At 49.1% G+C, this 57,671-nt stretch carries 55 protein-coding genes, 2 rRNA genes, 1 pseudogene and 1 riboswitch (2 of these 59 cut by a window edge); of the genes and pseudogenes, 15 read left to right on the top strand and 43 right to left on the bottom strand.

Going from position 1 to position 57,671, the window contains the following annotated elements:
• Positions 1 to 31: the 5' end (the start) of a sirohydrochlorin chelatase gene (locus AC0WRU_RS04265; RefSeq protein ID WP_476127363.1), read on the bottom strand. Its footprint begins 743 nt before the window's first position; 31 of the gene's 774 nt are visible here — the first part of the coding sequence; the start codon lies at positions 29 to 31; the stop codon falls past the left edge of the window.
• A complete protein-coding gene (locus AC0WRU_RS04260; protein WP_014279885.1) occupies positions 31 to 321 on the bottom strand; it encodes a YerC/YecD family TrpR-related protein in 291 nt (96 codons plus the stop codon). Before AC0WRU_RS04260 ends, AC0WRU_RS04265 begins: the two co-directional genes overlap by 1 nt.
• A 228-nt stretch (positions 322 to 549) precedes the next feature.
• Between AC0WRU_RS04260 and AC0WRU_RS04255 the strand changes: the two genes are divergently transcribed.
• Positions 550 to 1,059 (top strand): tyrosine protein kinase, encoded by a 510-nt coding sequence (locus AC0WRU_RS04255; protein WP_476127361.1) that lies wholly within the window; start codon positions 550 to 552, stop codon positions 1,057 to 1,059.
• Positions 1,060 to 1,065: 6 nt separating this feature from the next.
• On the opposite strand, the gene corA is transcribed toward AC0WRU_RS04255, so the two are convergent.
• From corA to AC0WRU_RS04220, 7 genes are all read right to left on the bottom strand, one after another.
• Positions 1,066 to 2,025, bottom strand: coding sequence for a magnesium/cobalt transporter CorA (gene corA / locus AC0WRU_RS04250; protein ID WP_476127360.1), 960 nt, complete (start codon positions 2,023 to 2,025; stop codon positions 1,066 to 1,068).
• Positions 2,026 to 2,212: 187 nt separating this feature from the next.
• Positions 2,213 to 2,647, bottom strand: a complete 435-nt coding sequence (locus AC0WRU_RS04245; protein ID WP_025684534.1) for a GNAT family N-acetyltransferase — start codon at positions 2,645 to 2,647, stop codon at positions 2,213 to 2,215.
• 562 nt (positions 2,648 to 3,209) lie between these two features.
• Entirely contained in the window at positions 3,210 to 3,938 is a 729-nt protein-coding gene (locus AC0WRU_RS04240) for an amino acid ABC transporter ATP-binding protein (protein WP_025684533.1), read from the bottom strand.
• Positions 3,931 to 5,349: an amino acid ABC transporter substrate-binding protein/permease gene (locus AC0WRU_RS04235; protein WP_476128564.1), complete on the bottom strand. Its 1,419-nt coding sequence runs from the start codon at positions 5,347 to 5,349 to the stop codon at positions 3,931 to 3,933. Before AC0WRU_RS04235 ends, AC0WRU_RS04240 begins: the two co-directional genes overlap by 8 nt.
• A gap of 272 nt (positions 5,350 to 5,621) precedes the next feature.
• On the bottom strand, positions 5,622 to 6,611 hold the full coding sequence (locus tag AC0WRU_RS04230; RefSeq protein WP_476127358.1) for an inorganic phosphate transporter: 990 nt from the start codon (positions 6,609 to 6,611) through the stop codon (positions 5,622 to 5,624).
• A gap of 14 nt (positions 6,612 to 6,625) precedes the next feature.
• Positions 6,626 to 7,240 (bottom strand): DUF47 domain-containing protein, encoded by a 615-nt coding sequence (locus AC0WRU_RS04225; RefSeq protein WP_025684530.1) that lies wholly within the window; start codon positions 7,238 to 7,240, stop codon positions 6,626 to 6,628.
• A 192-nt stretch (positions 7,241 to 7,432) separates the two neighbouring features.
• Complete coding sequence (locus AC0WRU_RS04220) at positions 7,433 to 8,533, bottom strand: DUF3048 domain-containing protein (protein WP_476127356.1); 1,101 nt, start codon at positions 8,531 to 8,533, stop codon at positions 7,433 to 7,435.
• A gap of 242 nt (positions 8,534 to 8,775) precedes the next feature.
• Here AC0WRU_RS04220 and AC0WRU_RS04215 point away from each other — a divergent pair, with 242 nt between their 5' ends.
• Together AC0WRU_RS04215 and AC0WRU_RS04210 are read left to right on the top strand one after the other, a co-directional pair.
• Positions 8,776 to 9,294: a DoxX family membrane protein gene (locus AC0WRU_RS04215; protein ID WP_476127354.1), complete on the top strand. Its 519-nt coding sequence runs from the start codon at positions 8,776 to 8,778 to the stop codon at positions 9,292 to 9,294.
• 292 nt (positions 9,295 to 9,586) lie between these two features.
• Positions 9,587 to 10,513, top strand: coding sequence for a hypothetical protein (locus tag AC0WRU_RS04210; protein ID WP_476127353.1), 927 nt, complete (start codon positions 9,587 to 9,589; stop codon positions 10,511 to 10,513).
• A 99-nt stretch (positions 10,514 to 10,612) separates the two neighbouring features.
• On the opposite strand, the gene AC0WRU_RS04205 is transcribed toward AC0WRU_RS04210, so the two are convergent.
• The 3 genes from AC0WRU_RS04205 to AC0WRU_RS04195 form a co-directional block, all read right to left on the bottom strand.
• Entirely contained in the window at positions 10,613 to 11,404 is a 792-nt protein-coding gene (locus tag AC0WRU_RS04205; protein ID WP_192512931.1) for a dioxygenase family protein, read from the bottom strand.
• A gap of 92 nt (positions 11,405 to 11,496) precedes the next feature.
• Positions 11,497 to 12,321 carry an alpha/beta hydrolase gene (locus tag AC0WRU_RS04200; RefSeq protein ID WP_025684525.1) on the bottom strand — a complete coding sequence of 275 codons (825 nt, stop codon included), beginning with the start codon at positions 12,319 to 12,321 and terminating at the stop codon, positions 11,497 to 11,499.
• Between the two features lie 345 nt (positions 12,322 to 12,666).
• Positions 12,667 to 12,966, bottom strand: a complete 300-nt coding sequence (locus tag AC0WRU_RS04195) for a hypothetical protein (RefSeq protein WP_476127352.1) — start codon at positions 12,964 to 12,966, stop codon at positions 12,667 to 12,669.
• Positions 12,967 to 13,162: 196 nt separating this feature from the next.
• Here AC0WRU_RS04195 and AC0WRU_RS04190 point away from each other — a divergent pair, with 196 nt between their 5' ends.
• Positions 13,163 to 13,591 carry a hypothetical protein gene (locus AC0WRU_RS04190; RefSeq protein WP_476127350.1) on the top strand — a complete coding sequence of 143 codons (429 nt, stop codon included), beginning with the start codon at positions 13,163 to 13,165 and terminating at the stop codon, positions 13,589 to 13,591.
• Positions 13,592 to 13,832: 241 nt separating this feature from the next.
• Here AC0WRU_RS04190 and AC0WRU_RS04185 read toward each other — a convergent pair whose 3' ends face one another.
• The 6 genes from AC0WRU_RS04185 to tlp all read right to left on the bottom strand — a co-directional run bounded on the left by AC0WRU_RS04185 (position 13,833) and on the right by tlp (position 20,186).
• On the bottom strand, positions 13,833 to 14,765 hold the full coding sequence (locus AC0WRU_RS04185; RefSeq protein WP_476127348.1) for an ABC transporter substrate-binding protein: 933 nt from the start codon (positions 14,763 to 14,765) through the stop codon (positions 13,833 to 13,835).
• 102 nt (positions 14,766 to 14,867) lie between these two features.
• Positions 14,868 to 15,893 carry a FecCD family ABC transporter permease gene (locus AC0WRU_RS04180; RefSeq protein ID WP_476127347.1) on the bottom strand — a complete coding sequence of 342 codons (1,026 nt, stop codon included), beginning with the start codon at positions 15,891 to 15,893 and terminating at the stop codon, positions 14,868 to 14,870.
• Positions 15,893 to 16,978, bottom strand: a complete 1,086-nt coding sequence (locus AC0WRU_RS04175) for a FecCD family ABC transporter permease (RefSeq protein WP_476128563.1) — start codon at positions 16,976 to 16,978, stop codon at positions 15,893 to 15,895. Before AC0WRU_RS04175 ends, AC0WRU_RS04180 begins: the two co-directional genes overlap by 1 nt.
• 200 nt (positions 16,979 to 17,178) lie before the next feature.
• Positions 17,179 to 18,153 carry a glycoside hydrolase family 43 protein gene (locus AC0WRU_RS04170; RefSeq protein WP_476127345.1) on the bottom strand — a complete coding sequence of 325 codons (975 nt, stop codon included), beginning with the start codon at positions 18,151 to 18,153 and terminating at the stop codon, positions 17,179 to 17,181.
• Positions 18,154 to 18,346: 193 nt separating this feature from the next.
• A complete protein-coding gene (gene ilvA / locus AC0WRU_RS04165; protein WP_025686303.1) occupies positions 18,347 to 19,636 on the bottom strand; it encodes a threonine ammonia-lyase IlvA in 1,290 nt (429 codons plus the stop codon).
• A gap of 325 nt (positions 19,637 to 19,961) precedes the next feature.
• Positions 19,962 to 20,186 (bottom strand): small acid-soluble spore protein Tlp, encoded by a 225-nt coding sequence (gene tlp / locus AC0WRU_RS04160; protein ID WP_476127343.1) that lies wholly within the window; start codon positions 20,184 to 20,186, stop codon positions 19,962 to 19,964.
• A gap of 170 nt (positions 20,187 to 20,356) precedes the next feature.
• Between tlp and AC0WRU_RS04155 the strand changes: the two genes are divergently transcribed.
• A complete protein-coding gene (locus AC0WRU_RS04155) occupies positions 20,357 to 21,565 on the top strand; it encodes a chromate transporter (protein WP_476127342.1) in 1,209 nt (402 codons plus the stop codon).
• 163 nt (positions 21,566 to 21,728) lie between these two features.
• Here the strand turns inward: AC0WRU_RS04155 and AC0WRU_RS04150 are convergent, their stop codons facing one another.
• The gene (locus AC0WRU_RS04150) at positions 21,729 to 22,355 is read right to left on the bottom strand and encodes an alpha/beta hydrolase (RefSeq protein ID WP_476127340.1); all 627 of its coding nucleotides are present in this window, start codon (positions 22,353 to 22,355) and stop codon (positions 21,729 to 21,731) included.
• Positions 22,356 to 22,575: 220 nt separating this feature from the next.
• Between AC0WRU_RS04150 and AC0WRU_RS04145 the strand changes: the two genes are divergently transcribed.
• Together AC0WRU_RS04145 and AC0WRU_RS04140 are read left to right on the top strand one after the other, a co-directional pair.
• Positions 22,576 to 22,887 (top strand): autorepressor SdpR family transcription factor, encoded by a 312-nt coding sequence (locus tag AC0WRU_RS04145; protein WP_476127338.1) that lies wholly within the window; start codon positions 22,576 to 22,578, stop codon positions 22,885 to 22,887.
• Positions 22,884 to 23,540, top strand: a complete 657-nt coding sequence (locus tag AC0WRU_RS04140; protein ID WP_476127336.1) for an SdpI family protein — start codon at positions 22,884 to 22,886, stop codon at positions 23,538 to 23,540. Before AC0WRU_RS04145 ends, AC0WRU_RS04140 begins: the two co-directional genes overlap by 4 nt.
• 129 nt (positions 23,541 to 23,669) lie before the next feature.
• Here the strand turns inward: AC0WRU_RS04140 and AC0WRU_RS04135 are convergent, their stop codons facing one another.
• Together AC0WRU_RS04135 and AC0WRU_RS04130 are read right to left on the bottom strand one after the other, a co-directional pair.
• On the bottom strand, positions 23,670 to 24,494 hold the full coding sequence (locus tag AC0WRU_RS04135) for an aldo/keto reductase (protein ID WP_476127335.1): 825 nt from the start codon (positions 24,492 to 24,494) through the stop codon (positions 23,670 to 23,672).
• A gap of 45 nt (positions 24,495 to 24,539) precedes the next feature.
• Complete coding sequence (locus tag AC0WRU_RS04130) at positions 24,540 to 24,833, bottom strand: putative quinol monooxygenase (protein WP_025686297.1); 294 nt, start codon at positions 24,831 to 24,833, stop codon at positions 24,540 to 24,542.
• Between the two features lie 162 nt (positions 24,834 to 24,995).
• On the opposite strand from AC0WRU_RS04130, the gene AC0WRU_RS04125 reads away from it, so the two are divergent.
• The 5 genes from AC0WRU_RS04125 (at position 24,996) to AC0WRU_RS04105 (ending at position 30,513) form a co-directional block, all read left to right on the top strand.
• Positions 24,996 to 26,645, top strand: a complete 1,650-nt coding sequence (locus AC0WRU_RS04125) for an ATP-binding protein (RefSeq protein ID WP_476127333.1) — start codon at positions 24,996 to 24,998, stop codon at positions 26,643 to 26,645.
• A 23-nt stretch (positions 26,646 to 26,668) separates the two neighbouring features.
• Positions 26,669 to 27,397, top strand: coding sequence for a response regulator (locus tag AC0WRU_RS04120; protein ID WP_476127331.1), 729 nt, complete (start codon positions 26,669 to 26,671; stop codon positions 27,395 to 27,397).
• 160 nt (positions 27,398 to 27,557) lie between these two features.
• A complete protein-coding gene (locus AC0WRU_RS04115) occupies positions 27,558 to 28,538 on the top strand; it encodes an ABC transporter substrate-binding protein (RefSeq protein WP_476127329.1) in 981 nt (326 codons plus the stop codon).
• Positions 28,535 to 29,539, top strand: coding sequence for a FecCD family ABC transporter permease (locus AC0WRU_RS04110; RefSeq protein WP_476127328.1), 1,005 nt, complete (start codon positions 28,535 to 28,537; stop codon positions 29,537 to 29,539). The genes AC0WRU_RS04115 and AC0WRU_RS04110 overlap by 4 nt, the downstream gene beginning before the upstream one ends.
• Entirely contained in the window at positions 29,536 to 30,513 is a 978-nt protein-coding gene (locus AC0WRU_RS04105) for a FecCD family ABC transporter permease (RefSeq protein WP_476127326.1), read from the top strand. Before AC0WRU_RS04110 ends, AC0WRU_RS04105 begins: the two co-directional genes overlap by 4 nt.
• Before the next feature lie 3 nt (positions 30,514 to 30,516).
• Here the strand turns inward: AC0WRU_RS04105 and AC0WRU_RS04100 are convergent, their stop codons facing one another.
• The 10 genes from AC0WRU_RS04100 to AC0WRU_RS04055 all read right to left on the bottom strand — a co-directional run bounded on the left by AC0WRU_RS04100 (position 30,517) and on the right by AC0WRU_RS04055 (position 42,949).
• The gene (locus AC0WRU_RS04100; RefSeq protein WP_476127325.1) at positions 30,517 to 31,752 is read right to left on the bottom strand and encodes a serine hydrolase; all 1,236 of its coding nucleotides are present in this window, start codon (positions 31,750 to 31,752) and stop codon (positions 30,517 to 30,519) included.
• 258 nt (positions 31,753 to 32,010) lie between these two features.
• Positions 32,011 to 33,279, bottom strand: coding sequence for a phosphoribosylamine--glycine ligase (gene purD, locus AC0WRU_RS04095; protein ID WP_476127324.1), 1,269 nt, complete (start codon positions 33,277 to 33,279; stop codon positions 32,011 to 32,013).
• A 90-nt stretch (positions 33,280 to 33,369) separates the two neighbouring features.
• Positions 33,370 to 34,917: a bifunctional phosphoribosylaminoimidazolecarboxamide formyltransferase/IMP cyclohydrolase gene (gene purH / locus AC0WRU_RS04090; protein WP_476128562.1), complete on the bottom strand. Its 1,548-nt coding sequence runs from the start codon at positions 34,915 to 34,917 to the stop codon at positions 33,370 to 33,372.
• A 106-nt stretch (positions 34,918 to 35,023) separates the two neighbouring features.
• On the bottom strand, positions 35,024 to 35,638 hold the full coding sequence (purN, locus tag AC0WRU_RS04085) for a phosphoribosylglycinamide formyltransferase (RefSeq protein ID WP_476127323.1): 615 nt from the start codon (positions 35,636 to 35,638) through the stop codon (positions 35,024 to 35,026).
• Complete coding sequence (gene purM, locus AC0WRU_RS04080) at positions 35,638 to 36,678, bottom strand: phosphoribosylformylglycinamidine cyclo-ligase (protein ID WP_476127321.1); 1,041 nt, start codon at positions 36,676 to 36,678, stop codon at positions 35,638 to 35,640. Before purM ends, purN begins: the two co-directional genes overlap by 1 nt.
• A gap of 704 nt (positions 36,679 to 37,382) precedes the next feature.
• Positions 37,383 to 38,864: an amidophosphoribosyltransferase gene (gene purF, locus AC0WRU_RS04075; RefSeq protein ID WP_476127320.1), complete on the bottom strand. Its 1,482-nt coding sequence runs from the start codon at positions 38,862 to 38,864 to the stop codon at positions 37,383 to 37,385.
• Positions 38,849 to 41,092: a phosphoribosylformylglycinamidine synthase subunit PurL gene (gene purL, locus AC0WRU_RS04070; RefSeq protein ID WP_476127319.1), complete on the bottom strand. Its 2,244-nt coding sequence runs from the start codon at positions 41,090 to 41,092 to the stop codon at positions 38,849 to 38,851. Before purL ends, purF begins: the two co-directional genes overlap by 16 nt.
• Positions 41,070 to 41,759 carry a phosphoribosylformylglycinamidine synthase subunit PurQ gene (purQ, locus tag AC0WRU_RS04065; protein ID WP_476127318.1) on the bottom strand — a complete coding sequence of 230 codons (690 nt, stop codon included), beginning with the start codon at positions 41,757 to 41,759 and terminating at the stop codon, positions 41,070 to 41,072. The genes purL and purQ overlap by 23 nt, the downstream gene beginning before the upstream one ends.
• Positions 41,760 to 41,763: 4 nt before the next feature.
• Positions 41,764 to 42,009 (bottom strand): phosphoribosylformylglycinamidine synthase subunit PurS, encoded by a 246-nt coding sequence (gene purS / locus AC0WRU_RS04060; protein ID WP_013308797.1) that lies wholly within the window; start codon positions 42,007 to 42,009, stop codon positions 41,764 to 41,766.
• A 58-nt stretch (positions 42,010 to 42,067) separates the two neighbouring features.
• Entirely contained in the window at positions 42,068 to 42,949 is an 882-nt protein-coding gene (locus AC0WRU_RS04055) for a phosphoribosylaminoimidazolesuccinocarboxamide synthase (protein WP_476127317.1), read from the bottom strand.
• Between the two features lie 183 nt (positions 42,950 to 43,132).
• On the opposite strand from AC0WRU_RS04055, the gene AC0WRU_RS04050 reads away from it, so the two are divergent.
• Positions 43,133 to 43,600: a hypothetical protein gene (locus AC0WRU_RS04050; protein WP_476127316.1), complete on the top strand. Its 468-nt coding sequence runs from the start codon at positions 43,133 to 43,135 to the stop codon at positions 43,598 to 43,600.
• Between the two features lie 137 nt (positions 43,601 to 43,737).
• Here the strand turns inward: AC0WRU_RS04050 and purB are convergent, their stop codons facing one another.
• The 5 genes from purB to AC0WRU_RS04025 all read right to left on the bottom strand — a co-directional run bounded on the left by purB (position 43,738) and on the right by AC0WRU_RS04025 (position 48,144).
• Positions 43,738 to 45,036, bottom strand: coding sequence for an adenylosuccinate lyase (purB, locus tag AC0WRU_RS04045; protein WP_476127315.1), 1,299 nt, complete (start codon positions 45,034 to 45,036; stop codon positions 43,738 to 43,740).
• Between the two features lies 1 nt (position 45,037).
• Positions 45,038 to 46,213 (bottom strand): 5-(carboxyamino)imidazole ribonucleotide synthase, encoded by a 1,176-nt coding sequence (gene purK / locus AC0WRU_RS04040; protein WP_476127314.1) that lies wholly within the window; start codon positions 46,211 to 46,213, stop codon positions 45,038 to 45,040.
• A complete protein-coding gene (gene purE, locus AC0WRU_RS04035) occupies positions 46,210 to 46,695 on the bottom strand; it encodes a 5-(carboxyamino)imidazole ribonucleotide mutase (RefSeq protein WP_013308792.1) in 486 nt (161 codons plus the stop codon). Before purE ends, purK begins: the two co-directional genes overlap by 4 nt.
• A gap of 151 nt (positions 46,696 to 46,846) precedes the next feature.
• Positions 46,847 to 46,948: riboswitch (purine riboswitch) on the bottom strand.
• A gap of 352 nt (positions 46,949 to 47,300) precedes the next feature.
• Positions 47,301 to 47,735 carry a universal stress protein gene (locus AC0WRU_RS04030; RefSeq protein ID WP_025683565.1) on the bottom strand — a complete coding sequence of 145 codons (435 nt, stop codon included), beginning with the start codon at positions 47,733 to 47,735 and terminating at the stop codon, positions 47,301 to 47,303.
• Positions 47,736 to 47,880: 145 nt separating this feature from the next.
• Positions 47,881 to 48,144 carry a DUF1294 domain-containing protein gene (locus AC0WRU_RS04025; RefSeq protein WP_025683566.1) on the bottom strand — a complete coding sequence of 88 codons (264 nt, stop codon included), beginning with the start codon at positions 48,142 to 48,144 and terminating at the stop codon, positions 47,881 to 47,883.
• Between the two features lie 196 nt (positions 48,145 to 48,340).
• On the opposite strand from AC0WRU_RS04025, the gene AC0WRU_RS04020 reads away from it, so the two are divergent.
• Entirely contained in the window at positions 48,341 to 48,469 is a 129-nt protein-coding gene (locus tag AC0WRU_RS04020) for a DUF4023 family protein (protein ID WP_476127313.1), read from the top strand.
• Between the two features lie 225 nt (positions 48,470 to 48,694).
• Here the strand turns inward: AC0WRU_RS04020 and AC0WRU_RS04015 are convergent.
• Together AC0WRU_RS04015 and AC0WRU_RS04010 are read right to left on the bottom strand one after the other, a co-directional pair.
• Positions 48,695 to 48,942: pseudogene (locus AC0WRU_RS04015) on the bottom strand (alpha-galactosidase); the annotation flags it as partial.
• The gene (locus AC0WRU_RS04010) at positions 48,943 to 49,068 is read right to left on the bottom strand and encodes a hypothetical protein (RefSeq protein ID WP_476128561.1); all 126 of its coding nucleotides are present in this window, start codon (positions 49,066 to 49,068) and stop codon (positions 48,943 to 48,945) included. It lies immediately after the preceding pseudogene.
• Between the two features lie 348 nt (positions 49,069 to 49,416).
• Between AC0WRU_RS04010 and AC0WRU_RS04005 the strand changes: the two genes are divergently transcribed.
• The gene (locus AC0WRU_RS04005) at positions 49,417 to 50,577 is read left to right on the top strand and encodes a type II asparaginase (protein ID WP_476127312.1); all 1,161 of its coding nucleotides are present in this window, start codon (positions 49,417 to 49,419) and stop codon (positions 50,575 to 50,577) included.
• 285 nt (positions 50,578 to 50,862) lie between these two features.
• Here AC0WRU_RS04005 and AC0WRU_RS04000 read toward each other — a convergent pair whose 3' ends face one another.
• From AC0WRU_RS04000 to AC0WRU_RS03980, 5 genes are all read right to left on the bottom strand, one after another.
• A complete protein-coding gene (locus AC0WRU_RS04000) occupies positions 50,863 to 51,000 on the bottom strand; it encodes a hypothetical protein (protein WP_023987042.1) in 138 nt (45 codons plus the stop codon).
• Between the two features lie 112 nt (positions 51,001 to 51,112).
• On the bottom strand, positions 51,113 to 53,245 hold the full coding sequence (locus AC0WRU_RS03995; RefSeq protein ID WP_476127311.1) for a DNA topoisomerase III: 2,133 nt from the start codon (positions 53,243 to 53,245) through the stop codon (positions 51,113 to 51,115).
• A 46-nt stretch (positions 53,246 to 53,291) separates the two neighbouring features.
• Entirely contained in the window at positions 53,292 to 54,284 is a 993-nt protein-coding gene (locus tag AC0WRU_RS03990; protein WP_476127310.1) for a beta-ketoacyl-ACP synthase 3, read from the bottom strand.
• A 202-nt stretch (positions 54,285 to 54,486) separates the two neighbouring features.
• Positions 54,487 to 54,603: ribosomal RNA gene (gene rrf, locus AC0WRU_RS03985) — 5S ribosomal RNA — on the bottom strand.
• Positions 54,604 to 54,757: 154 nt separating this feature from the next.
• A 23S ribosomal RNA gene (locus tag AC0WRU_RS03980) occupies positions 54,758 to 57,671 on the bottom strand; it runs 14 nt beyond the window's last position.

Here is a 57,671-nt window from a genome sequence, read left to right as displayed (position 1 = left end):
GGCTAATGACCAGTACCCCAGGGCTTCGCATTAGCGCCCCAGACGCTCAAGTGTCAATTTATACCCGTCATTACCGTAGTTCAAGCAACGTTTAACACGTGAAATCGTAGCTGTGCTGGCACCCGTCTCTGCTTCAATCTGGTTATACGTACTGCCCTTGCCCAGCATACGGGCAACTTCCAGACGTTGAGAGAGGGATTGAATTTCATTAATCGTACACAAATCATCGAAGAATACATAGCACTCTTCCAAATTTTTTAAAGTTAGGATGGCTTCGAACAATTGATCAATACTTTTATCATTAAGCTTTTTGAGCTGCATGGATTATCATCTCCCAAGGTTACGATCTATCCCCATTGTACCCGAGGAATAGTCGGTTTTTCAAGCGTTAACGATTTCACGCATCACAGAACAGCATTATTTTTCAGCAGGATCGTACTGTGCTTGAGCCCAAATCCGCTTTTATACCTAATTTCGGGACACGCGCCTAAACCCACTGTGCGTTTGTAACATACAGTAGAGTATCAACCTGCAAAGGAATGTGATCTCATGCCTGGACACTACTATCATCGGAGGCCGCCACAGCGTTCCCTTTCCGATCCGTATAATTCATCTCCGTATCCGGGACTCGACCCGTATAGCGATGTTCCGCAAGTCGATTCCTCCGGACTCGTGCCTTATGAGGCACCATCAAGTATTACAGAATCCGCCGCCGTGGTCACACCTGATCCGGTCTCAGCCAAAGGAGGACTACTCGGCGGTCTCGGCAACCTCGGCGAAATTAAAGGCATCATTGACCGTATGGGCGGCATTGACGGGATTGTCGCTACATTTGGCAAGGTACAAAAGGTCATGTCCAGCGTGCAGCAGTTTGCTCCGATGGCGAAGCTGATTATGGGCGCGCTACCGGTATTCGGAAAATCCGCGAGTAAAAATTCTGCAACGGAAATCGCCGAGGAATTGGATGAATACACACCACCGCGCCCACGCCGGAAAAAGACGCAGCGCAAAAGCACCACTACCCCGCGCAGACGTCCGCGCAAGCGCAAAAGAAAGTAGGCTATTTTATTTGAACCAGCCCCGACGCATAAACCAGATTACCATCGCCGCACTTAATATGAACATAAAAAACAGTACTCCAAAATAACCGTATTTCCAGCCCAGCTCGGGCATATACGAAAAATTCATACCATAGATACCCGCAATCAGCGTCAGGGGCATAAAAACAGTCGTAATGACGGTCAACGTCTTCATGATCGAATTCATGCGGTTGGAATTAAGCGAAATATAACTGTCTCTCAGGTCGGCTGTCATTTCGCGGTCGGCCTCCAGCATGTCGGTCAGCTTGAGCAGATGGTCATAAATATCCGTAAAATAGGCCATATGCTCCCCTTTACCCTGTACATGCTGCGAATTAAGAACCCGGTACATCAAATCCCGCATAGGCACAATCGTACGGCGCAGCTTGAGTAGCCTGCCTCGCAGGGCAAATACCTGCTTCATCAAGTCCTCCACCGACTCACGCCCGCCCAGGCTCTCCAGCTCTGCCAGCTCATCCTCAATCATGAACAAGCTCGGGAAATAGTGATCCACCAGCTTGTCCACCACGGTATAAGCCGCAGCCAGCGGCCCACGCGACCAAATTTTGCGTTCATTGGCATGCTGGACAATCCGTTCCCAAGCCTGATCAAGCTCCTCCAGTTCATGATGATGGTATGTCACCAAGAAACGGTTGCTAATAAACATATCCACTTCTTCCGCATCCAATGTATCTACATCCAGCGCATGTACCACCAGAAATTGCACATCCTCGTAGTAATCCAGTTTTGGACGTTGCAGAACATGCAAACAATCTTCTACAGCCAACGGATGAAAATGAAAATAACTCGTCAGCAGCTCCGATTCATGATCGGTAGGCTCGCTAAAATCCACCCACATCCATATATAATCCTCCATGACGATCTGCTCCAGTGGCTGCCCCACTATCACCTGATGATCATGGCCTATAACCAATGTACGTATCACCGTACAACCCCCTCGCCTAACACTACTGTCATTGATTCTATTTACATTGTATATAAGCTATTCAGCGTTATACAAATCTCAAGCCCCGTATTCATGCTTCATATAGCCAAATAAAGAAAAGGATACCCCTGGGCCATCACAATCCCCCAAGATATCCTTATAAAATACAATGCAACTCAAATGATAATTATGCTTCAATTAATTTCACAAAGCCTGTACTTGTCGCTTCATAGCCTAACCGTCGATAAAATTGATGCGCATCCTGTCGCTCACTCCGATTACCGCTGTTCAAAGCAATGGCAACCAAACCATTCTCTTTGGTCCAAGCTTCCGCTTCCTGATTTAGCGCCTTACCGATGCCTTTATTACGATGCTTCGAATCCATCACAAAAACAACGATACGCGCATAATCTTCATTTCTTTCATAAAAGATATCATAGTGTAGCCCAACCATCCCCACCACTTCGCCTTCAATTTCGGCCACCAGGGTATGATAGTTAGGATTAGAAGCGATACGATCATATCTCTGCTTCATTTCCTCTACAGATGTAGGATAACCCAATTCCTCCATCAAATAAGCCAGGGCTGGAATATCCTCTTCTCTAGCCGTCCTGATCTTCAAAGTAAGCCCTCCACTTATGAAAATAAACATCATAAAAGAACAACCACCTACGTTCACGAAGTGCCACTCCGCGGTCGGATGGTGCTTCCCATCGCTGTTGCGCCCGGATTTCTTGAATCGGTTTTAAAGGTAGAAATCCGGGCACAAAAGCGAACGCTAGCGCTTGTACAGCACCATTCCGCCCACTTCGTTCTCGTTCAACTCGTTGTATTCTTTAGTTCATTTTCTAAAAAAAGCAAAATGGATCTACTACCAGAATATAATACTTACCTCGTTATTCCCTCAGCGCACAAGCACAGCGCTGCGCCAGTTCCCTCTCCTGCTCCACCCCAAAAGAGTGGGGCAGGCTTTTGTGAAAAAAGGAGTCGATTCAGCGAGTAGTAGCGCAGCGGTACATTTGAATCTGAAGAAGCGGAGCGTTCGCCTTTGCCCCTGAATTTTCACCTTCTCATGTCTTATACAATCCAAAAATTCAGGGGCAACAGCGATCGAAAGATCAAATGGACCGCGGAGCGTCTCACAACGAGCACATCCCCGACGACATCCACAAACCCTGCCCCACTTACAATACTTTCTCTAAGAAACTAATCGTCCGCTCATTTTGCGGATTACCGAATACCTCTTGTGGCGTTCCTTCCTCTACGATGTAGCCGCCGTCCATGAACACGACACGGTCGCTTACTTCGCGTGCAAAACCCATCTCATGCGTCACGATCATCATCGTCATACCTTCACGGGCCAGATCGTTCATGACGCCGAGCACTTCTCCGACCATTTCAGGATCAAGCGCCGAGGTCGGCTCGTCAAACAGCATAATATCCGGGTTCATGGCCAGCGCGCGTGCAATCGCCACACGCTGCTTCTGACCGCCGGACAACTGTCCTGGCAATGCATCTGCCTTATCGGACAACCCCACACGCTTCAGCAGCTTCAACGCGGTCTCCCGGGCCTCTGGCTTGGACTGTTTACCCAGCTCTGTCGGCGCGAACATAATGTTCTTGAGCACCGTCATATGCGGGAACAGGTTGAAATGCTGAAACACCATACCTATATTTTCACGGACCTTGTTAATGTCCACACTCTTGTCACTCAAGTTGTAGTCATCCACGATGACCTCGCCTGCGGTAATTTCCTCCAGCATGTTAATGCAACGCAAAAACGTGCTTTTCCCCGAACCCGAGGGGCCAATGACGCAGACAACCTCGCCTTCCTGTACTTGCATATCAATGCCTTTCAGTACTTCGTTACTGCCATAGCTTTTTTTCAGGTTCTTGACGATAATTTTACCCACGGCGAACTCTCCCTTCAAGACGGTTGGAAATTTTGGTCAGGACTGTAATGACGATAAGATACATCACCGCAACCACCAGCCAAATATCAAAGGATTGGAACGTCCGCGCAATAATGATCTTACCCGATTGGGTCAATTCGACCAGACCGATAACGGACAAAATTGACGTATCCTTCAACGTAATAACCAACTGATTAATAAACGACGGGATCATGATTTTCACAGCCTGCGGCAAAATGATTTTGAGCATAGCCGTCCGGTATGGCAAACCAAGCGAACGAGCCGCCTCCATTTGTCCCGGATCAATGGACTGAATACCGCCACGGATTATCTCTGTCACATAAGCTCCTGCGTTCAGAGACAACGTCAGTACGGCCGCGACAAAGAGCGGCATTTTAAAATCCAGTGCCTGCGGAATCCCAAAGTAAATAAAGAAAGCAAGTACGATCAGCGGAATACCACGGAAAACATCGACAAAAACTGTTGCAATACCACGGAACAGTTTTTTGTGACTCACCTTCATAAAGCCGAACACCAGACCCAGCACAAAAGCTACGAGCAAGGATACAAGCGTGTACAGCAGTGTATTTCCCATTCCTTTGATCAGCGAAGGTAGAGAAGCGGAAATAAGTTCCCAGCGACCAAGCTCTACAGGTGCCGCACCTTTGCCGGATTCACCCAGGTATTTGGACATGATTTTGTCATATTCCCCGCTGTTGCGAAGATTCACAAGCCCTGCATTAAATTTCTCCACCAGCTCCTGGTTTCTGCCTTTATTGACAGCGAAACCGTAAGAACCGCCTTTTTCCTTGTCTGTCACAAGCTTGAGCCCATTATTCTGTGTCACTCCGTATGCCAGCACCGGATAGTCATCAAAACATGCGACTGAGTTTCCAGTTTTAACCTCATCGTACATTTGAGAGGAATCATCGAACGGAACCGTAGTAAAGCCATATTTGGCCTTAATGGACTCTGCGAACGTATAGCCCTCTGTTCCTGTTTTAACTGCGACACGCTGCCCTTTCAGGTCCTCATAGCGTTTAATCGTATCATTATCCTTACGGACCGCCATGACCACACCTGAATCAAAATACGGTTCAGAAAAATCAAATTTTTGCTTACGTTCATCTGTAATACTCATGCCGGCAATGACGCCGTCTACTTGATTCGTTTCAAGGGCCTGCACTGCTGCATTAAAGCCAAGAGGCTTAATGGTATAGTCAAAATTCTGATCCTTGGCAATAGCGGCTAGCAGATCCATGTCGATTCCGACAAATTTACCATCAACATCTTCAAACTCAAAAGGCGCGAACGTTGTATCCGTGCCGATATCATATTTTGTTTTGTTTTCTGCATGTGCTACTACGCCGAAATTACCGGCCAGAGCAACCACAAAAAACAGACAAATCATGAGCGCTATTAGTTTTCCAGATTTTCGCATAAGTTCCTCCAGTCAGTTGAACGGTTCAAAGTTTTCTGTTTATTCTACAGGAGTTATCAAAAATTGACTACTTTGATGTCAGATATTTTTTTAAAAATGTTTCATGGATCTGTCTGGTTGGGTAAGGTTTAAAAGACCTGTTTTTGCCCCTGTAATGCCAATAAGCCCCTGCCGCAAAAAGCGGACGGAAGCTTATTGTGTATCCTATAGTGTGTACTTATTTTTCGAGAAATAATGATGAACTAAAAAAGAATTTTGAAAATCAAACCTGACAATAAAGCAGAAATCGGAATCGTAATGACCCAAGTAATGACAATGCGACCAGCCAGCGACCAACGCACAGCGGAAAAACGCTTCGCAGACCCAACACCCAAAATAGCCGAAGTAATGGCATGAGTGGTACTTACCGGTAAATGAAGCAGCGTGGCTGTGAAAATAACCGAAGCTCCGGAAATATCAGCAGCGAAGCCATTGATCGGCTCAATTTTAAAAATCTTGGTGCCCATCGTCTTGATGATCTTCCAGCCCCCAATGGACGTACCGAGCGCCATGGCTGTTGCGGCCGAAATTTTAACCCACATCGGCACTTCCAGATGATCCTGATAACCCGACGAAACGAGTGCAAACGTGATAATCCCCATTGCCTTCTGAGCATCATTCGTACCGTGCGTGAACGATTGAATCGCTGCCGTAATGACCTGCATCGTGCGAAAACCTTTGTTCACCGTATGCGGACTGCGACGAGCGAAGATGTATTTTAAAATCATCATTACGATATAACCGATTACAAAAGCAATCAGCGGGGAGAAAATAAGTCCCTCGACAATTCCGATGAAGCCACTCCAGTTCAATTTCTCCGATCCGGCACCTACATACACAGCCCCCGCCAGCGCACCAATCAATGCGTGGGAGGATGAGGAAGGAATACCGAACCACCATGTGAGCAGATTCCAGATAATCGCTGCGATCAGCGTCGCAATAACGATATCAATCCCGTTCGTAAGCTTGGTAGGGTCAGCGACACTTCCACCAATCGTCTTGGCAACCCCTGTAAACAATATAGCTCCGAGAAAGTTCATGACCGCAGCCATAATAATCGCACGACGCGGCGTCAACGCACGGGTAGATACCGAGGTTGCGATAGCGTTCGCCGTATCATGAAAACCGTTAATAAAATCAAATGCCAGAGCAAGAAAAATAACAATACCTAATACCAGTAAACTTGTATCCATGTAAAAGGACTCCCTTACGAGTTACGCATAATGATGGATTCCAGCATATTTGCAACATCCTCGCATGAATCCGTTGTCGTTTCTAGGCGTTCGTACAATTCTTTGCGTTTAATCAGTTCAATAGGATCAGTCACAGTTGCAAACAGGTTTTTGATGCAAATACGCAACAGCTCATCCCCCTGGTTTTCCAAATCATTCAGGCGAATGGTATATTCACGGATGGCCAGCAACTTTTTCTGTGAAAGCAAATGTACAGCCTTCTGAATTTCACAAGCCGACTGACGCAAAATATCAGCGAACTGCACAATATACTCGTCCGGCTCCGTAATGTTGTACATATAAAAACGAGAGGCCGTCGCTTCCAGACCGTCCAGCACATCATCCATGGTCGTTGTCAGTTCCATGATGTCGTCGCGTTCCAGCGGCGTAATGAAGGTCTTGTTCAGCTCAGTAATAATCGTGTGTGTGTAATCATCACACTTATTTTCATACTTCTTCATTTCATTAGTAAACAGAACCACATCTTGAAGATTTGAAGTATGTTGGGCAAAGTAATCGGCTGCTTGCACGATTGTATCTGCCATATTTTCCAACGTCTCGAAGAATATATCCTTTTTCTTCAATCTCATTAACGATTACCCCTTTACGAAAATATCCGCAACCTGTTTCGACTGCATTAGACAACCTTTGCTATCTTATCACACTCATCAATGTTTTTGTAAAGTTTGTAAAGGCAAATTTCACAATATTAAGTATACATTGCCCGACAAGGAAGTGCATTATCCGACAAATTATACCTTAAAAGGTGAATTTCGTATACTTTACTTTGCTTCTACACTTACATGCTCGTTCAACGAAACGTCCGCCGGAACCACATGTATATAGGATGTACCTGGTACTAACGGAATTTCAACTCCATTTTTCAAAAAACGAATCGCATCACCGGACGTATGCTGCCACTCAGCATGTATCAGCCGTCCCTGTTGAAACACCATGGCCTCTCCACTGCCATTCAGCTTAACGCTCAATCTGCCTACATCATCCAGCGTTTGGTGCCTGGTGCTCATCACAATGACATTGGCCGCAGAGAGCTGCTTGTTATTGTTTTGATCCACATGTGACTTTTCGTTCACAAAACGCTTATATTGCTGAGCAGACGGATCGTAGGTGTAAGATACCTTGTAGCTTTTAAGCAAAAAGCGGATTTGCAAAGATACTGCATCCTCGTCTCCCATGACCGAGGTTTCACCGGATCTAAGGTAGTTATATACCGGAACCACCGTCTGTCTGGCGTAGCCTTTGCTTTCGCTTCCTTGGCGAAGTCTGTTCACATCTGTGTACAGATTGTGTGGAGGACGGCGATCCTTGCTTCTCCAGAAGTAAGCCCCCCCATTCGAAATCTCATCCAGATGCTCCTTTCGCTGCTGCTGTAAAATCGCATAGGCATCTGTACTTCCCCCGGCGTGTATCGGCAATGCTCCATAAGTTTCACCCAGTTCAATCAGATACGGCCGGATGCTGCGGACCGGACCTATTTTCACATCTCCGCCATGACTTTGGAAAAAAGCTACCAAACGGGTAATCCCACCTTCCGCGAGAACCTCATATACCATGTCCGCCTCGCTAAGTCCCGCCTGAGGCCGTGCGGCTGGAGCGTTATTAATCATAATGGCGAGCGGTCGTTCCAGAACAGGCTGCTGCACCGGAAGACCCGTAAGCGGAGCTGTAAATGCAGGAATAGTCGGTTCCTTGGACGGCTCAAGCGCCTCCGGCTGTGTTTCTTGCTTAAGCGGTTGAGGTACGGGTTCTGATTCACCCGATTTGGACAAAGCAGAACAAGACATCATGGTCATACATAGCAAAACCGAGGTCATCACACGCAACCATCGTCTTCGATTGAAAATGGGCCTGGACAAGCTCATCCCTCCAGTTAGACATTTTTCTCATTATAAGCGTTATTTCCTGTTTCTGTCTCGATTGAAACACCTCAACTCTATAGAATACTTATCTGAAGACATTAAAATTTAAAAAATATTCAGACTTTGTGATTTTTATCACAAATAACTGTAACTGAACCTAATACAATAAGGGTGTAGCAGAGATGATCATCCCAAACCAAATGAATACAAACAACATTATAAGATACGAAAGAGGAGTGGTTTGAATGTTTAACAACTGGTTGCGTGAAAATAAAGTAGCAATGTGGCTGCTGACTATAGTACGGGTTTATCTGGGATATGAATGGATGACCCATGGACTTGAGAAGCTGACTGGCGGATTCGATGCAGGCGGATTTATCTCGGGGGCCATTGCTAAAACAGGCGGAGAACATCCCGCTGTACAAGGCTGGTGGGGATCGTTCCTTGAAGCCTTTGCCCTGCCAAATGTCGGTTTGTTCAACGTACTGATCCCACTGGGTGAATTCCTGGTCGGAGTTGGACTGCTTCTTGGTACACTGACTACATTAGCTGCCCTGATGGCAATGGTCATGAATTTCTCGTTCCTGTTCTCGGGTACGGTAAGCACGAATGCAATCTACCTGCTGTTTGAAATCTTCCTTGTCGTTGCTGGCGCAAACGCTGGACGGATTGGCTTGGATCGTTGGGTACTATCCTTCCTGCGTGGACTGTTTCGTAAAAATAAAGATACCTTTCCAGCGGATCCCGCTCGAAAAATAGCCTAAACTACCCAAAAAACAACCGTTACCCTCCGGGCTAATGGTTGTTTTTTTGTGCAGCAATACTGCTTTATTTTATATGTTTCGGCTTTGTACAGCTACGATGCTGCATCCTGGCTTATAATTTTCGTTCTTGTGCAGTTATGCCGCTGCCCCTCCTCCCGGTTTGAAATCTCCTCTTTATATCCGATTCATCATTTCCCCAAACGTTTACAAGTTGGATACAATCCGGAATGCTCACGATACATTCCCCCTATACACTACAGTTACACCAAAGAAAGCCATGGAGGGTTATATCATGAAAAAAATCACCAAAGCCTACCTCATGCTCGCGACAGTAACTTTCACAGTACAGACTATGGGACTGGGATATCCATCACAAGCCGAAGCAGCAGTATCGACTACAACAACGTCTCAATCGGAAAGTGTTCAAGGTATCTCCAAGAACTTCGAGCAACTGCTGCGTCAACCCGGCAAGCTACCTCAGGCATTCGCTTATTTGCAAAAACACATTCAATTCATTCCAGCCTCTCAAGTCACCATCATGACGCTTCATCTGGAAAATGCGCAAACCAAGCAATTGGATTCTTATTCACAAGCCTTATACCCAGCTTCTGTTCAGACCAAAATCAATACTATTTATAAACCCGGCGATTCGTTCACAAATGTAATTAGCCGCACCAAGGATACGAACCTGAAGAAATTACTGACCCAAACCAGAGATGCCGGATACAAACTGGAAACCGCAGAAGGTATGTATTATCCTGTCATAAACTATGAAAAATATAAAGTTTTCGGAAAGTACACCACGGCAGATATCCGCAGCTATATTGACATCATGACAGTGGAATCTGGACAGGCGTCTACCAAGGATGCCGCGCTGCATATCGGATATCAGCAGTTGTCTGGACGGGTGCTGGCACAGGAAGACTTTTTAAACAAATATCCACATTCCAACCGTACACTAGCTGTCAAAGAATTGCATGATCTGTACTATTTCTATACCTTCTACGGCACGAACAATACGCCATTATTCGATTACGATACCAAGAAGATTCATCCTAACGCCAAAAAAGGATATCAACTGGTAATTCAACGCAACAGTGGCTCAGCTAGTCCTTATGTACAAAAACTAAAAGCCTTCGTGGCACTGCTGGATCAAAACGGGGATAAACATACTGCACAGGTATCCGACTGGCTGAAAAAGAACGTACCCACTTCCTGATCAAGTTTTACAGGAACACACCCTACAGTAACTCCCGTTATATACACAAAAGAACTTCCTTCCCACTAGCCATGTGGATTCGGAAGTTCTTTTTCACATTTACGTATCACGTTCTTGCCCGAAAGCCCAACAATTGAGACTTAGTGAGCCCAGGACATAGGACTGAAAAAGCTTCTTCGCCGAGCGCTGGTCATCCGCAGCCCCCATCGCGTAAAACAGCGGTGAAAAATGCTCTATCCCATAAGAGGGAACCGCCTGTTTGGCATAAGGAGCCTTTTTGTCATATTGAAACAAATGACGCAAATTCCAGTCCTGAAGCTGCTGACCGATCCAGTCATCATATTGAACCGCCCAATCCGCAGGCTCATTCGTCTGCTTGAGTGTTCGCAAATTGTGGACCAACCCGCCGCTACCGATGATCAAAATGCCCTGTTCACGCAATGGTGCCAGCATCCGCCCAATCTCATACTGCTCCTGCGGAGCGCGCCTAGAATCAATGGAGAGCGGGACGACCGGGATGTCCGCATCAGGATATATATGCCGCAAAACCACCCATGCTCCATGATCCAGTCCCCGGTTCCGAACCGGCTGGTGGAACAGGTTATGCTGACTGAACAGATGCTCTATCTCCTCATACAGCTTCGGATCACCTGGTGCAGGGTAATCGAGTGTGTACATTTGTTCAGGAAAGCCATAGAAATCGTGCAACGCTGCATGCTGATCATCCGCGCCGATACATTGATCAGCACTATCCCAATGCGCGGAAAAAATGACTATTCCTTTGGGTCGGGGCAGGCTCGCGCCCAGCTCTGCAAGAAAGCTGGTGTATGCATTGTTTTCTAAAGCCAGTGTCGGTGAACCATGCGCAACAAAAATTGAGGGTAATGTCATCGCTGCCAACCTCCACACGCCAGTATAGTGTTACTCTTCCATTTTACTCCGGTGGAGGCGCAATTTCCAATACAATCCGTTACAACCTGAAATCAGATCATCCAGTGCTGCCAATCCCTCTGAATATTCTCCTGCTTATCCAGCCATTCCAGCGTCCGATCGATCAACCGTTGCCGTTCTTTACCGGAAGAGAAGGTGTGATCTCCCTGAAAAATAATTTCTTTGTCGCAACGTCCCTCTGGACGCATCCAAAATACCTTTTGAAACAGGAACGCATAGTCCACAGGAATGATATCATCCGAGGTTCCGTGAATAACGAGCACATCCCCGTTAAACTTGACGGCCTCCTGAAACGGCTGGAACTGGGCAAGTGATTCAAAATAAGCAGGTGTGAACTTGTAGCCCAAATAGTCGGCCTGACCGCTTTTCACGGACTCATCGTACACGCTTCGCTCCGTAATTTTAACAATGTCATTGAACGGGTAGCCGACCGCCGACCAAAGCACCAGATTTTGTACTCTCTTGTCCCGTACCGCTGTGAGAAGGGCGACCGCGCCACCCAGACTGTGACCGATCAGCGTCACCTTGGTCGGGTCGATGTCTGCACAATTCACGGCATAATCGAGCACGGTACGTGTCTGATTAATCATCGACTCCAGCCCTTGCTTGCCGTAGTCACCCGTGCTTTCCCCGCAACCGGCAAAATCAAAGCGCAGGACAAAATATCCCCCTTCCGCAAGCTCACGTGCAGTCTTTACGAATAACCGATCTATCCCAATACGATTGCCCACAAATCCGTGGCATATCACTACGAGCGGTACCCGTCTCTGACGGTCTCCTTCATTCGGATTGCTCGGATAATGAATCGTTGCGGCCAGCTCCTCATTTTCAAAGCGAATTCCAATTTGCCGTTCCATTATGATTGTCCCCCTGTTTCAAGCTTCACCGTCACCAAGCTGCTATGCTGCATGGGCACCCCTACCTTGCGAAGCTCCTTGTTATGATTAATGATTGATAATTAATGATTTTAAGCGAATATGTCAAACGTATCATTGTAACATGGATGCTCAGCAAAATATTCTTTTACTTTAATTCCGATAAGTTTAATGAGCTTTATAGTAAAGTCAGTCTATCATTGCCCTGCTTCCTTGTCAACCTGTCAGTTATAACGGAGAAAAAACGAACAAATGGCGCTCCCCGCAACGATAACGAGGAACGCCATATTGCATTACTTGATGGGAAAATTAACTTCATCCAGCAGACTATTCGTAGCTGTTCCTGAACATTTCGTGGGTCTCCGTACGCCCCTCCCATTCCAGTCTGTAAGAGGCACCGCTATTCTGATCCTCATGCCATAAGCTGTGGTAGCTCTCTTCGCCCAGGTCACCTGCAAACTCGGTATCCCGAGCCCATTCAGCATCGTCCAGAATACGGTACGTCGGGAATATCCCCTGAACGCTCCGATGACTCACGTTCACAGGCAAGGCCTCCACGCTGTTTCTAACTGGAGCGGCTTCCAGCCGTTTATTAACCGTATAATCCGCTTGCTTATCCAGCTTCATAATGCCACATCCTCTCCACATTTACATTCAGGATGCTCCGCGTGCTCACCCTTTATCCAGTTTGAGGAGAATGCAGCGGTAATATACATTACGCAGATAAAGCCTTTTGCCATCCGCAGCTTACTCACGTATACTGTTTTTGTTACGTATTGGCGGTTCCGCCAGACGGAATACGCCCGCAAAGCAGGAGGAAGAAATGAGTAAAGCCAAAAATTATACGCTTATTGCATGGATTTCCTTGTCCATGTTTTTTTTGACACAGGCGATTATCGGATGGTTTGTAACGTTCACAGGCGGAGATGTTGCTCCTTTTGAAAAAGTTAACCTGTCCACCCTGATCATCATCGCCGCAGGAGCCATTCTGCTGGTTGAAGCGCTGATGAATTTTATGGACCGCCCGGAAGAAGGAGAGAAAGCACAGCAAGACTATACGCCCGTGAAGCCCCGCATAGACCTCAAGTCCATCTTGCTGTATGTCGTGTTAGTCGTGGTGATTCTGGTCGCAGGGTTGGCCCTGCGCAGCGCACTGCCCGTGTTGAGCATTTCACCCTGGGTGAATCTGATCCTTGCCGCCATCGGCTTTATTGGACTCAAGCCGATTTTTTTGCGCAAAAAACGTTCATAGCTCGCAGTTCTCATTTATACCGAAGCTGCCCGATTTTTGTTCGCGGCGGCCCTTTTGGTTATAGAGTGGCTGAGCTGACACGTTGGTTTGTTGACGTACATGATATCAGAAAAGAAAGCGGCTGTCGGCTGACCTGGGAACTATCTGGCATCCGACTTGCAGCTTAGGTGTTCGCCAAAAAGCCGTATTCCCCACCTGCAATAAGTGCATTAGGGAATACGGCTTTGCTGTACGCTAAAGCTTATTTGGAAAAGAGTTGCTCTGCATTATCCAGAGCGATTTTGTGTCCCATTGCCGAATAGTCCAGCCAAGGCTGTCCGTCCAGCATGTAGACATGACCCTGCTTCACTGCTTTGAGTCCTTGCCATACTGCGTTTCCTTCCAGTTGCGTGTACACCTTTTGGGCATCCGCGCCTTTACTGATAATGACAAAGATCGCATCGGCATCATAATCCGGCAAAACCTCCTGGGATACGACCTGATATGCCTTGTTGATCTTTTCCACACCCTTGGCTGGCTTCAAGCCCAAATCCTGATACAACAGCGGACCTACCGGGCGCTTCATGCCCATTACGCGGACTTCCTTCGCCGTAACACGAATAGCCATCACGGTTCCGTCGCCTATTTTTTGATGGATCAGCTTTTTAACCCGTTCCTGTTGGGCATCGTAATCTTTCAGGAAAGCGTCCGCCTGCGCTTCATGCTTGACCATAACAGCTATTTTTTTCAGTTGATCCTTCCATGTGCCCTCGTCCAGATCAAAGACCTCGGTTGGCGCGATTTTTTCATACTTGGCTACATCGGTTCCCGAATATTTTTTGTCTAGAAAAATATGGTCAGGTTGCAGCTCCAGCACGGCTTCCATATCCGGGTCTGTGACAACGCCCAGCTTGCGGGTATTCTGGAGACGATCTTTTACATGGGGTAAAAAGTCCTTAACATCTCCACCGATGACCGAGCCAGCCGGAGTAATACCCAGCGCCAGCAGATTGTTCGTCAAATGAATGGACATGGAAGCAATGCGCGAATCCGCGCTGACCGTTTTCTCGCCGTTGTCCGCCGCTTTCGTATCGGTAGCTTTGTTATCTGCTGCTTGTCCACAAGCGGACAGCATCACCATACATAAAATAAGAACCATGCCCACCCATGAACGCTTTAATCCATTTTTTTCCATTATTATTCCTCCTATGTCATAGAAGCTCCAACTAAAATGATCTATATAGAAAGCTTCTGCTTGTTTGTTTATGTACCTTTTCCATCTGTCATTTTCCATCTGTCATTTCGTTCGGGACAGCAAAAATAAAAAATACGGAGCCCCTACCACAGCAACCACCACACCCGCCGGAATCGCATTCGGCTGAAACACGGAACGTCCAATCGTATCCGCAGTGACCAAAATGACGATTCCGACAAAGCAGGCCACCGGCAGCAAATGCTGATACATTGGCCCAACCAGACGGCGAGCCAGATGAGGCGCAATCAGCCCTATAAAGCCGATGCCTCCAGCCATAGACACACTGGCGCTGGATAGAGCCACGGCTGCACCCAGCAGCAACAGACGCTGACGTTTCACACTCGTGCCGATTCCAGCCGCCGTCTCGTCGCCCAGCGACAGATTGTTCAGGCTGCGCGTCTGTGACAGAACGTAGGGCAGCACAATAACAATCCACGGCAGCAAAGCCGCCGCATGTATCCAGTCCCGGCCCCATACGCTGCCAGCCAACCAACGTGCGGTGAACGCGTAAGTATCCTCATCGAGTCGCAAGGACCAATACAGCGTTATCGCGCTGAGGCCCGAGGCTACACCGATGCCGGACAGGATCAGACGCACAGGCACGATTCCTCTGTTCCGGTTATAGGACAACAGCACAATCAGCACCGCCGCCACGACACCTCCTGCAAAAGTAAACAGGGGGATCAGCACGGCCGCCGATCCTTCAAGATTGCGAAAGAAACTGACGAACATCACCAGTCCTAACGCAGCCCCCGCGTGAAGCCCCAGCACCCCCGGGTCAGCGAGTGCGTTCCGCGACAAGCCCTGCATAACAGCCCCGGCTGCTCCCAATCCGGCCCCGGCCAATACCGTTACAACGATACGCGGCAGACGGTATTCGAACAGGACGATATGATCACGCCCGTTGCCACCACCAAACAGTGTATCCAGTACACGCAGCGGTGGAATACGAATCGTTCCAGTATTCAAACTCAATAGAATGACGGCAAAGCTGATCGCTGCCAAAGCCAAGCAGACGATCAAAGCCTTTGTCCTTCTTGCATCCCCGGTTCCTAAAGAGCGACTCATTACAAATCCCTCCTTTCCTTACGAGCGAGAAAGAGGAAAAAAGGCACTCCGATAAAGGACACCATAATTCCAATAGCGAGCTCCTCGGGCGGATTCGCCATTCTCGCCCCCAAATCAGCCAACACCAGCAGCACAGCTCCCAATAACGCAGACAGCGGTACAATCTGGCGGTAATCCACACCAATCAGTTTGCGGGCGATATGTGGAATAACCAGCCCTACAAAACCGATGGCCCCGGCTGCGGACACGGACAATCCGGCCAGTACCACCACGGTCAACAGACCCAGCAGCCGGATACGCTTGAGATTTAACCCAAGGTTCAGCGCCACCTCATCGCCCATCGAAATCAGTGAAATAGAGCGTGCCAGCCCCATAGACCAGGCAATCACAATCAGCAAAATCGGCGCAAGAATCTCAAGCTGCGACCATTTGATTCCTGCGACACCGCCCGCATACCAAAAGGCCAAATCCTGACTCAGATCAAAATAAATCGCAATTCCCGAAGTCATAGAGCCTAGCAGAGCAGCCGTCACTGCTCCGGATACGGTCAGTCTCATCGGCGTCAATCCCCCGGGCGCGGAAGCTCCCAGACCAAATACCAGCAAGGTGCTCATCAGCGCCCCGAGGAACGACAATACGATTAACGTCCCATAAGGAAGATTGGGGAAAAAGGCAAAACTCACAGCGACCACAAACATCGCTCCTGCGTTAATGCCTAACACACCTGTATCTCCCAGCGGGTTGCGCGTAATACCCTGAATCAGAGAGCCTGCCACCGCCAGCGCAGCTCCGATGACAGCCGCCCCCAGCACACGCGGTAATCTCAGCTCATGAATGATCTGATGTGTCATCAATGAACGATCATAGTGGAATACCGCCGCCCATACCGTGCCTAAGGTCAAGTCCTTGGCTCCAAGGGAAATCGCGGCAAACATAGCCAAGGCCAGCAGCACAGCAGCACCTATGAATAGCAGCGCCTGCCGAATTCGGCCCGCCCGGAGTAAAGGACGGGCTACCAAGGCTACTTCAGGAGCTGTGCCTTCTGTCCGAGTCGCTTGTTTATCTGCTCTGCCTTTAAACTGCATTCGTGAGGTCACTCCCTCCATACCTGAAACCACCATAACGCTCATGACGATGACGATAATGATAATTATTATCAACTTGATTTATAATAGCATGTTTCTATGACTTTGCAAGCCAGAAACTGCTCCTCCTATGGAGGAACAGTTTCTGGATATACCTATGTGAGATCGCTATACGAGGGACTCCATGTAGCCCACATTTTTTAGTACGTAGGCCAACCTGCGGAGTCCCATTTCAGATCACTAATCAGCAGCTTTGGATTACCGTTATCAGTGGCATCATAGGCATGACGCGCAATCACGCTATTGTTATAAATGGACTGACCGCCCGGTCCCTTCCAACGATCATTCCCCGCATCCAATATGGTTCCGCCGCCATCCATCAGTTTTTTACCACTCTTGTCCACATACGGTCCAGTAATACTGGTGGAGCGACCGTAAATAATTTTGTAATTACTGTTTACGCCCTGGCAGCAGTTATCAATGGAAGTAAACAGATAATAATAACCGTCTCGGTATGTAACATGTGGAGCTTCCAGACCGCCAGCGGTACGCTTCGCGATGGAATAAATCTGCCCCGTAGGCTTCATCGTATTTTTGTCCAAACGGGTAACTTTCAGGCCTGTATTCCAAGAACCGAAGGAAAGCCACGGGTTACCGGAAGCGTCAATGACCAGATTCGGGTCAATGGCATTGTAATCGTCAGATTGCGTCGTACGCAGCACTAGCCCGTCATCTCTCCAGCTCCCTGCTCCAATGCTCGACGCGGAGGCCAGTCCAATGGCTGAAGTACGGGAACCAAAAGTGGAAATGGAATAGTACAGCCATACCCGTCCGTTGTACTTTTGAGCATCCGGTGCCCAGATATCATTCGTAGTTTGATTAGGTACATACGATTTCCACCAGGATAGCGGTGATAAGAAGATTTGCGGCAATCTGTAAAAATTGCGTCCATCATCTGACCTTTGTACCTGTATTCCCTGACCCGTGGAGAAAATATACCACGCATTGCCTTCCTTCGTGATGGATGGATCATGTACCGCCACATCGCCAGTTAATGCCCAATGCTCTGCCGATGCGGATGGCATTACCGATAGCAACAACGCAGCCGAGGTTACGGCAGCAAACGCCGTTCGGGCTATTTTACCCCGCACTGATTTTTTCCTAGATTTCAACATTCTACGCACCTCCGAAATAGTTTCATATGATAGAAATCATGTGATACACCTATTACATTAGTGTTTATACTTACGAAGTTACCCATATATTAACCTATCAACTTCATTTTTGTAAACGCTTTATTTCAAATCATAGGAAATTCCCAAACTACGCATAATGTTGTCATACAAAAAGGAGCCCGCAGGCCCCTTCTTAAATTAGCATATTAAACAGATTTTCGTTTTTGTTCAGTTCTGTGTATTTAATCCCCTTGCGGCTCATTCGTTCAACTAAGGGAAGATAGTCTTCCTTGTGAAACAATTCAATGCCGACCAGCGCAGGGCCGTTCTCCTTGTCGTTCTTTTTCGTATACTCAAACCTTGTAATATCGTCGTCCGGTCCAAGCACATCCTGAAGAAACTCACGAAGCGCCCCTGCTCTTTGCGGAAAATTCACCATAAAATAATGCTTCAGTCCTTCGTAAATCAGAGACCGTTCCTTAATCTCCTGCATACGGTCAATATCGTTGTTGCCACCGCTGACGATGCAGACAACCGTTTTGCCCTGAATCTGTTCACGATACATATCCAATGCTGCTACAGGCAACGAACCCGCAGGCTCCACAACAATCGCATTTTCATTATACAGCTCCAGAATCGCGGTACACGCCTTGCCTTCCGGCACCTTCACAATATCGTCCAAGGTACGTGTACAAATATCATACGTTAACTGACCAACCCGCTTAACAGCGGCTCCGTCAACGAACTTGTCTATTTGCTCCAGCGTAACCACCTTGTTCAAACGCATCGCTTCCGTCATCGACGCCGCGCCAAGCGGTTCTACGCCAATTACCTTGGTGGACGGACTGACCGTTTTGAAATACGTGCCTACGCCTGCCGCCAAACCGCCACCGCCAATGGTCACGAACACATAATCCGCTGGCGTATCCAAACTTTCCATCACTTCCATCGCAATCGTACCGTTGCCTGCTATAATTTTCGGATGATCAAATGGATGGATAAAGGTCATCTCCTGCTCGCTGCACACCTTTATCGCCTCATCGTATGCATCGTCGAACGTATCCCCGGTCAAAATGACCTCCACACTGTTGCCACCAAAGCGACGAACCTGCTTCACCTTCTGATTAGGCGTTGTGCTCGGCATGAATATTTTGCCGTGAATGCCCAGCGCATTACATGAAAAAGCCACACCCTGCGCATGATTACCCGCACTCGCACACACGATGCCCTTTTCCATTTGCTCAGGAGTCAGGCTGCGAATCATGTTGTAGGCTCCACGAATTTTAAAGGAACGCACGACCTGAAGATCCTCTCTTTTCAGATACACGCTACAGTTATATTTAGCCGACAGGACGGCATCCCGCTGCAAAGGTGTACGTACAATCACCTCACGCAGCATATGATGCGCCCGTACAATATCCTCCATGCCGACGATTGACGCCATCGGGGCCGGATCAGTTTTCTGGGTTTCTGTTGGTTCCATAGGTTCTCCACGCTCCGCCTGAATATGTCTGTATTTGAAATCTTTCAAATATCATACCACGTTTACCTACAGCTTGTGCAGGTCATAGAGCATGAAAATGAGAATGAAAATCAATTATATTCAATCAGGAACACGACGAGAATCGGCAAATGGGAGATCATCGGCCAGTCCAAAACAGCTTGCTGTGGTGGTTATTACAAGGGAATGTATCCGCTTTCAAAACAATCGGTTCATCAGGATGCAGTTGGTTCCATTGGTCAGCCATTTGCAGAAAAAAAGCGGCACAACTCCAATTGAAATTCGGGGTTGTACCGCGCTCTTTTACTTATTCTTGGGAATGGGCTGCCTCGTCCTTAACTTCCTCCCGAAACGCTTTAATACTTTCCTTACGACGCTCATTCTTTTCTTCGATCTGCTTACGCTCCTCGCTGCTGATTTCAGAGGAGAACTCGTTGAGATATCCTTCAGCTTCATGCAGGTTCTGCTGTGTGTTCTGAATACTTTGTTGCAAATGTTCAACATTATCGGCCCGATTATCCGGTTTTGCCATCGTTTATCGCCTCCTGGTTATGGAATCGCTCACTGAGCGCTAAACCGTAGCTTGAGCGCTATCGAATGATTTTATGCATTCTTGTAGCAATTAATAAAATAGAGTAATTTAGATTACATTATTCAGTTATATTGAAGTTGGGAAAAAAAGAAAAAGGAGCAACCTGTTATATGGAAACGAGTAAGCTAGACCCGCTAGAAGATATTCCAAAGGGACGATTAGCGACTCTTTTTGAAGTGCTGGGGGTGTCTACAAAGTTAGGTCTAACCTCCTTTGGAGGGCCGGTTGCACATCTAGGGTACTTTCATAATGAGTACATACGCCGTCGAAAGTGGATGGATGAACAAAGTTACGCCGATCTTGTAGCGCTCTGCCAGTTCCTCCCCGGTCCGGCCAGCAGTCAGGTTGGCATTGGAATTGGAGTTGTAAGAGCAGGATTACTTGGCGGATTGTTAGCCTGGATTGGTTTCACACTGCCGTCGCTCCTTCTGTTGGTTGCGTTTGCTTTCCTGCTTCAAGGATATGATATAGCGAGTGCGGGGTGGATTCATGGACTGAAGATCGTAGCTGTAGCGATTGTGGCCCATGCTATTCTGGGGATGGGGCACAAGTTAACGCCTGATCGGGATAGAGCAACAATCGCCGTGATTGCCGCCGTGATTACATTGTCCTGGCATACAGCTTACAGCCAAATTCTCATCATTGTTGCTGCCGGTGTAGTTGGCTTATGGCTCTATCGAAAGAAAAGGGCAGAGATTACGTCTAATCTTCAAATTGCGGTTAGTCGTACTTTTGCAGTTTGTTCCTTGGTTCTATTTTGTGCACTGCTTGTGGCACTTCCGCTTGTCACACCCTCGGAGGAAGGGGGATGGTTAACGCTGTTTGATAGCTTTTATCGTTCAGGCTCTCTGGTATTTGGCGGGGGGCACGTCGTACTGCCGCTTCTGGAACGAGAAGTTGTTCCAACAGGATGGGTTAGCCAAGAGGATTTCTTGGCAGGTTACGGAGCTACGCAAGCAGTGCCAGGGCCGTTGTTCACATTTGCAGGTTACCTTGGAGCGATCGCCGGGGGAGTACCAGGAGCAGTGGTTGCCACTCTCGCCATTTTCTTACCGGCATTTCTTCTTGTTGTCGGTGCACTCCCGTTTTGGAATGGATTAAGAAACAACCCGAAAATCCAAGGAGCTTTGGTGGGGATTAATGCAGCCGTGGTTGGTATTTTGATGGCTGCGCTGTATGATCCACTTTGGACTACCGCCATCTTGAAACCAATGGATTTTGCCCTGGCGATCATTTTGTTTATGATGCTGGTCTTTTGGAAGCTTCCGCCTTGGGTGGTTGTTCTTGCGGGCGCAGCGGGAGGAATGTTACTGGGGTAAGTGTAAGCCCAATAGGAGGCATGGCGGGCAAAGGTATCCGGGTCAATAGATCCGACCTTCTATGTGCGAGTGAAAAAGCCGACTGCTTGAAAGCAATCGGCTCTCTGTAGAGAAACCTTAGCCAGGTTCACTCGCCCTATTCCTCACATTTTATATTTAGTGCTTATACCTGCTCTCCACTCGGGTTAAAATGCTCCCCAAACCAACGTCCTGCGGCTTCGGCTTCTGTACGGGTCAATTGATGACCATTGCGTTCCCAATACGCATTCACCTGCGCACCAGCACCTTCCAGTAAAGCTTGCAGCTCACGGGATTCCGTAACCGGAACGATCGGGTCATTTTCACCGGAAGACAGAAATACAGGGATACCGTTCAAATTTGGCAAATTTAGCCCACGCAGCGGCACCATCGCATGATGTAAAATAGCTCCACGCAGCGCTTTTGCATCGTGAAAGAGCATACTGGCCGCTATGTTTGCTCCATTGGAATAACCAAGAGCCACAACGTTGTTGCGGTCAAAATCGTATTGCTCCGCAGCCGTATCCACAAATTCGCTCAGCTCCTTGGTACGGAATACGAGATCCTCAATATCGAACACGCCTTCTGCCAAACGGCGGAAGAAACGCGGCATCCCATTTTCCAACACATTTCCCCTTACGCCTAACACAGACGCTCCCGGTGCTACCAAATCAGCCAATGGAATCAGATCCTGTTCGTTCCCGCCGGTACCATGTAGCAGCAAAATAACCGGGGCTTGTGGATGATTTCCTTTACGAAATACGTGTTTCATATATATCCTCCTCTAATTTTTGTTTTAAATTAAGATTCTTATTTTTAATATAAATTAATTATAGCGAACTTCCCGACCTTTTACAATCGAAATCAGCAAACCTGCTCTAAACCTTTTTCTAAAATGATGTATTGTTCCGTTGACAAGTATCATAGCTCTATTTTACTATTGTATTAGATATTTAGAATATTATCTAAATATCTAAAGGAGGAAATGAATTTTGAATGATGCGTTCAAAGCTTTGGCTGATCCGACCCGGCGTAAAATATTGCAGCTTTTAAAAGACAAGAGCATGAGCGCAGGCGAAGTGGCTGAACATTTTCAAATTAGTAAACCTAGCATCTCCCACCATCTGAATTTACTGAAGCAATCTGGACTGGTGCTAGATGAACGACAGGGACAAAACATTATTTACACCCTACATACGACGGTGGTCGCAGATGTCATCGGTTGGATGTTCAGCATCGCTCAATCTGATATGCCTGCAAAGAAACATTCGAATGATATTAAGGATACGGAGGGATCTGAATGAAATTTCGGATACATTGGAATTTTACGGATGTTTTAATAACTTTGATTGCTTTATCACCTGCTATAGGGGCTTTGCTGCTGTACGACCGACTTCCCAATGTTTTGGCCTCTCATTTTAGCTTTGACAATACAGCAGACGGGTATATGAGTAAAAATAGTTCTATTCTCATGCTGGTGCTATTGGGGCTGGTGCCTTTGCTCCTTCGGCTATCCCGCTACATGGACCCCAACAGAGCAAATTTCGAGAAATTTGCTAAAGCCTATGAGGTTACGCGTGTAGGCACTTCGCTCATTCTCGCTATAGCCGGTTGGGGAATGCTGCTGTATAACCTGAACATACGACTGCAAATGAATACTATAATTTGCGGGGGAATAGGCCTGATGCTGTTGGTGCTGGGCAATTATATGACACAGGTACAGCCGAACTATACCTTCGGTATCCGTACGCCGTGGACTCTGTCCAACCCGGAGGTATGGCGTAAAACGCACCGTTTCGGCGGACCTATGATGATGCTCGGCGGTGCTTCGGGTTTGGTAGCGGCATGGGTCGGTGGAGTGGCGGGGACGGTCATTTTTCTCACCGGGCTGGGTATATCCGTCGTCACCCCCATCCTCTACTCCTTCCTCCTGCATCGCAAATTAAATCAACAGTAGGATACAGGACGTAGTAACTCTGTCCAAACGGACAAACGCGTATGAGTCGATCCCAATGCATAAATAAAAAAAAAGAACCTCCTAGCTACGATTAACGCAGATTTGGAGGTTCTTTGTGCATTTGAATATTTAGAACAACAGCTTGTCGGGATGCGTGCCTACACGCTCATCAAGATGAAGTGCGTTGATTCGGTTAACATTCTCTGCCGTCAGTTCAAAATCAAATAAATCGGCATTTTCGCGGATACGATGCGCGGTTACAGATTTGGGAATCGTCACAATGCCCCGATCCAGATGCCAGCGCAAAATAACCTGCGACGAGGTTTTGCCGTATTTTGCAGCAATCTCAACGATATCCGCTTGCTCGGTCAATTTACCCTTCATCAGTGGACTCCAGGATTCAAGCTGAATCTGGTGCTCCCGACAGTATTGGTGCAGCTCTTGCTGTGTCAGACGCGGGTGAAGCTCCACTTGGTTGATTGCAGGTACAATGTTGCTGTCTTTCAGGAGGTTTTCGAGATGGTGAACTTGGAAGTTGCTTACTCCGATGGCGCGTACGCTTCCTTCTTCATACAGTCGTTCGAACGCTTTCCAGGTTTCCTTGTACTTGTCCTTACCAGGCCAATGAATGAGATACAGATCAATGATGTCCAGATCCAGTCGCTTACGGCTTTCATCGAAGGCACGCAGTGTTGAGTCGAAGCCCTGATCCTCATTCCACAGCTTGGTGGTAATGAACAGTTTTTCTCTATCCGCCCCGCTGTCACGGATAGCTTGTCCAACCAGTTCCTCATTGCCATAGATCGCCGCCGTATCAATGTGACGATAGCCCACCTCGATGGCCGTTTTAACTGCTTCGTAGACCTCATTGCCTTCCGCCTTGTACGTACCAAAACCCAGCCAAGGCATCTGAACTCCATTATTCAGTACAGTTGTATCCGCAATGTTCCCCATGTCTATCTCCTCCTGTTCCTGATTATGATTTATGCAGCGGGATGATTACAGTTTAGTCGCATCCTGAAAAGCATTCACTTGAAGCGGAGCAGCCAGCAATTCTTTAGCCGCGGCAACAAATGCCTGGAAATGGGCAGACTTGTTATGGAAATCTACAGCAGCAGCATCCTTCCACTCTTCAACCATGGTAAAAGCGTTCGGATCATTCAGATCCTGCATCAGCGTGTAGCGTACATTGCCTTCTTCGGCTTGTGATGCGCTGATCAACCCTTGGGTTTGTTGCAGAAAAGTCTCTCTTTTTTCAGGTAAAACTTTCATATCAGCATGAATAATAAACATGATATTGTCCTCCTCACATTATGTAACTATTTCTATTATAGACCATTCATTCGGCAGATTAAAAGTGCGAGCGTTCCTGTAATACAGTAAAATGGATCGTGTTGGAGAGAAAATCAGGCAAATCGGCCCCTCTTATATCTTGCTTGACGGCGGTGAATGCACATGTGTTTTCAGACAAAACTAATCCTTTTCATATCCCTTTTAGTGCTGGTGGTCACCGGGCTGTTGGGATCATCCTTTCGATATATGATCACCTCTGCTCTGTATGAAGAAATCGGGAAAAGAGCGATGACCGTAGCCAATACCCTAGCGGTAGATGCACAGGTTAGGGACGCTCTGGAGCAGACAGGGACAACGGAGCTACGTTCGCAGATCAACGAGGCGGTGAAGCCTGTCCAAACCAGTAGTGGCGCTGATTTTATCACCATTGCCGATCGTCATCTCATACGACAGTGGCATGTAAACCCGGAGCGTATCGGACAGCCTATGACCGACCCGCTGAATGACAAGGTGCTACAAGGGCAATCCTTTGTCACGGAATCCACGGGCTCTCTCGGACCGTCGCTGCGGGCCAAAGCCCCGATTTATGATGAAAAGGGTAAGGTCATCGGACTTGTTTCCGTAGGTTTTCTGATGACAGATGTGGAGCAAAATATTCGTACATACACGTATGCATGGCTGTGGTTCATGGTGGGCGCGCTTGTGATCGGCATAATAGGAAGCTTGCTTATATCGCAACGGGTACGCCGGGAGCTACATGGCTTAGAGCCAGTAGAGATTGGACGGTTGTATCAGGAAAAGCAAGCCATTCTGGAATCCATAGGCGAAGGCATTATTGCGGTTAATAGCAGTGGGCAAGTTACGCTTGCCAATCCACAAGCCGTTCGTCTGCTCGGACTTTCCCCGGAAACCTCTATATACGGATGCGAGCTTCGTCACTTGCCGGGTACCGCAGGTGAGCTGGCAGATATACTTATTGGAGATCCCTTATTGGAAAATGCAATGGTAGAGCCGGGGCAGGAACAAGGCACATTCAATGAGGAAATTGAGGTGCAGCAACGGGTTGTAGTGGTCAGCCGTGTACCGATTCATGATAGATCCGGTCAGAGGATTGGGACGGTTGCCAGTCTGCGGGACAAAACCGAACTGCTCCGCATGACCCGGCAATTGACAGAGGTCAAAGATTACGCGAAAGTGCTGCGATCCCAAACACATGAATACGCCAACAGGCTATATCTCATATCCGGTCTGATTCAGTTGGAGTGCTATGACGAAGCGGTGGACTTTATCACCCGGGAATCAGAGGAATATCGTCTACACAGGCCCGATACTTCTGCTCACCTGCCCGATTCAGTCATCGCCAGCCTGCTGATCGGCAAGAAAAAACAGGCACTGGAAAAGGGTATTGTGCTGCATTCCCATATTAGCGGTGCATTTTCAAGCCTGGCTCCTGCTCCGGAGTGGCGACTTCTCGCTGCCATGTCTGGAAATTTGCTGGATAACGCCATGGAGGCTGCTGCAATACGCTTCAACTCCAGACCGGATGGACAGGTTTGGTTCCGGCTCGAAGAAACGGCTGAAGGAATCACAGTCGAGGTTGCGGACAACGGACCAGGCATTCCGGAGGCTATCCAAGAAAAGCTGTTTGTTAAAGGCGCATCAACCAAAACAGAAGCAGGACACGGGTACGGCCTTGCTCTTGTACAAGAGTACGCGGATCAGATGGGCAGCTCTATAGAGGTGCATGAACGAGTTGGTGGAGGCACCGTTTTTAAGATACGTATTCCTTTAAATGGTCCTAGCAGCGCGTGATGATACAAAAGGAGGTTACGCCCATGAATGAGCGGGCTTTATCGGATATTGAGGTTCTTATTATTGAAGATGATCCGCGAATTGCGGAGATTAACCGCCGATTTATTGAAAAGGTGGACGGATTCACCGTATGTGCAATAGCGACGAACGAGTTTGAGGCAAAGCTTCAACTGGACGTACTGCGTCCTCCTTTGGTGGTGCTGGATGTTTATTTTCCCGATACGGACGGTCTGACTCTGCTATCGTTCATCAAGCAGCACTACCCGGGCACGGATGTCATCATGCTGACCGCCGCCAAGGAAGCAAAAACGGTGGTACAGGCCGTTCGCGCAGGTGTGTTTGATTTTATCGTGAAGCCCCTTGTATTCGAGAGATTGCGTGCGACGCTGGAGGAATATGCCCGTTTTCGGCGACAAGTCACAACATGGCAAGAGGAACAATCTACGGTGGAGCAATCCGAAATTGACAGTCTGCTTCAAAGCGCAGGCAATGCTAGGACAGTAGGCAGCGGAGTCGGGGTTTTATGGGCCAAAGGCATCGATAAAGTGACCTGCGACAAGGTGCTTGATCTGCTAAATAGACGTGGTGAGTTGACTACCGGAACGGTCGGGATTGAGCTGGGCATAAGCCGTTCCACAGCCAGAAGGTATCTGGAGTATTTAGTAGAAAGCGGCGACGCCCGCCACGATCAGATGTATGGGACAGTCGGCAGACCGGAGCGTATCTATCGGCGAATCCCCTCTACTCCATAAATTTAATGAACTTAATTCACTTTATAAGCCAAAATGGTTTAAATGATCACATTATTTACGTCCCTCCTCCCGATTGCTAGAATGATCAACAGTTGACTAATTGATAATGATTATCAGTTTCTCTGGTAAGCATACTTTGTAACGGAAACGGGGGACAACCATGGCAACACCAAAACAACCACTACGCACAGGCATGCTGCTTGCAGCGATCCTTACGCTGCTGACCGTCATTATGGCGGGATGTGGAAGCCAGGCAAAAGATAACAGCGCCGCAGCACCTCAAGCTACTGGCGACGCCCGAATCATTAAACATGAGATGGGAGAAACCCAAATTACGGGGAAACCGAAAAGAATCGTAACGCTGGAATTCTCTTTTGTCGATGCGTCAACCCAACTGGGCGTAACACCTGTAGGGATAGCTCAGGAAAATGACGATGATATTGATGGACTGCTCGGCAAAAAAATCGACTTCACGCCTGTAGGTACACGCAAGCAGCCGAACCTGGAAACGATCAGTTCCTTGAAGCCGGATTTGATTATTGCCGATCTGAACCGTCATAAAAGCATATACAAAGAACTGAGCGAGATTGCTCCGACGATTGTTCTGAAAAGCAGGAATTCCTCCTATGAACAAAACCTGGCATCCTTCGGTGTCATTGCCGATGCATTGGACGAGAAGGAAAAAGGTGAACAGATTCTAGCTGCTCATAAAGCTAAAATGGAAAAGCTGGAACAAGGAGTAAAAGCTGGTGAGCCACGCAGTGTACTGGTCGGGGTATTTCGCTCCGATTCACTGACTGGTCATGCTGCATCTTCCTTTGATGGACAACTACTGGAGCAAGCGGGCATCCATAATGCCCTTCAAAATACAAGCGAACCTACCGTCAAGCTGACGCTGGAGCAGATAGCACAAGCCGATCCGGATGTAATCTTTATGGCTGAAGCTGATGAGAAGCTGATTACGGAATGGAAACAAAATCCGTTATGGCAAAACATCACGGCCGTCAAAAAAGGGGAAGTTTACGAAGTGAACCGGGCACTGTGGACCCGGTATCGTGGACTCGGCTCAGCCGAGAAAATACTGGAGCAAGCTATTTCGCTTCTGTATCCCGCGCAAAGTAAAGGAGATGGCTCCCGTTGATCGGACAGGCCTCACGCGACCGGCTAAATAAGCCGGTCTTCTTTGCACTTATTGCTGCGCTGCTGGCCGGACTGTTGCTGAGCGTGGCGATTGGTCCGGTCAGGATGGATATCCCCACCATGCTGACCGCGCTGTTCACCGAGCATCCGTCCAAGGATCAGCTCATTATCCTGACGGTTCGCCTGCCGCGTGCCGTCATTGGCCTGATCGTCGGGGCCGGACTCGCCGTGGCCGGAGCGCTGATGCAGGCCATTACACGCAACCCGCTGGCTTCACCGCAGGTGTTCGGGGTCAGCTCGGGTGCTTCGCTGGCCGTCGTGCTGTCGGTCGTGCTGCTGCCGAATATCGGATCGTCCGGCAGCATTTATTTTGCTTTTGCCGGGGCCATCGCAGGCGGTTCCTTCGTATATACGCTGGCGGGAACGGCAGGTATGACACCGGTCAAGCTGGCCTTGGCAGGAATGGCGGTGCATCTGCTGCTGGCCTCCGTCACCCAAGGGCTGCTCGTGTTCAACGAGCAAATATCCGACGTGCTGTACTGGCTCGCAGGAGCCATCGACGGGTCCACTTGGGCCGATACGCGTCTGGTGCTGCCATGGTTCACCATCGGCATGATCCTTGCACTGGCGCTGGCCCCCTCGCTGTCTGTGCTGAGTCTCGGTATGGAGGTCGCACAGGGATTGGGGCAAAATGTACGCCTCGTTCGGCTACTTGCCTCTGTCTCGGTGATTATGCTGGCAGGCTCTGCTGTTGCGGTAGCGGGCTCCATCGGCTTTGTCGGCCTGATGGTGCCTAACATCATCAAGATATTCACGGGCGATAATTACAAGCGAGTCATTCCCCTGTCTGCCATCTGCGGGGCCCTGCTGCTGACATACGCCGATGTGTTGGGACGATTTATCGCGTTTCCTTACGAATCGCCCGTTGGAATTGTAACCGCGCTGGTGGGTGCGCCCTTCTTTTTGTATCTGGCGCATAAGAACGGGAGGGCTTCACGATGAAAAAGCTGTGGATTTTACTCGCGCTGACGCTGGGTATTTCTTTTGTCGCCCTCGGCGTAGGCAGCACCTACATTACACCTGCCGAGCTGATCGGCGCCCTGACGAACCATGATGCCACGTCATGGTTCGTCGTTCACCACTATCGGCTGCCGCGCGGGCTGCTGGCGATTATGGCCGGAGCAGGACTGGCAGTTGCCGGGGTGCTGCTGCAAGGCATGATCCGCAACCCGCTCGCTTCGCCAGACGTGGTGGGCGTATCGAAGGGAGCTGGCTTCGCGGCGGTTCTCGTCATCGTGCTGCTGCCCTCTTCCCCGGTGGCACTGCTCCCTGTGGCGGCCCTTGCCGGGGCCGGGCTTGCCGCGTTGCTGCTCGTGCAGCTCTCGATGAAAGGCGGCATGCGCCCCAATATGCTGGCCTTGACCGGGCTGGCGGTGGGCGCTATTTTTCAGGCTGCGACCGATTATATTCTCGTCAAATATCCGCTCGAAGCCAGCGATACACTGACTTGGCTGGCTGGAAGCCTGTGGGGTAAAGGCTGGGATGAAGTATACGGGCTACTGCCGTGGCTGGTCGTGCTGTTGCCTCTCGCCTATACCCTACAGCGCAAGCTGGACATTATGAGCCTTGACGAAGAAAGCTCGGCGGGGCTTGGACTTAGCGTGAAGCGTGTCCGCACAGGACTGCTGGCCGTATCTGTCGCCCTGGCTGCATCCTGTGTCGCTGCCATCGGCTCCATCGGCTTTATCGGCCTGCTGGCACCGCATCTGGCGAGACGGCTGTTGGGTAACCGCCACCGCTATCTGCTGCCCGGCGCAGCCATGATCGGCGCTCTGATTCTCGTTCTCGCTGATGCGCTGGGACGGGGCTTGAAGCCGCCGCTCGAAATTCCCGCAGGCATCGTGACAGCCATTATTGGCGCACCGTACTTTCTGTATTTGTTGCTACGGGAACGCAAGCAAAAAGGCAACGGGTAGGGGTTATATTTCCAACTGTACACCAATGCGCTGATTGATTTCTTTTCTGAACGATTCATCACGCAATAGCCGCTCTTTAAATTCATTCATCATATTTTGCAAGGAGGCATTCGTGAACGGGTCCAGGTCGTTAAAGAAGACCGCCATCTCCGTCGAATGTCCTCCCTTGTCCATCGCATACATAGCCAGGGTGAGGACATATGCGGTAGATCCGCCCTTTTGCCCAAAATGTTTCAGCCATTCCTGATTTTCCGGATGATTCATCAGTTGCTCCATGACCTCAGACAATAATTTTTGCTCGGCTTTCGTAAAGCCTTGACGGCTGTTCAGCCTACTCATCAAGGACGCATAATCCGCCGTCGTCGAAGCTATAAAACGGTCCGTATTCATTTGACCAAATTCCCGATCATACCATGTCGCGATAGCGGCATTTTTCTTATATGAACCACTTGTATCACGAGCCAGCTTGTTATGGATCATCTGAGCATGTTGGCGGAACTCTACGTCAGACATCGCTTGAACGGCTGCTTTGGCGGAATTGCTATTTCTTGCACCGTCCCATGCCCGTCCCTGAGCCTCCCTCATCCATTCGTAAGGAATCAGAATTGAAGATACAAATGGATAAATTGGATCATGGTCCTGGAGCCCCAAGGTAGTTTTTGTTTGGTTAATCTGTTCCAAGCCCAGTCTGTCCATTAAATACTCGGTATTGGCATTGGAGCTAAACCGAATCATACCTTTGGCAACTTCGCGCAGAGGCACGGTTCCGTTCTTCAACCGTCCTTTGGCTTCCATATCCTTCAACCATGCCGGATGTTCGCCACCATCCAGACGCGGTAGATAGAACCGCTCCAGCGCAGTCAGCTTGATCCGTTCATCCGGGTTAATTGTACCTGCCGCAGCCTGCTTGGCATATTCAACCGCAATGACCGTCTTGACCGTACTCGCCAAGGGCATCATCCGGTTTTCCTCACGGCCTGCCAGCTTCTTTCCATCCCTCAGAATCGTAATGGATGCTTTCTCTGGATGTTCCTCCAAAAAGCGTAGCACGCGATGGGCGCTATCCCGCTCAATCGTTTCATCCTTAGCGTCAGCTGCAATGGCGGTTGCGGGTCGAACAGTATCCGGGGTATTAGCCATTCTGTCTTGCTTCGATGATGGCAATCCCACGGCCAAGCCAATCATGATGACTACCGCAGCCAAGCTCACTACTATGATCACAAGCTGCTTTCGTTTCACTATAAACCTCCCCCCGTATGCACTCAGCACACAGGTTTATTTTCCCATTTTTAACCTTCAGCTTCTATTGTAAACGAAAACAAAGCGCAAAAAGTTTCATTGCATGTCATATTTGCAAATAAATTCAAAAAGGAGAGCCATCCTGCATATAACACAGGTTGACTCTCCTTTCAGTTTTGTTTTTTTAATCCTATAGGATACTTTTGTCAAACGAAAAAAAGAGAACCCCGATGAGGTTCCCTTAATCTTGCAAAGACACTACTGTAGCAGTGCTTTTGCCGCAATATCCGTACGGTTTTGCTTGCCTTCAAAGGTAATATGTGCCGCCTGTTCATACGCCTTGTCCCGCGCTTGGGCAATATCACGTCCCAAGCCGACCACGCCCAGCACACGTCCGCCGTTTGTGACCCACTCGCCCTGTTCATTGATGCCTGTACCGGCATGAAACACGGTGGCTTCATTCGCCTGATCCAGTCCGTGGATCGGCACCCCTTTGGCGTACGTACCGGGATAGCCCCCGGAAGCCAACACCACACATACCGCCGCTTCATCTTTCCACTCAATCTCTACCTGGTCCAGCGTGCCATTCACAGCAGCCAGGAAAATATCAAGCAGATCAGATTTTAGCCGTGGCAGTACAACCTGCGTTTCCGGATCACCGAAGCGTGCGTTAAACTCAATCGTCTTCGGCTTACCGTCCGGAGAAATCATCAATCCCGCGAATAAAACGCCCCGGAACGGACGACCTTCAGCCACCATCGCTTTTGCCGTCGGCTTAATGATGGTCTCAATGGCTTCCTCAATAATCGAATTGGCTATATGCGGTAATGGGGAATACGTGCCCATCCCCCCCGTATTCGGCCCTTTGTCACCATCAAAAATAGGCTTATGATCTTGCGCCGCTGCCATCGGGCGAACCGTTTCACCATCCACAAAGGAAAGAATCGACATTTCCTGTCCGGCCAGAAACTCCTCGATCACAACCTGCGCCCCAGCTTCACCGAACACCTTTGTTACCATAATGTCGGATAAAGCCTTTTCCGCTTCCTCCATCGAGTAAGCGACCGTTACTCCTTTGCCTGCTGCCAGTCCGTCTGCCTTGATGACGATCGGAATTGGTTGTTCCTTCAAGTAAGCATGTGCTTCCTCGTAGGTATAAAACTTGCGATAGGTCGCTGTCGGAATATGGTATTTGTGCAGCAGATCCTTCATGAAGATTTTGCTGCCTTCAATTTCCGCTGCATTTTTACGCGGTCCGAATACCGGAATGCCTTTCGCTTCAAAAGCATCCACAATTCCGTCTGCCAGCGGATCATCGGGGCCAACCACAACAAGTCCGACCTTTTTGGATTCCGCCAGCTCTGTCAACGCGTTAAAATCACTCACCGGAATCGGTACGCACTCCGCCAACTGCCCGATGCCGGCATTGCCCGGCGCGCAGTAGATTTGTCCGGCCTTGGGGCTTTTTTTCAGTGCCCACACAATCGCATGCTCGCGGCCGCCCCCACCGATAACCAAAATATCCATTCAGGTGATTCCTCCCGCTCCCGTTATGGTGTCAAGATTTTGCAAAATCCTCGTGTGAGAGAATGCTGCTGCATTCTCAGCTAATACAAGCTAGTGTTTGAAATGACGCACGCCTGTGAAGACCATCGCAATGCCGTGTTCGTTAGCAACCTTGATGGATTCTTCGTCCTTGATGGAGCCGCCCGGCTGAATAACTGCCGTAATGCCTGCTTGGGCTGCCAGCTCCAGCGTATCGCCCATCGGGAAAAATGCATCGGAAGCCAGCACAGCACCCTTTGCTTTTTCTCCAGCCTGCTCAATAGCGATTTTAGCCGCTCCGACACGGTTCATTTGTCCCGCGCCCACGCCAATAGTCATATTGTCTGCTGCCAGTACGATGGCATTGGACTTCACATGCTTAACCACTTTCCAGCTAAACAAAAGCTGTTTCAGTTCTTCCTCGGAAGGCGCACGATCTGTCACTACGGTAAGCGCGTCCGGGTCTACAGCGTGAATGTCGTTCTGCTGAACAACCATGCCGCCTTCAATGGAAGTAACTACGAAACGGCCCTCAGCCTGTTCAGATGTGGACAACTCGCCCAGATCGAGCAAACGGATGTTTTTCTTTTTCGTCAAAATCTCCAGTGCTTCTTCCGTAAAGCCCGGTGCCTGTACAATTTCCAAAAAGATTTCGCTCAGCTTCTTCGCTGTATCTCCGTCAATAATCCGGTTAGCCGCTACGATGCCGCCAAAAATGGAAGTTGGATCAGCCGCATACGCCTTGCTGTACGCTTCATAAATGCTGCCGCCGATTCCCACGCCGCAAGGATTCATATGCTTAACAGCTACCACTGCTGGCTCGCTGAATTCTTTAACAATTTGCAGGGCCGCATTAGCATCGTTGATATTATTGTAGGACAGTTCCTTGCCGTGAAGCTGCTTCGCTGTCGTCAGTGTACCCTTGGCCGCCAACGGCTGACGGTAGAATGCTGCCTGCTGATGCGGATTCTCGCCATAGCGCAAATCCTGAATTTTTTCATAGGTTACCGTGTAACGCTCAGGCAAAGGCTCGCCTGTCACATTCGACAAATAATCGGAGATGAGCGCGTCGTATGAGGCTGTATGACGGAAAACCTTTGCTGCCAAACGCTTACGAGTATTCAGCTCGGTATCGCCATCCTTGCGGATTTCGTCCAGCACTGTACTGTAATCGTCCGCATCTACTACCACACTTACGAATGCATGGTTTTTTGCCGCAGAACGCAGCATAGTTGGACCGCCGATATCAATATTTTCAATCGCGTCCTCATAGGTTACACCGGGTTTGGCGATCGTTTCCGCAAAAGGATACAGATTCACAACGACCAGATCAATATAATCCAGTCCAAGCTCCTTCATCTGACGCTGATGCTCCTCATTATCCCGAACAGCCAGCAGGCCGCTGTGTACCGCAGGATGGAGTGTTTTAACACGTCCGTCCATAATTTCAGGAAATCCTGTTACCTCTGAAATGCCGATGACAGGAATACCCTCCTTCGACAACAAGCTGCTCGTTCCCCCTGTCGAAACGATTTCCACACCCAATTTGGACAACTCGCGGCAAAATTCCACGATCCCCCGTTTATCTGATACGCTGACAAGCGCTCTTTTAATACTCACCATTTCTCCTCCTTTAGCTCTTTATCAATTTATTTCCCGAGAAATATCGGAAAATGCCTATACGGCATCCTTGATATGACAATGATATGACAAATTACAATCATCTTTAGAGAAGTGAAATCACCTTACGGCCATCCAATTGAATTTTGCCTTGAGCCAGTCTGCCAACCACCTCTGGATATAATTGACGTTCCACGGATTGAATGGCTGCGGATAAGGATTCCGCTGTATCATGGTCGTGTACTTCTACGACACGCTGGGCAATAATTGCTCCCGTATCCATCCCCCCGTCCACAAAATGAACGGTAACTCCACTTACCTTGACTCCATAGGCCAATGCCTGTCCAACAGCATCTTTCCCTGGAAATGCAGGAAGTAGCGACGGATGAATATTGATGATTTTTCCGGCGTAGGCATCCACCATGACACTGGATAGCAAACGCATATAGCCTGCTAACACGATGAGATCAATGGAATTCTGCTCCAGCAAAGCCACCAGTTCCCGCTCATAATCTTCGCGGGAAGCATATTCCTTGGGTCGAAAAGTATGACACGCAATTCCGGCTTTCTGTGCTCTGGCTACGGCAGGAGCCGCAGGCTTGTCACAGATCAGCAGTTCCACCGTTGCTCCGCCCAGTTCTTCTCTCGTAGCCGCATCCACCAATGACTGAAAATTCGTTCCTTCACCTGACGCAAAAACAGCAACCCGGTAATCCTTCATTACACCTTGGCTCCCGTAAAGGTCACGATAGAACTGCCTTCCGTTACTTTTCCGATAATATAAGCGGCTTCGCCCTGTTCTTTCAGAACTTCCAGCGCAGCCTGTGCATGCTCTTCGCCTACAACGATAACCATTCCAATTCCCATATTAAAGGTTGTGAACATGTCTTTGTTGGAGATTGCGCCTTTTTCCTGCATAAGCTGGAAGATCGGCAGAATCGGCCAAGCGCCGTATTCTATATCCACATTAACGTGATCCGGCAGCACTCTAGGGATATTCTCGATAAAACCGCCGCCCGTGATATGCGCCATGCCTTTTACCTTTACCTTGTCCAGCAAAGCCAAAACGGATTTCACATAAATTTTCGTTGGCTCCAGCAGTACATCACCCAGTTTGCCGTTCAAGCCTTCGATTTCATCATGCAGACTGTATCCATGCTGTTCCAACAACAGCTTGCGAACGAGTGAGAAGCCATTACTGTGTACTCCGCTGGAGGCCAGTCCGATAACTGTATCTCCGGGAGCAATGGAACTGCCGTTAATGATCTTGCTTTTATCTACAATCCCGACCGTAAATCCGGCAATATCATATTCACCTTCGCTGTACATCCCCGGCATTTCTGCTGTTTCACCGCCGACAAGCGCACAACCGGACTGATGACAGCCCTCTGCGATTCCGGCAACAATAGCTTCGATTTTCTCAGGTATAACCTTGTCACAAGCGAGGTAGTCGAGAAAAAAGAGCGGCTCTGCGCCCCCGACGACAATGTCGTTCACACACATCGCAACCGCATCAATACCAATGGTGTCATGACGATCCATCGCGAAAGCAAGCTTCAGCTTCGTACCGACTCCATCTGTACCGGAAACGAGTACAGGCTCCTCGTACTTATCCTTATTCAGGCCGAACAACGCACCGAATCCGCCCAAATCCGTCAGCACTTCGGGACGGAAGGTACGTTTGACGTGCTTTTTCATCCGTTCTACTGCTTCATTACCGGCAGCGATATCTACCCCTGCGTTTTTGTATGCTTCGGACATTCATAAACACTCCTTCAAATGATTGACCCTCCTAAGTCCTCCCTAATAGGGAGGATTCCATGGGGCTGCTCCCCCTGAACCCCTCAAGAGTCGGTTAGATGCGTAGGGTTGGTGTTGCTTGGTGATTGGTTCGTGCTAGGAGTCGCGTGTTGTCCTTTGTGATCGGCGGATCATCCCGCCAATCACAAAGGACACGCTTGGCTGCGTAGCCGCCTGAGGCGGCGGGGCACGTCCCGGGCTGTTTGCTTCGCAAAGGCGGGGACGTGCCAGGGCTAGGAAGTAAGCAGCGCCAAAGGCTGGCTTACTTTCTAGCCCTCAGGTTTGAGGCAGGTAGCTTCGCCAACCTGCTATGGAGCTTCGCTCTGCTCGCTCATGGGCGGCTCCGCAGGCCGCCCCTTTAAAAACTCATGGCATGAAATAGTTATGCCATGAGTTTTTAACTACCTTACCTATCCTCTTCCCCGTGGGAACAAAAGAGGTACAGGCACTGCTGCAAAATGCTGCACACCTGAGGAACGCAGCGGGTGGAAGGATTCTGGAGAAGCGAAGCGTTCGCCTTTGCCGCTGGATTCCAACCCTATAAGGGGTTATTCCAATCCAGGAATCCAGTGGCAACAGCGATCGTAAGAACCTTCCACTCGCGGAGTGGCCCCCTCAGAACCGCCATCCCCACACCTGCCATGCACCTCTTTTGTTCCCTTTTCTCAACAACTACATCCGAGCTTTTCTTCGCCTTTGAAATCTACCTGAGTCGGGTAATCATTATCGAAGCAGGCCAGGCACAAGCCGCCTTTGTAATCCTCTTCGTTATGTCCGCCCACAGCGGCGATCAAGCCCTCGGCGCTCATAAAATAGAGCGAATCGGCGTTAATCTCCTGGCGGATTTCCTCGACGGTTTTGGACGACGCGATCAGTTCCCGGCGATCCGGCGTGTCGATGCCGTAGAAGCACGGGTTTTTGAAAGGCGGCGAGGTGATACGTACATGTACCTCTAGCGCCCCCGCATCCCGTAGCATATTCACGATTCGACGGGATGTGGTGCCCCGCACAATGGAATCGTCGATCATGATCACCCGTTTACCTTCGACAACACGGCGTACGGCGCTCAGCTTCATTTTCACACCCTGCTCGCGCAGCTCCTGACTCGGTTGAATGAAGGTACGTCCGGTGTATTTATTTTTAATCATGCCCAATTCATAAGGAATACCTGTCTGCTCTGCATAACCAATCGCCGCAGAAATACTGGAATCCGGTACCCCGGTAACCAAATCAGCATCGACAAAAGCTTCCAAAGCCATCTGGCTACCCATACGTTTACGTGCAGCATGAAGATTAGAACCATTCAAGTCACTGTCAGGACGGGCAAAATAAATATATTCCATCGCGCACAGCGCTTTACGATGCTTGCCTTCACTGTAACGGTCTTCGTGCAGTCCATTTTTGTCCAACACCAACAGCTCACCCGGCTCGATATCACGCAATAGCTCTGCTCCAATCGTTTCCAAAGCACAGGTTTCGGAAGCAAACAAATATGCATCACCTAATCTGCCCATCGTCAAAGGACGCAAGCCATTGGGATCGGAAGCTACCAGCAGTTTATCGTTGGTCATAATGAGAAAAGCAAACCCACCGACAATACGCTTCAATGCATCCTTGGCGGCTTCCACCAAATCCTTGGACGACCGGGCGATCAAATGCGCCACGACCTCTGTATCGCTGGTCGTTTGAAAAATAGACCCGCCCTGCTCCAGCTCATGCCGGATTTGCAAGGCATTCACGATATTCCCGTTCGTCGCTACCGCCAGATCGCCATCACGATACTTGAACACCAAGGGCTGTGCATTCGTCAGCTTACTGTCTCCACTTGTCGAGTAGCGCACATGTCCTATGGCAATGTCGCCTGTCAGCGAAGCCATCAAATCTTTATTGAACACTTCTTTAACAAGGCCCATTCCACGATGATAATGGAACTCATCTCCACTGCTCACACAAATGCCCGCGCTTTCCTCCCCACGATGCTGGAGTGCATGCAATCCGTAATATGCTAGAGAAGCAGCATCGGAGTGCCTGTACACTCCGAATACGCCGCATTCCTCTTTTAATTTATCAAACAGCCCCTCTTTACCAGAGCCTTCATTATAATAATCTCCAGTCCACAACGTCCGTGCTGTTATTTCATCAGACATGGAATGACATCCTCCCAGATTTGCTTCAAACTGGCGACTGCCTCGTTCAAAGCGGGTTGTCCGTTCACCTCAACTGTCAATTGTGATCCTTCAACTTTTCCCAATACGGTAACTGGCACTCCCAAACCACGCAGATGTGCTTCCAGCGCAGACGCTTGATCTGGCGATGCAGATAACAAAATGCGGGACTGACTTTCGCTAAACAAAGCATGGTCAGGACGCAAGGTCGTTTCTACGTTGACCTGTGCTCCCAATCCGCCGCTAATTCCAGATTCCGCAAGCGCTACAGCCAATCCGCCCTCTGCCAGATCATGCGCAGATTGTACCAAGCCTGATTGGATGGCGCTAAGCACCGCATTCAGCAGCTTTTTCTCCACGTTCAAATCCAGCTCAGGCGGTCGTCCTTCGGATACACCGTGTACGACAGCTTGGAACTCACTGCCTCCCAGCTCGGCCTTCGTTTCTCCCACCAGGACAATCACGTCACCTTCGGCTTTAAAGCCTTGTGTCGTAATATGATCCGTATCATGCACCAGACCTACCATGCCGACAACCGGCGTCGGATAGATGGAACCTTTGGCATTTTCGTTGTACAAGCTGACGTTGCCCCCGATGACAGGTGTATCCAGTACGCGGCAAGCTTCTGCCATCCCGTCTACAGCTTTTTCCATTTGCCAGAAAATATCCGGTTTTTCAGGATTACCGAAATTCAGGTTATCCGTAATCGCCAGTGGCTCGCCGCCGGAGCATACAATATTACGTGCTGCTTCGCTGACCGCAATCCGTCCGCCTACCTCTGGATCAAGGTATACATAACGTCCGTTACAGTCCGTCGTCATGGCAAGTCCCTTGCGGGTTCCGCGCACGGTCACTACTGCCGCATCCGAGCCCGGACGAACGGCCGTGCTGGTGCGAACCATGTAATCATACTGCTCATATACCCATTTCTTACTGGCTACACTTGGCGAAGACAGCACCTTTTTCAGCGCACCGTTCAAATCCGTCACTTCTGCATAACGCAGTGTGTCAATGGCAGCGTTCTGCTCATAATAAGCTGGAACTTCAGAAGGCTTATCGTAAATCGGACACTCGTCCACCAGCGCCGTTACTGGCATGTCACCCACCACTTCATCATGATGGAACAAACGCAAACGTCCGTCATCCGTCACTTTACCGACCTTGGCACAAATCACACCCCAGCGCTCGAAAATTTCCAGTGCCTGTGCTTCATCCTTAGGCTCTACTACGAACAGCATCCGTTCCTGTGATTCAGACAGCATCATTTCATAAGATGTCATGCCCTCTTCGCGCTGCGGTACCCGATCCAGATACAGCTCAAGGCCGTTGCCAGCCTTACTCGCCATCTCCGCGCTGGAGCAGGTAAGTCCTGCGGCACCCATATCCTGAATACCCAGCACAATACCGCTGTCGATCAGCTCCAGACATGATTCCATAACCAGCTTCTCCATAAAAGGATCGCCTACTTGAACCGCAGTCCGGTTCGCTTCAGATTCCTCTGTCAGCTCAACCGATGCGAATGTCGCTCCGTGAATCCCATCACGACCTGTCGGCGGGCCCACATAGAACACCGGGTTACCGACCCCTTTAGCAACACCACGCTGGATTTTATCATGGTCAATCAGTCCGACACACATTGCATTAACGAGTGGATTGCCTTCGTAGCTTTCATCGAATACAACCTCGCCGCCTACCGTCGGAATACCGATACAGTTCCCGTATCCGGCAATACCGGATACCACATGCTCGAACAAATATTTCACACGGTCGCTCTCCAGCTTGCCAAAACGCAGAGAATTCAGCACCGCCACAGGTCTTGCACCCATGGAGAATATATCACGGATGATGCCGCCTACCCCTGTCGCTGCCCCCTGAAAAGGTTCTACAGCCGACGGATGGTTATGACTTTCGATTTTAAATACAACTGCCTGGTTATCACCGATATCTACAATCCCTGCGCCCTCACCCGGTCCCATCAGAACTCGTGGGCCACTCGTTGGAAAACGTCGCAGCAACGGCTTGGAGTTTTTGTAAGCACAATGCTCTGACCACATGACACTGAATACGCCAATCTCCGTATAATTCGGCTGACGTCCCATGAATTCACAGATCAACGCATATTCGCTGTCCGACACACCCATCTGCTGATACAGTTTATGCTCGGCAATCTGCTCTGCCGTTGGTTCCTTAGCGGACACTTGCTGCGCCATGTCGATCCCTCCAAGCGTTCAAAATAGATGTAAACATGCGTTTACCGTCATCCGTTCCAAGCAATGCGTCCACCGCGCGTTCCGGGTGGGGCATCATGCCCAGTACGTTACCTTGCTCGTTACAAATCCCTGCGATATCCGTCATGGAACCGTTGGGATTATCTTTATACGTAAATACGATCTGGTTATTCGCCTGCAAGCGAGCCAGCGTCTCATCATCACAGTAATAGTTGCCTTCGCCGTGTGCGATCGGAATGACGATCTCTTCACCAGCAGCATAATCTTTTGTAAAAGGCGTTTTGTTATTCTCGACCTTTAACACCGTATCACGGCAAAGGAACTTCATCGACAAATTACGACGCAAAGCACCCGGCAACAGCCCGGCTTCGGTCAAAATTTGAAAACCGTTGCAAATACCCAAAATGTATTTGCCCTCGGCAGCCGCTTTGGCTACTTCCTTCATCACCGGGGCAAACCGGGAAATCGCGCCGCAGCGCAGGTAATCCCCGTAGGAGAAGCCTCCTGGAACAAGAATACAATCATAAGGCGACAGATCCGTCGCAGTATGCCAAACATAATCGACAGGTTCACCGACCGTGTCCTCTACCGCCTTATAGCAGTCAATATCACAGTTGGAGCCCGGAAAAACCAGAACTGCAAATTTCATGGAATTAGCCCTCCAGTTCGTAGCGGTAGTCTTCAATGACCGTGTTGGCCAACAGCTTTTCGCACATCTCAATGATGCGCTTTTCAGCACTCTCGCGGTCTGTTGTATCCAGATTCAATTCCATATACTTACCAATTCTGACGCTGTCCACTTCTCCGAAGCCCATAGAATGCAGTGCGCCTTGCACCGCAACCCCTTGCGGGTCCAAAACGCTTTGCTTAATTGTGACATAGACCGTTGCTTTCATCATGTTCCTTCAGTTCCTCCTCCGAATGAGTGAATCCTATTGGTTGAATTATGATTACTATTTACTGTGCCGTCAGACGCCGCCAAATATCCGTATATCTTGCAGTTGTTTCTTCTACGACCTCAGCAGGCAATGGATCGGGCTTGCTGTTCTTGTCCCAACCGGATGCTGCCAAATAGCTTCGCACCGGCTCCTTGTCCATGCTGTCAATCTCGACATCCAGTTCATACTTTTCCTGTGCCCAGAAACGGGATGAATCCGGGGTGAAAATTTCATCAATCAAAATAACCTTTCCATCAACAAGACCAAACTCAAACTTGCAGTCAGCTAAAATAATTCCATGCTTCTCGCAGAAAGCACGCGCAAATTCGTACAATGCCAAGCTTTTTTCCTCAAGCTCGCCTGTCAGTTTAGCCCCGACCAGCTCTTTCATCTGATGGAGAGAAATGTCCTCGTCGTGTCCAACATCATTTTTCGCAGCCGGTGTAAATAAAGGCTTGGGAAAACGCTCATTTTTTCGTAGTCCCTTCGGCAATGGAATCCCGTTCACCTCACCGTTCTGCTCATACTGACGCCAGCCGCCTCCGGTAATATATCCGCGCACCACACACTCAATGTCGATGCGTTCAGCCTTCAGCGTGACCATAATCCGGTCCTTCAGCAACTCTTTATTCTGTTCGTCGATCACATGTCCGAGCTTGTTCACATCGGTGTGCACGACATGGTTTTCCAACAAGTCTTTCGTTTGTTCAAACCAGAAAGCGCTGAGCTTGTTCAGCACATTCCCCTTTTCGGGCACGGGTGGCTCCAGCACATAATCAAAGGCCGAAATCCGGTCCGTCACGACAATCAGAAAATGCTCTCCGAGATCATACAGCTCACGCACCTTGCCTTTGTACAAGAGCGGCGCATGGATCAGACCCTCGGCGGTAGACAATGACATCTAATACACCTCTTTCAAAAGAGTATGGCCCCTCAAACCTTTGCCCCTCCTAAATCCTCCCCTCGGGGAGGACCCCCAGGGCTGCTGCCCTCGGGACTCCCGCAAGGGTTTGGCGCAGTGAGTGGGCGGGGCTGTTTATTGTAGCTGGGGTGGTGTGAGCGCGTTCCGCTGGATTAAGGCTTGTTGACACAAGCTTTAATCCAGCAACGCTTTTACGTTGGCGCATATCGACGTTTTTACGAGCGTTCGCTTCGTATCAACTTTGCAACTTTATTTGCAGCTTATGGTTGTACCATGGCTCGGCGTAAGACATACCGCCAAACCATTCGGCCCGTGGCCGTAGCTCGGCACGTCATGCCGCCGAGCCTTCAGGCTTCGCCTGTCGTGCGCATATCTACGCATGCGCACTTATACGTTGGCTCAAGGCTTCGCTCCTTGAGCCTTGCGCGTTCTCGGGAGGGCTGCAGGCCGTTTGCTACGCAAATTCGGCAACCCTCACGAGAACGTTACTATGCGATAGAAAAGCAGTGGAACAAGCTTTTCTATCGCTCTTTGGGGTGGTGCGGCATCTTATGTGCCGCACCGCCCCCTATTCCTGCTCCCACACGAAGGTTGGTGCTGGAAGCAGCGGAGCGGACGGAATCGTTCTGAAGAAGCGTCAGCGCTTGCCTTTGCCTCTGGATTCCAACCATTATCTGGTCTTATACAATCACAGGAATCCAGAGGCAACAGCAATCGGAAGAATGATCTGTTCGCGCAGCGGCCTCACCAAGCGCCACCCCTCTCTCCTATTCCCCTAATCCCAGTTTTTTGAAGATCGTATCCACGTTCTTCAGATGCCAAGCCGGGTTGAAAGCATCCTCGATTTCGTCCGCGCTAAGCACGACGGTAATTTCCGGAGTCGCCTCAACGATTTCGCGGAATTGGCGTTGCTCTTCCCACGCCTGCATAGCACGCGGTTGCACGGTATCGTAGGCTTTTTCACGGCTAAAGCCCTTGTCGATCAGCTTCGTCATAATACGACCGGAGAACGGTACGCCATACGTACGCGCCATATTGCGCTTCATATTTTCAGGGAATACCGTCAGGTTCTTCACGATATTGCCAAAACGGTTCAGCATGTAGTTCAACAGCATCGTTGCATCCGGCAAAATGATACGTTCCACGGAAGAATGTGAAATGTCGCGTTCATGCCACAGTGTTACGTTCTCATACGCGGATACCATATGCCCGCGAATCACACGCGCCAGACCGGATATATTTTCGCTGCCGATTGGATTGCGTTTGTGCGGCATTGCGGAGGAACCTTTTTGACCCTTCGCGAAGGCTTCTTCCACCTCACGGAATTCACTTTTTTGCAGAGCGCGGACTTCTGTAGCAAATTTGTCCAGCGATGTGGCTACCAGTGCCAATGTCGCCATGTATTCGGCATGACGATCACGCTGGAGCGTCTGTGTGGAGATTGGCGCAGGCTTGGTGCCCAGCTTGCGGCAAACAAACTCTTCTACAGACGGATCAATGTTAGCGTACGTTCCGACTGCACCAGACATTTTACCGTATTCAACCTGGTCAGCCGCAAAACGGAAACGTTCCAAATTGCGCTTCATTTCCTCGTACCACAAAGCCATTTTCAGGCCAAACGTTGTCGGTTCAGCGTGTACCCCGTGTGTACGGCCCATCATCGGCGTATGCTTGTAAGCCAGTGCTTTTTCCTTCAAAATTTCAATAAAATTCAAGATATCGCGCTCCAGAATTTCATTCGCCTGCTTCAACAAGTAGCCAAGTGCGGTATCTACCACATCCGTGGAGGTCAGGCCGTAATGCACCCATTTGCGCTCATCGCCAAGGCTTTCGGACACCGTGCGGGTAAAAGCAATGACATCATGTCTTGTTTCCTGTTCAATTTCATAGATCCGGTCAATATCAAAGCTTGCGTTCTTACGCAGCGCCACAGTGTCCTCTTTCGGAATAACGCCCAATTCTGCCCAAGCTTCACAGGCACACAGTTCTACTTCCAGCCATGCTTTAAATTTATTTTCTTCCGTCCAAATCGCTCTCATTTCCGGTCTGCTATAGCGTTCGATCATACTATTTATTCCCCCAAATATTGGTTTGTTCAATCCATTCCAGCGCTTGTTCCGCATCCTGGCACAGTAGATTCATATGTCCCATCTTTCGGCCTAGCTTGGCTTCGCCTTTTCCATACAAATGCAGCTTGGGCACAACATCCAATCTTTCAGCTTCGGCATCCGGCTGCACGAACCGTTGAACTACGTCCTCCAAATGCTCACCTAGCACATTGACCATAACGACCGGAGTCAGCAGCTTCGTGCTTCCCAGCGGCAAGCCGCAAATGGCACGTATATGCTGCTCAAATTGCGACGTTGCGCATCCCTCCATCGTGTAATGACCGGAGTTATGCGGCCTCGGTGCCAGCTCATTGACGTACAATTGTCCGTCTTCGGTAACGAACATCTCTACAGCGAGCAGTCCCACTGCACCCAACGACTCTGCCACAGCCAAAGCCAACTTGCGCGCTTCCTCCTGGACAGGTTCTGGCACGCGCGCAGGTACAATCGACGTGTGCAAAATGTTGTTCACGTGAATGTTTTCCGCAGGTGGAAAGGCTTTGGCTTCACCGTTCGTGCTGCGTGCAACAATCACCGAGATTTCGCAGCGAAAACGAATGAACTTTTCCAGCACCAGTTCTGCACCGCTTCCAGCCAGTTGTTCGTAGGCAGCTACGGCTTCCTCGGGTTGGCGAATAACCGCTTGTCCCTTGCCATCATAACCACCAACTGCTGTCTTGAGCACACATGGCACGCCCAGTTCGGCTACCGCTTGAACCATATCCGCAGGACTACTGATTTCACGATACGGAGCGACAGGAACGCCAGCGGCTTCAATGGAGCGCTTTTCCCGTAATCGATGCTGTGTTGTATACAATAAACTGCTACCCTGCGGCACACTTGATTCCTGTTCCAAAAGCGCGGCTACACCCGCATCCACATTTTCAAACTCATACGTAATCACGTCGCATCGCCCAGCCAACTCTCTGGCCGCATGCTCATCATCATAGGCAGCGAAGATCTGCTCTGACACCTGCCCACACGGACTATCCGGTGTCGGGTCCAGCGTCACAAAACGGTATCCCATCTTTACTCCGGCCAGTACCAGCATTCTTCCCAGCTGTCCGCCCCCCAAAAGTCCGATCGTTGTACCGGGAGGTCGGACACAGCCTGCGGGTTCACATGCCTCACTCATAGCGAGTCACTGCCTTCCAGCACCTCATCACGGATACGATCGCGTCTTGCCAAGACCCGCTGGCTTATCTTTTCGTCAAAAGCGCCTAATATTTGTGCGGCCAGCAGCCCTGCATTCGTAGCGCCTGCCTTACCGATTGCCACAGTGGCAACCGGAATACCACCCGGCATCTGCACAATGGAGAGCAGGGAGTCCAGACCGTTCAGAGCCTTCGACTGAACAGGCACACCGATGACTGGCAATGCCGTCTTGGCTGCCACCATTCCCGGCAAATGCGCCGCGCCACCCGCTCCGGCAATAATAACCTTTAGCCCGCGCCCAGCGGCTTCCTCTGCAAAACGGAACATCAGATCCGGCGTTCGATGGGCTGAGACTACCTTTTTCTCATATCCGATTTCCAGCTCGTCCAGCACTGCACATGCATGTTGCATGGTGTCCCAGTCCGATGTGCTGCCCATAATGACAGCGACCTGCACTGACATGTCCTTCACTCCCTGTTTATCAATAAGCGCCAAAAATCCGGCACTCGAAAATAACGTTATTTTCAAGACACCGGACTACGAAAAACAAACGACAAAGCCTCACAAAGGCATGCCAAAAGCAAGCAAGCCTGTTTCACCGCAACAAATGCGGCTTCAGCCGTATGTCTCCCGTAGTCCGGAAATTTAAGGTTTCCAGGTAGAAACTTCCGGGCCATATCCCCGGCATTATACGAGTCAGCATTGTGCCCAATCGACCCCGAACGATATTCTAACAAACATGATCGTGGTCTGTTTCGGCTCAAACATGTGTACCTTATTAAATTTTACCTAAAGTTCTTTTTTTATCGACAATACACTTCATAGTTTAACAATTCCCTACACCTTATGTCAACTTGAAAACGAACATTATCAAAATCATCCAATTGAATGTTCGTGTTTAGCAAAACACAAACCCTTTTCTACCCGCAAGCCGGGACAATAGCTATACATTTAGCCGACTCTTTGGGCCCAGACTGCCATCATAGACCGGCTCTATACTCCACAAAAAAATAAAAGCCGGTACTTCCTGTACAGGCAGTAATCCGACTTTTATTCCTTCTATTCTGTTACTTCACGACTAGCACAGGAATGCGCGCATGCTGCACCACATTATGACTGACGCTGCCTAACACAAATTCACGAATACCACCCAAACCACGGCTGCCGATCACAATCACATCGAAGCCATTTTCATTCGCATAATCCAAAATAACTTCAGCCGGCGAACCCTGAATCAGCTCCACCTTGGCGTCAATGCCCTGATCAGCAAGCCGTTTTTTGACCTCATCCGTGGTTTGCTCCGCCAAATCGTAATATTCTTTATTCACCGAAGCTGGAAGCGGGGCCAAACCTTCACCCATGAAAATACGCGGAAAATCAAACGCCGTTACGACCTCAAGCTTTGAGGATGGTGAAGCCTTGGTTAATTCAGCCGCCTTCAACAAAGCCTTATTGGATGCCTCGGAACCGTCATAAGCAAGCAATATTTTCGAAAATAACATACATATGCACCTCTTCCTATTCAGTTTGTTAGAACAAAGCCTGAAATATGTATTCCTTTGGGCGTTCGTACATTCACATTGCCAAACGCTGGCATAGCCGCCCTACTCATCATTAAACATCCCCATGAGAGCCTAAACCACGGCTTTACCGTAAAAAATATCCGTATAGCAATGCATTAACGAACAGCAACGCAGGAATACCGAGTCTGAAGCTCATATGCTGCGTTTTGTGGCGTTTGCGGTACATCGCAATTAGCACGCCCAACGCTCCCCCGATCAAGGCCAGCAAAAACAGCGTCCGTTCGGGTACACGATCACGGTGCTTACGCGCCCTCTTTTTGTCTTCCGACATTACCAGATAGCCTACTGCGTTTATAAACAGCAGCCATACCAACAAGCCTGTCTGCAATGTCTCTCCTCCTTTTGCACACCGCACCGAGTTCAGGCATTAGTCCTGCTATAGCCCTCTCCCCTTCATTATAACTCCACCCCTTTTGCAGAAACAATGCCTTCTCCTGACTGGAATACCGCTTTTGCGGATATAGTAACGTTGTATGACGGATATCCCCGACTGCATCTATTTCGTTCTCAAAGGAGGGACTACGATGGAAAGCACCCATGAATACGTGGAAAAGCTGCGGGAAAATGCGAAAAAGGCAGATCGCAACCGTAAAAAAGGAAAAGGAACTCCCAGCGCCAGCTTGCCGACCAAACAGCATACCAACAATCCTTAATTGCAGGTACCCTGCTGTATAAGCTGTAAAACCGTGTTATTCACCTATAATGTCAGCTTGAATTGCAGTGTGTTCATTTTTAGATGTCGCAAAAATCAGATACATTGCCTTCTCTAGCTTCTGCAAAACAACAAGCAGGCTCCCTTTGAGGTGTCTGCTTGTTGTAATTTCGATGTTCACTTCCATCCTGTCGCAGTAATCTCTTCTCCCAGTCTACCCAGACAACCACCCATCGTCCAGTACAAATAGCTCAATCCCAAGCTCCTGACCAGCCGAAGCAATTTCTTTAATCCGATCCGCATTAAAATCAGAATACGTGGCTTCCCAGTTTTTAATCAGCACCGAACGAACCTGATCACGGAATCCTCCCTTGACAGTCTTGTTCAATATAAGCGATGATAGGTGCGCGACATATCACACAATTCTTCCGAGGAACGAACCAGTACAGCTTCCGGCGTCTGGAATGACTCTCCCTACCTCATGAACCAGACAATTGCACATATCATAATCACCGTCACGAAATCCACATTACAGCTTAAAGCCCGTCGAAGCGTTACATTTGAACTGCCTATATTTTCAAAACGTACAGAACGAGTGATAGCATCTAATTCATTGAATACTTTATATTGTAGAACGGCCGGAAGACCTGTTGATTTCGGTTTACCCTGTGTAATCGTATAGCTTACATAAAGTTAACTCCCCCTATCATCCTACCTCTATACAAAATCATATAAAAAGTAATAGCTATCCTCTTACTACACACCTTATACAAACAATAAACGATTACATTTATAAAAAATAAGTTATAACGTCATATTATGTGACATATGTATTGACTAAAAACAATTTTAGCCTCTATAATTCGGATATTAATGTAATTCAACAAAAATTTTGCCAGTTAATCTATCATTTATATCTATGGTTTGCACATTGGAGAGGAGCTTTATATGACTAACATGAAAAAAAAGACAATGATTCCCCTGCTGGCCAGCTTTATTCTCGGAAGTACCTTATGGAGTGGTGGTTTTACTGCTAACGCTGCGGCAGCAGCTACCACCAGCACGACTGTACCTCCATCTGCCACTACCATCATCGATAAATCTGAGAAACCACAAACAAATCATCTACCCAACATTAAAATACTTGCTACTGGGGGAACCATCGCAGGGTCATCTGCCGTCAACACCGATACAACCGACTACAAAGCAGGCGCGTTGGGTATCGAGACTCTGATTAACGCCGTTCCTGAAATGAAAAGTATTGCAAACGTCAGCGGTGAACAGGTTGTCAACGTGGGCAGTCCTGACATTAATAATGATATCCTTTTAAAACTCGCCAAACGTACGAATGAACTGCTCGCCAGAGATGATGTAGACGGAATCGTTATTACTCATGGTACAGATACGCTGGAAGAAACCGCTTATTTCCTCAATCTGGTCGTCAATAGCGATAAGCCTGTGGTTGTCGTTGGCTCCATGCGTCCAGCTACAGCAATCAGCGCCGATGGTCCTTTTAACCTTTATAATGCTGTCAAAGTCGCCGGGGCTTCTGCCTCCAAAGGTCAAGGCGTACTCGTACTGCTAAATGACCGTATCGGTGCAGCGAGATACATTACCAAAACGAACACGACAACAGTCGATACGTTCAAGTCTGTGGAGCAGGGATACCTGGGAGCTGTTGTGGGCGATCAAGTGTACTACTACAACAAATCTACACACAAGCATACAACTGCTTCTATGTTCGATATTTCCATTCTGACCCAACTGCCTCAGGTAGATATTTTATACGAATATCAAAATAACGGGCGCTATCTGTATGATGCAGCCGTAGCAGCAGGCGCCAAAGGGATCGTCGTGGCAGGCTCCGGCAATGGTTCCTTGTCCAAGACTTCTACAGAAGGTGCTGAGGCAGCAGGTAAAAAAGGAGTCATCATCGCACGTTCCAGCCGTGTAGGGAGCGGGATCGTCTCTCCGTCAACGAAAGACGCAGCGTCCAACTTTGTTTCCACTGACTCGCTCAATCCGCAAAAAGCACGGATCTTGCTCATGCTTGCTTTGACTCAAACGCATGATGTTAAAGAAATTCAGTCCTTCTTTAATGAATACTAATAAATGAGTAAATGAGGATTTGTGAAAATCCAAATAAGCATTCTCAATAAACCATAAGATATAAAAGCCAGATCACAAAAAAAGGAGCAGCAGTAACGGTGATATACCGTAACTGTTGCTCCTTTTTCGCAAGACAATGACAACCTACAACTCCATACGGAGGCCAATTGTCTTAGCCTTAATATAAGCTTCAAGTTTAAGTTTGCCCTCAGATGGTTAAATCCATACCATTCAATGGATAACTAATTCCATTTTGCTACAATCCTGTGCTCCTGTCACTTCGTATCAGGACTGTTGTTTAGGAATTCCATTTAGGCTTGGAGGATATTTCGCTTGCTTCTCTGGATGTGGAGCGATTTCTTCCTCCAAAATACTTGATTTATTTTGCTGATTATTGATTTTAAGCGACTTATGCTTGGGCATAACTACTCACCTCCTCGGCTTACCATGCCAAGGAGCGAGAGATTTTATACCGATTTGCTGATGCTTATCGCCCTTGCTGTTGACTTGATATTGGATTACTTGTAGCTGCCCGTTATTTTCCCTGCTTTTGCTCCAAGGCTGCTTTCAGCAGATCACCCAGACTGGAGCCAAGAGATTCCTGCTTTTCATAATGTCTTACCAGCTTCTGCTGTTCACGTTTGTTTACCCGTTGCTTGTCCTTATCCAGTATTTCGGTAATGCCACAAGGCAGACATCTGACATACAAACCCGCCTTGCCCTCTTTCATTTCCATTTTTTTATGGCACTGCGGACAACGACGATTCGATAGACGTTTTTCTCCCGAACGGCGATAGCCGCAATCCGCACTTGGACATACAAGGAACTTGCCCTGTTTGCCTTTCTTCTCCAAAAGCTTTGTACCACAATCCGGGCAATGGCTGTTCGTCACGTTATGGGGCTTGTATTCGGCACTGCTATTTTTCACAGTGGAAACCAGCTCTTTCGCCATCGCACGAATCGAGTCCAAGAACGGTCCCGGTTGCCCTTGACCACGGGCGATTCGTTCCAGCTCCGCTTCCCAACGTGCCGTCAGCTCCGGTGTTCTTAGCTGTGGAGCTGCCAGCTCAATCAGTTGCTTGCCTTTCCCCGTTGGATGCATTACATTTCCCTGACGCTCAATTGTATCCGAGCTAACCAGCTTCTCAATCAGATCTGCGCGAGTAGCAGGAGTACCCAGACCATGCTTCTCCATCTGAGCAAGTAGCGCCGCCTCCGTATACCGCTTCGGCGGCATCGTTCGTCCAGCACGCACAAGGCAACGCTCTATCCGAACAGAATCCCCTTTTTTCAGTTCAGGTAAAATAACACCACTTCCGTTGTCCTCACGTTCCTCTGCTTCGTCGTCCGTATCATAGAGATTTCCGTCATATACAGCACGCCAGCCACTATCTTTTATCGTCGTGCCTTTGACTTGAAACGTTTCCTGCTCTACTGTTACCGAAACCGCTACAGCATCATAACAAGCAGGTGGATAGAAAAGACTGATAAATCGCCGCGCAATCAGATCATACAGCTTACGTTCCTCCGGGCTTAGCTGATTAAGCAACAACGTCTGCTCTGTAGGGATGATCGCATGGTGATCAGTTACTTTGCTGTCATCCACAATTCGCTTCGAGATCGGCAAGCTCTTGCGCAGTAACGGGCGTGCCAAGGAAGCATACGGGCCTACAGCCACACTATTGAGCCGTTCCTTAAGGGTATCCACCATATCGGATGTCAGATAACGGCTATCTGTACGTGGATACGTGACCAGCTTATGCTGCTCATACAAACGCTGAAGTACATTAGACGTCTGCTTGGCCGAAAAGCCGTAGCGCTGGTTGGCATCCCTTTGCAGCTCGGTTAAATCATAAGCCAACGGGTGAGGCTCATTCTTTTCACTTTTTTTGACACTGGAAACCGTGCCTTTGACGCCTTCCAATTTGCGGCGCAAAGCCTCTGCTTGAGTACGGTCAAACATGCGTGAGTCGCCATTTTCCGCACGCCAAGTTGCCTGAAAATCACCAAAGTCTGCCGTCAATGTATCATATTCCTGAGAACGAAACTGAGTAATCTCCTTCTCACGTTCCATAATCATTCCCAGCGTCGGTGTCTGTACTCTTCCCGCCGAAAGCTGAGCGTTATAGCGACACGTCAATGCGCGGGTCACATTCAGACCAATCATCCAGTCTGCTTCAGCCCGACAACGAGCCGATTCGTATAAACGATCAAACTGCTGCCCAGGCAACAGCTTCGCGAAGCCTTCCTTGATCGCCTTGTCCGTCTGCGATGAAATCCACAAACGGCGAAAAGGCTTTTTCCAGTTCGCCATTTGTATAATCCAACGTGCCAACAGTTCCCCCTCACGGGCAGCATCCGTTGCCACAATAAGCTCTCCAATGTCCTGTCGTTTCATCAGCTGCTGCACAGCCTTGAACTGATGATTGCTTTCCCGTAGCACCTTCAGCTTGGTACTCTTCGGAAGGATCGGCAGGTCCTCCAAATTCCAGGTTGCATACTTGGAATCATAATCCTCCGGCTCTGCCAGTCCAACCAAATGTCCTAACGCCCACGTCACAACATACTTGGGCCCCTCTATATAGCTTTTATGCTTCTCGCGGCTTCCCATTACACGTGCAATCTCTCTGGCTACGGATGGTTTTTCTGCTAATACTAATACCTTCATGTTACGCCCCTTTCTCTTATATTGTTAATTATACCATCCGGACAGCTTACAAATCAGGCACGCTCCATTTTAACAGCAGACCTGCATAAGTCAGGCCCCCTCCGAACCCATATAACAATACCCGCTGTCCATACCGTAAACGCCCATCATCCAAACCGCACTGTAAAGCTAAAGGAATAGATGCCGCCGATGTATTGCCATAAAACTCTACACTTGTCAGCGTCTTTTCCAAAGGTATTGCCCCTCGTTCACATATGGATTCGATCATTCTCAGATTGGCGCTATGCGGTACAAACCAGTCAAGGTCCTCATTCTTCATTCCAGCCTGCTCCAATAACCGTTCTACTCCCGCTGGGACAGAGCGAACAGCCCATTTATAAACCTCACGTCCATTTTGAACAAGAAATCCATTAGCTTGCAGCTTTTCTCCATCTAAATAATCAGATAAACCTGCCCGATAGAGATGAACTCCCCCTTGCCCATAAGTTCCGATATCTGCGGTCAAAAATGATCCTTCATCCTCGTCATATTCAACAAGAGCAGCCCCTGCTCCGTCTCCAAAAAGTACACAAGTCGTCCGGTCCGTATAATCCGTAATTTTGGACAACGTTTCCGCTCCCACCACTAAAACCTTACGGTGCAGACCACCCGTAATAAGGCCGTTAGCCAGGTGAAGTCCATAGGTGAATCCTGCACATGCTGCACTTACATCCATTGATCCCGTATCCGAAATATTAAAATGGGCCTGAATTCGTGAAGCTGTACTTGGAAAGTAGTAATCAGGCGTACTAGTCGCTACAATGATCATATCAACTTCGTTTATATTTACGTCATAGAGCTTAATCATACGTGTAACGGCTTGAATGCATAGATCAGATACATATTGGTCTTCAGCCGCAATTCGCCGTTCACGCATACCCGTTCGTTGTACTATCCACTCGTCACTAGTATCCACAAGCTTCTCCAAGTCGGCATTCGTCAAAATCCGTTCAGGTACATAAGTACCCAGGGCCGTAAGCTTTGCTTTAGAATTCAACAATCTGACCACTCTCCTTTATAATCCTTGTTTCCATTATAACACCTGATACTAATACCTGATACTAATTTATTTCAAAATAGCTTCAATTGTTATGAGTTAGTCTCAATTTGTACCTTTCCTTTAAGTTAAATATATAATGTCTTACCTTTTCAACGCAAAAAAGGACCACAATCTCAAGGAGATCATGGTCCTTCTTGCTTTTGCTTGGCGACGTCCTACTCTCCCAGGACCCTGCGGTCCAAGTACCATCGGCGCTGGAGGGCTTAACGGTCGTGTTCGGGATGGGTACGTGTGGAACCCCTCCGCTATCGCCACCAAACATGAATTTGCTATGCAAATTCTACCGTATGGTTATCCGGTTCATCACCTATTGTGTGAATGAATAGCCATGCGCTTGTCGTATGTATCTTCTACATACCTTCAAGGTGTTACACCCTGAAAACTGGATCCGAAACTCCATTGCGTCCTATTCTTAGGATAAGCCCTCGACCGATTAGTATTGGTCAGCTCCATGCATTACTGCACTTCCACCCCCAACCTATCTACCTCGTCGTCTTCAAGGGGTCTTACATACTGGGAAATCTCATCTTGAGGGGGGCTTCACGCTTAGATGCTTTCAGCGCTTATCCCTTCCGTACATAGCTACCCAGCGGTGCTCCTGGCGGAACAACTGGTACACCAGCGGTACGTCCATCCCGGTCCTCTCGTACTAAGGACAGCTCCTCTCAAATTTCCTACGCCCACGACAGATAGGGACCGAACTGTCTCACGACGTTCTGAACCCAGCTCGCGTACCGCTTTAATGGGCGAACAGCCCAACCCTTGGGACCTACTTCAGCCCCAGGATGCGATGAGCCGACATCGAGGTGCCAAACCTCCCCGTCGATGTGGACTCTTGGGGGAGATAAGCCTGTTATCCCCAGGGTAGCTTTTATCCGTTGAGCGATGGCCCTTCCATGCGGTACCACCGGATCACTAAGCCCGACTTTCGTCCCTGCTCGACTTGTAGGTCTCGCAGTCAAGCTCCCTTCTGCCTTTGCACTCTTCGAATGATTTCCAACCATTCTGAGGGAACCTTGGGGCGCCTCCGTTACTCTTTAGGAGGCGACCGCCCCAGTCAAACTGCCCACCTGACACTGTCCTCGTACCGGATCACGGTACCAAGTTAGAACCTAGATACGATCAGGGTGGTATCCCAAGGATGCCTCCTCTCAAGCTGGCGCTCAAGTCTCTTAGGCTCCCACCTATCCTGTACAGATCGTACCCAAATTCAATATCAAGCTGCAGTAAAGCTCCATGGGGTCTTTCCGTCTTGTCGCGGGTAACCTGCATCTTCACAGGTATTAAAATTTCACCGGATCTCTCGTTGAGACAGCGCCCAAGTCGTTACGCCATTCGTGCGGGTCAGAATTTACCTGACAAGGAATTTCGCTACCTTAGGACCGTTATAGTTACGGCCGCCGTTTACTGGGGCTTCGGTTCATAGCTTCGCCCCGAAGGACTTACCACTCCCCTTAACCTTCCAGCACCGGGCAGGCGTCAGCCCGTATACTTCGCCTTGCGGCTTCGCACAGACCTGTGTTTTTGCTAAACAGTCGCTTGGGCCTTTTCACTGCGGCCCCCTCGGGCTATTCACCCTACCGAGGCACCCCTTCTCCCGAAGTTACGGGGTCATTTTGCCGAGTTCCTTAACGAGAGTTCTTCCGCGCGCCTTAGAATTCTCTTCTCGCCTACCTGTGTCGGTTTGCGGTACGGGCACCTTCTCCTGGCTAGAGGCTTTTCTTGGCAGTCTGAGATCATGACCTTCGCTACTACAATTTTCGCTCCCCATCACAGCCCAGCCTTACGATGTGCGGATTTGCCTACACATCAGCCTCACTGCTTAGACGGACATCCATCAGTCCGCGTCACTACCCTACTGCGTCACCCCATTGCTCATAACGGATTACGGTGGTACAGGAATTTCGACCTGTTGTCCTTCGACTACGCCTATCGGCCTCGCCTTAGGTCCCGACTTACCCTGAGCGGACGAACCTTCCTCAGGAACCCTTAGGCTTTCGGCGGATCTGATTCTCACAGATCTTTTCGTTACTCATACCGGCATTCTCACTTGAATGCAGTCCAGCGCTCCTTACGGTACACCTTCAACCCGCATTCAACGCTCCCCTACCCCTGATACCTAAATATCAAGCCATAGCTTCGGTGGCGTGTTTAGCCCCGTTACATTTTCGGCGCAGAGTCACTCGACCAGTGAGCTATTACGCACTCTTTCAATGGTGGCTGCTTCTAAGCCAACATCCTGGTTGTCTGTGCAACTCCACATCCTTTCCCACTTAACACACACTTGGGGACCTTAGCTGATGGTCTGGGCTGTTTCCCTTTCGACAATGGATCTTAGCACTCACTGTCTGACTCCCGGAACTAAGTCTATGGCATTCGGAGTTTGACTGAGCTTGGTAACCCTTGCGGGCCCCGCACCCAATCAGTGCTCTACCTCCACGACTCTTATTCCGAGGCTAGCCCTAAAGCTATTTCGGGGAGAACCAGCTATCTCCGGGTTCGATTGGAATTTCTCCGCTACCCCCACCTCATCCCCGCATTTTTCAACATGCGTGGGTTCGGGCCTCCAGTGCGTGTTACCGCACCTTCACCCTGGACAGGGGTAGATCACCCGGTTTCGGGTCTACGTCCACGTACTAAGTCGCCCTATTCAGACTCGCTTTCGCTGCGGCTTCAGCTCTTCACCTTAACCTTGCACGGGAACGTAACTCGCCGGTTCATTCTACAAAAGGCACGCCATCACCCATAGATCGGGCTCTGACTTCTTGTAAGCACACGGTTTCAGGATCTATTTCACTCCCCTTCCGGGGTGCTTTTCACCTTTCCCTCACGGTACTGCTTCACTATCGGTCGCCAGGGAGTATTTAGCCTTGGCAGATGGTCCTGCCGGATTCATACGGGGTTTCACGTGCCCCGCACTACTCGGGATCCGTCTCGGAGGGAACAGGTTTTGAATTACAGGGCTTTTACCTTCTCTGGCGGGCCTTTCCAGACCTCTTCATCTAACCGATTCCTTTGTAACTCCATGTGAGACGTCCCACAACCCCAAGGAGCAAGCTCCTTGGTTTGGGCTAATCCGCGTTCGCTCGCCGCTACTGACGGAATCACTATTGTTTTCTCTTCCTCAGGGTACTTAGATGTTTCAGTTCCCCTGGTATGCCTCTGTTCTGCCTATGTATTCAGCAGAAAGTGACTGTCGATGAAGACAGCCGGGTTTCCCCATTCGGACATCCCCGGATCAAAGCTTGCTTACAGCTCCCCGAGGCTTTATCGTTGTTCGCCACGTCCTTCGTCGGCTCCTGGCGCCTAGGCATCCTCCGTGTGCTC

The sequence above is a fragment of the Paenibacillus sp. 1-8 genome (assembly GCF_056316205.1).
Note: the sequence above shows the minus strand (reverse complement) of the source record. Positions and strands in the feature narration are given on the sequence as shown.

Excerpts from the sequence above, each read along its gene's own strand:
- AC0WRU_RS04260 (WP_014279885.1), bottom strand. The coding sequence starts at position 321 with ATGCAGCTCAAAAAGCTTAATGATAAAAGTATTGATCAATTGTTCGAA.
- AC0WRU_RS04255 (WP_476127361.1), top strand. The coding sequence starts at position 550 with ATGCCTGGACACTACTATCATCGGAGGCCGCCACAGCGTTCCCTTTCC.
- AC0WRU_RS04235 (WP_476128564.1), bottom strand. The coding sequence starts at position 5,349 with ATGATTTGTCTGTTTTTTGTGGTTGCTCTGGCCGGTAATTTCGGCGTA.
- AC0WRU_RS04230 (WP_476127358.1), bottom strand. The coding sequence starts at position 6,611 with ATGGATACAAGTTTACTGGTATTAGGTATTGTTATTTTTCTTGCTCTG.
- AC0WRU_RS04225 (WP_025684530.1), bottom strand. The coding sequence starts at position 7,240 with ATGAGATTGAAGAAAAAGGATATATTCTTCGAGACGTTGGAAAATATG.
- AC0WRU_RS04220 (WP_476127356.1), bottom strand. The coding sequence starts at position 8,533 with ATGAGCTTGTCCAGGCCCATTTTCAATCGAAGACGATGGTTGCGTGTG.
- AC0WRU_RS04215 (WP_476127354.1), top strand. The coding sequence starts at position 8,776 with ATGTTTAACAACTGGTTGCGTGAAAATAAAGTAGCAATGTGGCTGCTG.
- AC0WRU_RS04210 (WP_476127353.1), top strand. The coding sequence starts at position 9,587 with ATGAAAAAAATCACCAAAGCCTACCTCATGCTCGCGACAGTAACTTTC.
- AC0WRU_RS04205 (WP_192512931.1), bottom strand. The coding sequence starts at position 11,404 with ATGACATTACCCTCAATTTTTGTTGCGCATGGTTCACCGACACTGGCT.
- AC0WRU_RS04200 (WP_025684525.1), bottom strand. The coding sequence starts at position 12,321 with ATGGAACGGCAAATTGGAATTCGCTTTGAAAATGAGGAGCTGGCCGCA.
- AC0WRU_RS04195 (WP_476127352.1), bottom strand. The coding sequence starts at position 12,966 with ATGAAGCTGGATAAGCAAGCGGATTATACGGTTAATAAACGGCTGGAA.
- AC0WRU_RS04190 (WP_476127350.1), top strand. The coding sequence starts at position 13,163 with ATGAGTAAAGCCAAAAATTATACGCTTATTGCATGGATTTCCTTGTCC.
- AC0WRU_RS04185 (WP_476127348.1), bottom strand. The coding sequence starts at position 14,765 with ATGGAAAAAAATGGATTAAAGCGTTCATGGGTGGGCATGGTTCTTATT.
- AC0WRU_RS04180 (WP_476127347.1), bottom strand. The coding sequence starts at position 15,893 with ATGAGTCGCTCTTTAGGAACCGGGGATGCAAGAAGGACAAAGGCTTTG.
- AC0WRU_RS04175 (WP_476128563.1), bottom strand. The coding sequence starts at position 16,978 with ATGCAGTTTAAAGGCAGAGCAGATAAACAAGCGACTCGGACAGAAGGC.
- AC0WRU_RS04170 (WP_476127345.1), bottom strand. The coding sequence starts at position 18,153 with ATGTTGAAATCTAGGAAAAAATCAGTGCGGGGTAAAATAGCCCGAACG.
- ilvA (WP_025686303.1), bottom strand. The coding sequence starts at position 19,636 with ATGGAACCAACAGAAACCCAGAAAACTGATCCGGCCCCGATGGCGTCA.
- tlp (WP_476127343.1), bottom strand. The coding sequence starts at position 20,186 with ATGGCAAAACCGGATAATCGGGCCGATAATGTTGAACATTTGCAACAA.
- AC0WRU_RS04155 (WP_476127342.1), top strand. The coding sequence starts at position 20,357 with ATGGAAACGAGTAAGCTAGACCCGCTAGAAGATATTCCAAAGGGACGA.
- AC0WRU_RS04150 (WP_476127340.1), bottom strand. The coding sequence starts at position 22,355 with ATGAAACACGTATTTCGTAAAGGAAATCATCCACAAGCCCCGGTTATT.
- AC0WRU_RS04140 (WP_476127336.1), top strand. The coding sequence starts at position 22,884 with ATGAAATTTCGGATACATTGGAATTTTACGGATGTTTTAATAACTTTG.
- AC0WRU_RS04135 (WP_476127335.1), bottom strand. The coding sequence starts at position 24,494 with ATGGGGAACATTGCGGATACAACTGTACTGAATAATGGAGTTCAGATG.
- AC0WRU_RS04130 (WP_025686297.1), bottom strand. The coding sequence starts at position 24,833 with ATGTTTATTATTCATGCTGATATGAAAGTTTTACCTGAAAAAAGAGAG.
- AC0WRU_RS04125 (WP_476127333.1), top strand. The coding sequence starts at position 24,996 with ATGTGTTTTCAGACAAAACTAATCCTTTTCATATCCCTTTTAGTGCTG.
- AC0WRU_RS04120 (WP_476127331.1), top strand. The coding sequence starts at position 26,669 with ATGAATGAGCGGGCTTTATCGGATATTGAGGTTCTTATTATTGAAGAT.
- AC0WRU_RS04115 (WP_476127329.1), top strand. The coding sequence starts at position 27,558 with ATGGCAACACCAAAACAACCACTACGCACAGGCATGCTGCTTGCAGCG.
- AC0WRU_RS04105 (WP_476127326.1), top strand. The coding sequence starts at position 29,536 with ATGAAAAAGCTGTGGATTTTACTCGCGCTGACGCTGGGTATTTCTTTT.
- purD (WP_476127324.1), bottom strand. The coding sequence starts at position 33,279 with ATGGATATTTTGGTTATCGGTGGGGGCGGCCGCGAGCATGCGATTGTG.
- purN (WP_476127323.1), bottom strand. The coding sequence starts at position 35,638 with ATGAAGGATTACCGGGTTGCTGTTTTTGCGTCAGGTGAAGGAACGAAT.
- purM (WP_476127321.1), bottom strand. The coding sequence starts at position 36,678 with ATGTCCGAAGCATACAAAAACGCAGGGGTAGATATCGCTGCCGGTAAT.
- purF (WP_476127320.1), bottom strand. The coding sequence starts at position 38,864 with ATGTCTGATGAAATAACAGCACGGACGTTGTGGACTGGAGATTATTAT.
- purL (WP_476127319.1), bottom strand. The coding sequence starts at position 41,092 with ATGGCGCAGCAAGTGTCCGCTAAGGAACCAACGGCAGAGCAGATTGCC.
- purQ (WP_476127318.1), bottom strand. The coding sequence starts at position 41,759 with ATGAAATTTGCAGTTCTGGTTTTTCCGGGCTCCAACTGTGATATTGAC.
- purS (WP_013308797.1), bottom strand. The coding sequence starts at position 42,009 with ATGATGAAAGCAACGGTCTATGTCACAATTAAGCAAAGCGTTTTGGAC.
- AC0WRU_RS04055 (WP_476127317.1), bottom strand. The coding sequence starts at position 42,949 with ATGTCATTGTCTACCGCCGAGGGTCTGATCCATGCGCCGCTCTTGTAC.
- purB (WP_476127315.1), bottom strand. The coding sequence starts at position 45,036 with ATGATCGAACGCTATAGCAGACCGGAAATGAGAGCGATTTGGACGGAA.
- purK (WP_476127314.1), bottom strand. The coding sequence starts at position 46,213 with ATGAGTGAGGCATGTGAACCCGCAGGCTGTGTCCGACCTCCCGGTACA.
- purE (WP_013308792.1), bottom strand. The coding sequence starts at position 46,695 with ATGTCAGTGCAGGTCGCTGTCATTATGGGCAGCACATCGGACTGGGAC.
- AC0WRU_RS04030 (WP_025683565.1), bottom strand. The coding sequence starts at position 47,735 with ATGTTATTTTCGAAAATATTGCTTGCTTATGACGGTTCCGAGGCATCC.
- AC0WRU_RS04020 (WP_476127313.1), top strand. The coding sequence starts at position 48,341 with ATGGAAAGCACCCATGAATACGTGGAAAAGCTGCGGGAAAATGCGAAA.
- AC0WRU_RS04005 (WP_476127312.1), top strand. The coding sequence starts at position 49,417 with ATGACTAACATGAAAAAAAAGACAATGATTCCCCTGCTGGCCAGCTTT.
- AC0WRU_RS04000 (WP_023987042.1), bottom strand. The coding sequence starts at position 51,000 with ATGCCCAAGCATAAGTCGCTTAAAATCAATAATCAGCAAAATAAATCA.
- AC0WRU_RS03995 (WP_476127311.1), bottom strand. The coding sequence starts at position 53,245 with ATGAAGGTATTAGTATTAGCAGAAAAACCATCCGTAGCCAGAGAGATT.